The sequence below is a fragment of the Cryobacterium sp. TMT4-10 genome, from assembly GCF_004403275.1.
Taxonomy (GTDB): domain Bacteria; phylum Actinomycetota; class Actinomycetes; order Actinomycetales; family Microbacteriaceae; genus Cryobacterium; species Cryobacterium shii.
This window is the reverse complement of sequence record NZ_SOGU01000035.1, coordinates 113,896-154,487: the sequence shown is the minus strand read 5'-3', so window position 1 is coordinate 154,487 and position 40,592 is coordinate 113,896. Positions and strand designations below refer to the sequence as shown.

The 40,592-nt window shown below is 69.9% G+C and carries 37 protein-coding genes; 20 read left to right on the top strand and 17 right to left on the bottom strand.

Annotated elements, in window-relative coordinates:
- Nucleotides 1–296, bottom strand: a 296-nt coding sequence (locus tag E3T42_RS05655) for a hypothetical protein (protein WP_134402626.1), incomplete at its 3' end; no start/stop codon positions are given.
- Nucleotides 297–428: 132 nt separating this feature from the next.
- Between E3T42_RS05655 and E3T42_RS05650 the strand changes: the two genes are divergently transcribed.
- The 3 genes from E3T42_RS05650 (at nucleotide 429) to E3T42_RS05640 (ending at nucleotide 4,465) form a co-directional block, all read left to right on the top strand.
- Nucleotides 429–1,868 carry a GuaB1 family IMP dehydrogenase-related protein gene (locus E3T42_RS05650; RefSeq protein ID WP_134366163.1) on the top strand — a complete coding sequence of 480 codons (1,440 nt, stop codon included), beginning with the start codon at nucleotides 429–431 and terminating at the stop codon, nucleotides 1,866–1,868.
- A 181-nt stretch (nucleotides 1,869–2,049) separates the two neighbouring features.
- Complete coding sequence (locus E3T42_RS05645; RefSeq protein WP_134366162.1) at nucleotides 2,050–3,411, top strand: hemolysin family protein; 1,362 nt, start codon at nucleotides 2,050–2,052, stop codon at nucleotides 3,409–3,411.
- On the top strand, nucleotides 3,404–4,465 hold the full coding sequence (locus E3T42_RS05640; protein ID WP_134402625.1) for a hemolysin family protein: 1,062 nt from the start codon (nucleotides 3,404–3,406) through the stop codon (nucleotides 4,463–4,465). The genes E3T42_RS05645 and E3T42_RS05640 overlap by 8 nt, the downstream gene beginning before the upstream one ends.
- A gap of 20 nt (nucleotides 4,466–4,485) precedes the next feature.
- Here the strand turns inward: E3T42_RS05640 and E3T42_RS05635 are convergent, their stop codons facing one another.
- Nucleotides 4,486–5,577: an NADH:flavin oxidoreductase/NADH oxidase gene (locus E3T42_RS05635; RefSeq protein ID WP_134402624.1), complete on the bottom strand. Its 1,092-nt coding sequence runs from the start codon at nucleotides 5,575–5,577 to the stop codon at nucleotides 4,486–4,488.
- Nucleotides 5,578–5,650: 73 nt separating this feature from the next.
- Between E3T42_RS05635 and E3T42_RS05630 the strand changes: the two genes are divergently transcribed.
- Nucleotides 5,651–6,511, top strand: coding sequence for an ADP/ATP-dependent (S)-NAD(P)H-hydrate dehydratase (locus E3T42_RS05630; protein WP_134366159.1), 861 nt, complete (start codon nucleotides 5,651–5,653; stop codon nucleotides 6,509–6,511).
- 46 nt (nucleotides 6,512–6,557) lie between these two features.
- Nucleotides 6,558–7,455 (top strand): IS5 family transposase gene (locus tag E3T42_RS05625; protein WP_134366158.1). Its coding sequence is split into 2 segments (ribosomal slippage): nucleotides 6,558–6,908 and nucleotides 6,910–7,455, totalling 897 coding nucleotides; the frame shifts between segments, so codons are not numbered across the junction.
- A gap of 169 nt (nucleotides 7,456–7,624) precedes the next feature.
- On the opposite strand, the gene E3T42_RS05620 is transcribed toward E3T42_RS05625, so the two are convergent.
- The gene (locus E3T42_RS05620; protein ID WP_370261829.1) at nucleotides 7,625–8,767 is read right to left on the bottom strand and encodes an IS701 family transposase; all 1,143 of its coding nucleotides are present in this window, start codon (nucleotides 8,765–8,767) and stop codon (nucleotides 7,625–7,627) included.
- A gap of 281 nt (nucleotides 8,768–9,048) precedes the next feature.
- Between E3T42_RS05620 and E3T42_RS05615 the strand changes: the two genes are divergently transcribed.
- The 3 genes from E3T42_RS05615 to E3T42_RS05605 are packed head-to-tail and all read left to right on the top strand — an operon-like array spanning nucleotide 9,049 to nucleotide 12,038.
- Complete coding sequence (locus E3T42_RS05615; RefSeq protein ID WP_166805308.1) at nucleotides 9,049–10,347, top strand: glycosyltransferase family 87 protein; 1,299 nt, start codon at nucleotides 9,049–9,051, stop codon at nucleotides 10,345–10,347.
- A 2-nt stretch (nucleotides 10,348–10,349) separates the two neighbouring features.
- Complete coding sequence (locus tag E3T42_RS05610; RefSeq protein WP_134402622.1) at nucleotides 10,350–10,706, top strand: thiamine-binding protein; 357 nt, start codon at nucleotides 10,350–10,352, stop codon at nucleotides 10,704–10,706.
- Nucleotides 10,707–10,760: 54 nt separating this feature from the next.
- Nucleotides 10,761–12,038, top strand: coding sequence for an MFS transporter (locus E3T42_RS05605; protein ID WP_134402621.1), 1,278 nt, complete (start codon nucleotides 10,761–10,763; stop codon nucleotides 12,036–12,038).
- A 311-nt stretch (nucleotides 12,039–12,349) separates the two neighbouring features.
- Here the strand turns inward: E3T42_RS05605 and E3T42_RS05595 are convergent, their stop codons facing one another.
- The 8 genes from E3T42_RS05595 to E3T42_RS05560 form a co-directional block, all read right to left on the bottom strand.
- Nucleotides 12,350–13,015 (bottom strand): response regulator transcription factor, encoded by a 666-nt coding sequence (locus E3T42_RS05595; protein WP_134368193.1) that lies wholly within the window; start codon nucleotides 13,013–13,015, stop codon nucleotides 12,350–12,352.
- A gap of 56 nt (nucleotides 13,016–13,071) precedes the next feature.
- Complete coding sequence (locus E3T42_RS05590) at nucleotides 13,072–14,355, bottom strand: hypothetical protein (RefSeq protein ID WP_134368183.1); 1,284 nt, start codon at nucleotides 14,353–14,355, stop codon at nucleotides 13,072–13,074.
- Complete coding sequence (locus tag E3T42_RS05585; RefSeq protein ID WP_134368182.1) at nucleotides 14,352–15,521, bottom strand: sensor histidine kinase; 1,170 nt, start codon at nucleotides 15,519–15,521, stop codon at nucleotides 14,352–14,354. The genes E3T42_RS05590 and E3T42_RS05585 overlap by 4 nt, the downstream gene beginning before the upstream one ends.
- Nucleotides 15,467–16,237 (bottom strand): hypothetical protein, encoded by a 771-nt coding sequence (locus E3T42_RS05580; RefSeq protein WP_174776169.1) that lies wholly within the window; start codon nucleotides 16,235–16,237, stop codon nucleotides 15,467–15,469. Before E3T42_RS05580 ends, E3T42_RS05585 begins: the two co-directional genes overlap by 55 nt.
- A gap of 21 nt (nucleotides 16,238–16,258) precedes the next feature.
- The gene (locus E3T42_RS05575; RefSeq protein ID WP_134402620.1) at nucleotides 16,259–17,755 is read right to left on the bottom strand and encodes a DUF4389 domain-containing protein; all 1,497 of its coding nucleotides are present in this window, start codon (nucleotides 17,753–17,755) and stop codon (nucleotides 16,259–16,261) included.
- A gap of 53 nt (nucleotides 17,756–17,808) precedes the next feature.
- Complete coding sequence (locus tag E3T42_RS05570) at nucleotides 17,809–19,035, bottom strand: homoserine O-acetyltransferase (RefSeq protein WP_134368180.1); 1,227 nt, start codon at nucleotides 19,033–19,035, stop codon at nucleotides 17,809–17,811.
- 236 nt (nucleotides 19,036–19,271) lie between these two features.
- Nucleotides 19,272–20,603: a bifunctional o-acetylhomoserine/o-acetylserine sulfhydrylase gene (locus E3T42_RS05565; protein ID WP_134368179.1), complete on the bottom strand. Its 1,332-nt coding sequence runs from the start codon at nucleotides 20,601–20,603 to the stop codon at nucleotides 19,272–19,274.
- Nucleotides 20,604–20,720: 117 nt separating this feature from the next.
- The gene (locus E3T42_RS05560) at nucleotides 20,721–21,869 is read right to left on the bottom strand and encodes an acyltransferase family protein (RefSeq protein ID WP_241975857.1); all 1,149 of its coding nucleotides are present in this window, start codon (nucleotides 21,867–21,869) and stop codon (nucleotides 20,721–20,723) included.
- Between the two features lie 50 nt (nucleotides 21,870–21,919).
- Here E3T42_RS05560 and E3T42_RS05555 point away from each other — a divergent pair, with 50 nt between their 5' ends.
- Entirely contained in the window at nucleotides 21,920–22,699 is a 780-nt protein-coding gene (locus E3T42_RS05555; RefSeq protein ID WP_134368177.1) for an SDR family oxidoreductase, read from the top strand.
- An 18-nt stretch (nucleotides 22,700–22,717) separates the two neighbouring features.
- Here E3T42_RS05555 and E3T42_RS05550 read toward each other — a convergent pair whose 3' ends face one another.
- From E3T42_RS05550 to E3T42_RS05535, 4 genes are all read right to left on the bottom strand, one after another.
- On the bottom strand, nucleotides 22,718–23,773 hold the full coding sequence (locus tag E3T42_RS05550; RefSeq protein ID WP_134368192.1) for a 2,3-butanediol dehydrogenase: 1,056 nt from the start codon (nucleotides 23,771–23,773) through the stop codon (nucleotides 22,718–22,720).
- 137 nt (nucleotides 23,774–23,910) lie between these two features.
- Nucleotides 23,911–25,554 (bottom strand): cation acetate symporter, encoded by a 1,644-nt coding sequence (locus tag E3T42_RS05545; RefSeq protein ID WP_134402619.1) that lies wholly within the window; start codon nucleotides 25,552–25,554, stop codon nucleotides 23,911–23,913.
- Complete coding sequence (locus tag E3T42_RS05540; protein ID WP_134368175.1) at nucleotides 25,551–25,907, bottom strand: DUF485 domain-containing protein; 357 nt, start codon at nucleotides 25,905–25,907, stop codon at nucleotides 25,551–25,553. The genes E3T42_RS05545 and E3T42_RS05540 overlap by 4 nt, the downstream gene beginning before the upstream one ends.
- A 79-nt stretch (nucleotides 25,908–25,986) precedes the next feature.
- The gene (locus tag E3T42_RS05535) at nucleotides 25,987–27,921 is read right to left on the bottom strand and encodes an AMP-binding protein (RefSeq protein WP_134368174.1); all 1,935 of its coding nucleotides are present in this window, start codon (nucleotides 27,919–27,921) and stop codon (nucleotides 25,987–25,989) included.
- Nucleotides 27,922–28,009: 88 nt separating this feature from the next.
- Between E3T42_RS05535 and E3T42_RS05530 the strand changes: the two genes are divergently transcribed.
- The 8 genes from E3T42_RS05530 to E3T42_RS05495 are packed head-to-tail and all read left to right on the top strand — an operon-like array spanning nucleotide 28,010 to nucleotide 34,940.
- Nucleotides 28,010–28,708 (top strand): GntR family transcriptional regulator, encoded by a 699-nt coding sequence (locus E3T42_RS05530; RefSeq protein ID WP_241975856.1) that lies wholly within the window; start codon nucleotides 28,010–28,012, stop codon nucleotides 28,706–28,708.
- Nucleotides 28,709–28,720: 12 nt separating this feature from the next.
- A complete protein-coding gene (locus tag E3T42_RS05525; RefSeq protein ID WP_134402618.1) occupies nucleotides 28,721–30,259 on the top strand; it encodes an MmgE/PrpD family protein in 1,539 nt (512 codons plus the stop codon).
- A complete protein-coding gene (gene prpB, locus E3T42_RS05520) occupies nucleotides 30,259–31,170 on the top strand; it encodes a methylisocitrate lyase (RefSeq protein ID WP_134368171.1) in 912 nt (303 codons plus the stop codon). The genes E3T42_RS05525 and prpB overlap by 1 nt, the downstream gene beginning before the upstream one ends.
- A 34-nt stretch (nucleotides 31,171–31,204) precedes the next feature.
- Nucleotides 31,205–32,335 carry a bifunctional 2-methylcitrate synthase/citrate synthase gene (locus E3T42_RS05515; protein WP_134368170.1) on the top strand — a complete coding sequence of 377 codons (1,131 nt, stop codon included), beginning with the start codon at nucleotides 31,205–31,207 and terminating at the stop codon, nucleotides 32,333–32,335.
- Between the two features lie 14 nt (nucleotides 32,336–32,349).
- Nucleotides 32,350–32,925 (top strand): phosphoribosyltransferase, encoded by a 576-nt coding sequence (locus tag E3T42_RS05510; protein ID WP_134368169.1) that lies wholly within the window; start codon nucleotides 32,350–32,352, stop codon nucleotides 32,923–32,925.
- Nucleotides 32,922–33,641, top strand: coding sequence for a Type 1 glutamine amidotransferase-like domain-containing protein (locus E3T42_RS05505; protein WP_134368168.1), 720 nt, complete (start codon nucleotides 32,922–32,924; stop codon nucleotides 33,639–33,641). The genes E3T42_RS05510 and E3T42_RS05505 overlap by 4 nt, the downstream gene beginning before the upstream one ends.
- Nucleotides 33,642–33,648: 7 nt before the next feature.
- Entirely contained in the window at nucleotides 33,649–34,335 is a 687-nt protein-coding gene (locus tag E3T42_RS05500; RefSeq protein WP_134402617.1) for a uracil-DNA glycosylase, read from the top strand.
- A 26-nt stretch (nucleotides 34,336–34,361) separates the two neighbouring features.
- Nucleotides 34,362–34,940 (top strand): GNAT family N-acetyltransferase, encoded by a 579-nt coding sequence (locus tag E3T42_RS05495; RefSeq protein ID WP_174235713.1) that lies wholly within the window; start codon nucleotides 34,362–34,364, stop codon nucleotides 34,938–34,940.
- Between the two features lie 23 nt (nucleotides 34,941–34,963).
- On the opposite strand, the gene E3T42_RS05490 is transcribed toward E3T42_RS05495, so the two are convergent.
- Nucleotides 34,964–35,794: an SDR family oxidoreductase gene (locus tag E3T42_RS05490; protein WP_134368166.1), complete on the bottom strand. Its 831-nt coding sequence runs from the start codon at nucleotides 35,792–35,794 to the stop codon at nucleotides 34,964–34,966.
- Between the two features lie 39 nt (nucleotides 35,795–35,833).
- On the opposite strand from E3T42_RS05490, the gene E3T42_RS05485 reads away from it, so the two are divergent.
- Both E3T42_RS05485 and E3T42_RS05480 read left to right on the top strand, forming a co-directional pair.
- A complete protein-coding gene (locus tag E3T42_RS05485; RefSeq protein ID WP_134368165.1) occupies nucleotides 35,834–36,196 on the top strand; it encodes a hypothetical protein in 363 nt (120 codons plus the stop codon).
- A gap of 45 nt (nucleotides 36,197–36,241) precedes the next feature.
- A complete protein-coding gene (locus tag E3T42_RS05480; protein WP_134368164.1) occupies nucleotides 36,242–37,678 on the top strand; it encodes an amidase in 1,437 nt (478 codons plus the stop codon).
- A 115-nt stretch (nucleotides 37,679–37,793) separates the two neighbouring features.
- Here the strand turns inward: E3T42_RS05480 and E3T42_RS05475 are convergent, their stop codons facing one another.
- On the bottom strand, nucleotides 37,794–39,905 hold the full coding sequence (locus E3T42_RS05475) for an MMPL family transporter (protein WP_134402616.1): 2,112 nt from the start codon (nucleotides 39,903–39,905) through the stop codon (nucleotides 37,794–37,796).
- 62 nt (nucleotides 39,906–39,967) lie between these two features.
- On the opposite strand from E3T42_RS05475, the gene E3T42_RS05470 reads away from it, so the two are divergent.
- Complete coding sequence (locus E3T42_RS05470; protein ID WP_241975855.1) at nucleotides 39,968–40,546, top strand: MarR family winged helix-turn-helix transcriptional regulator; 579 nt, start codon at nucleotides 39,968–39,970, stop codon at nucleotides 40,544–40,546.
- Nucleotides 40,547–40,592 lie beyond the last annotated feature (46 nt).

Sequence of the window (40,592 nt, the reverse complement as noted above, 5' to 3'; positions counted from 1 at the left end):
GACGTGCTCGAGGCCGGCTCGGCGGCCGGTGTCGCGGCGGCCGGCGCTGCGGCGCTCGGCGCCTCGGCAGCCGCGGCGGTCAGTGCGGTCTCGGCGCCGGCTGCGGGGGCGCCGGTTGCGGCAGCCGCTCCGTTCGCGGTCTGGTGGTAGCTCTCGAGGACGGGCCACCAGGACTCGTCCACCAGGTTCTTGTCGACGAGGTACCGCTCGTACAACTCATCGACGAGCCACTCGTTCGCTCCGAATTCACCCGACCTGGTCTCGTCGGATCCACTACCGGTCAACTGGCTTGACACAGCCGGTTCCCACTCTCTACGTTGATTTTGAATGTACCGGGCGCACACGAAGGCCCGGATCGGTCTGCCCATTCAGCCTAATCCCATCGGGCATGGCTGCGGGCATCCGCGCGGGGCGCTAGCGTTATTTCCATGCAGTTCTATGGAGCGGTTCCCAGCCACGACCTCACGTATTCGGACGTTTTCCTGGTGCCGAGCCAGTCGGCGGTCACCAGCCGCCTCGATGTCTCCCTCGCTCCGGGCGACGGCACCGGCGCCACGATCCCGATCGTCTCCGCGAACATGAACTCGGTCACCGGGCACCGCCTCGCGGCTTCCCTGGCACGCCGCGGCGGCCTGGGAGTGCTGCCGCAGGACATGCACCTGCAGGACCTCGACGCTGCCATCCGCTGGGTGAAGGCCCAGTCGACCCGGTTCGACACCCCCTTCGTGTTCGGTCCGGACGACACCGTGGCGCTGGCGCTGCGCCAGGTGCCGCCGGTCGCCGGCCAGGGGCTGGTCATCAACGACCGGGACGACACCTACCTGGGCTGCATCGACGCGTCCCGCCTGGCCACGGCCCTGCCCGACGCGCTGCTCGGCGACCTGCTGCACGGCAACCTCACCTCCCTCGACGCCGACGATATCGAGGGCCCGCGCCGCGCCTTCGACGTGATGACCGACGCCGATCTCGACTTCGCCACCGTGCTGCACCACGGCGCCATCATCGGCACGCTCAGCCGCAAGAGCGCGCTGCGTTCCACGCTCTACCAGCCCGCGCTGGACGCCCACGGACGCCTCCGGGTCGCCGCCGCGGTCGGCATCAACGGCGACATAGCGGCCAAGGCGATCGCCCTCGTCGCCGCCGGGGTCGACGTGCTCGTGATCGACACCGCGCACGGCCACCAGGACGGCATGCTGCGGGCGATCAAGATCGTCGCGGATCTCGGACTGGGGATCCCGATCGTGGCCGGCAACGTCGTGACGGCGGATGCCGTCGGCGACCTGGTCGGAGCCGGCGCCACCATCGTGAAGGTCGGTGTGGGCCCAGGCGCCATGTGCACCACCCGGATGATGACGGCCGTGGGCCGGCCCCAGTTCTCCGCCGTGCTGGAGAGCGCGGTCGCCGCGCGCGAGCTCGGCGCGCGCGTCTGGGCCGACGGCGGGGTGCGCTACCCGCGTGACGTGGCGCTCGCGCTCGCCGCGGGCGCGGCATCCGTGATGATCGGCTCGTGGTTCGCCGGAACGATCGAGGCGCCCGGCGCCCTGGACCGGGATGCGGCCGGCGGCCTCTACAAGGAAAGCTGGGGGATGGCATCCACCAAGGCCGTACGCGAGCGCTTCGACCGCCTGGACGCGTACGACCTGGCCCGCAAGACCCTGTTCGCCGAGGGCATCTCCAGCTCGAAGATCTACCTGGACCCGCTGCGGCCCTCGGTCGAGGATCTGCTCGACATGATCACCTCCGGGCTGCGCAGCTCGTTCACCTACGCCGGTGCGACCAACGTGGAGGAGTTCCACGCCCGTTCGCGGGTCGGCATCCAGTCGGCCGCGGGCTACGAGGAGGGCAAGGCGCTGCCCGTCTCCTGGTGAGCCCTGGTGGGCCCGGCTGGTGAGCCCTGCTGGTGAGCCCGGCCGCGAGCGTCGGCTGCGCGCAGTAGACTTAGCGGAATAATGGACGACCCCCCTCCTGCGAATTCGCCCAGCCACTGTTCTCGTCACTCGAACGGTCACTCGCCCCTGATCACGATCCTGATCCCGTTCGGCGGTGGCCATGTTTGAGTGGCTCATGCTCGGCGCGGGGCTCCTCCTCACGGTCGGCACCGGCCTGTTCGTCGCGAGCGAGTTCGCCCTGGTCAACCTGGACCGGTCGGAGCTCGAAGCCCGCCGCGACCGCGGGGAGACCCGTCTCGGCCTGACGATCTCGGCCCTGAAGATCACCTCCACGCACCTGTCCAGCGCCCAGCTCGGCATCACGCTCACCACCCTGCTCACCGGTTACACGATGGAGCCGGCCCTGAGCGCCCTGCTCTCCCCGCCCCTGACGGCCCTGGGCCTGTCGGCGGCGGTCGTCCCGGTGGTCGCGGTCACCACCGCGGTCGTCCTGGCGACGCTGGCGTCGATGATCATCGGCGAACTGGTTCCGAAGAACTTCGCCCTCGCGCTGCCGGTCCAGACCGCGAAACTGGTCATCCCGTTCCAGACGCTGTTCACGACCGTGTTCAAGCCCGCGGTCGTCGTGCTCAACGGCAGCGCCAACGGCGTGCTGCGCTCCATCGGAATCGAGCCGAAGGAGGAACTCTCCGGCGCCCGCACCGCCGAGGAGCTCTCCTCCCTGCTGCGCCGCTCGGCCAGCGCCGGGATGCTCGAGAAAGACACCGCGACGCTGCTGCACCGCACCCTGCTGTTCTCCGGGCACACGGCGTCGGACGTGATGACGCCCCGTCCGCGCGTGGCCAGCGTGCAGCGCACCGACTCAGCCCAGGCGGTGATCGACCTCACCCGCCGCACCGGGTACTCCCGTTTCCCCGTCGTCGACGAGGGCGTCGACGACATCGTCGGGATCGTGCACGTGAAGCAGGCGGTGGCCGTGCCCCGGCACCGCCGGGCGGATGTCCCGGTGTCGGCCCTCCAATCGGAGGCCATTCGCGTGCCGGAGACCATGAAACTCGACGGGCTGCTGGTCGAGCTGCGTGCCCGCGGCTACCAGATGGCGATCGTCGTCGACGAGTACGGCGGCACGGCCGGCGTGGCCACCCTGGAGGACCTGGTCGAGGAACTCGTCGGGGAGGTCGCCGACGAACACGACCGCGCCAGGGCCGGCGTGGTGCTGTCCCCGACCTCGCTGACCTTCCCCGGCATGCTCCGGCCGGACGAGCTGTTGGAACGCACCGGCGTCGCCGTGCCGGAGGACGGGCCGTACGAAACGGTGGCCGGGTTCGTGATGAGCGAGCTGGGACGCCTGCCCGTGGTCGGCGACACCGTGCGCCTCGACGCCGGAGAGCTATCGGTGGAACGGCTGGACGGCCGGCGCATCGACCGGCTCCGGTTCACCCCCGACACGCCGGCTACGGACGAGGCGGGCACAGACGAATCAGCGGCACGGAAACAGGGCGGGGTGAGTAATCATGAGTGACTGGATGGGACTCGTCTGGCTGGTCGTGCTCCTCGCCGGCAACGCCTTCTTCGTCGCGGCCGAATTCGCGGTCATCTCCGCGCGCCGGTCCCAGATCGAACCGCTGGCCGAGGCCGGCAAGATCAGGGCCATCACGGCCCTCTGGGCGATGGAACACGCCACACTGATGCTGGCCACCACGCAGCTCGGCATCACGGTGTGCTCGCTGCTGATCCTGAACGTCTCCGAGCCGGCCATCCACCACATGCTCGAGATCCCCCTCGGCGCGACCGAGCTGCCGGAGGAGGCGATCACCGCCATCGCGTTCGCCATCACCCTGCTGCTGGTCTCCTACCTGCACGTCGTGTTCGGGGAGATGGTGCCCAAGAACCTGTCGTTCTCCATCCCCGACAAGGCCGTCCTCATCCTCGCGCCGCCGCTGGTGTTCTTCGGCCGCCTGGTCAAGCCCGTGATCGTGGTGCTCAACGCCACGGCCAACGTGGTGCTTCGGGTCTTCGGGGTTCAGCCCAAGGAGGAGGCGACGAGCACCTACACGCTGGACGAGGTGGCCACGATCGTCAGCCAGTCGACCCGGGAGGGCGTGTTGAGGGACGGCACCGGGGCGCTCAGCGCGACCTTCGAATTCACCACCCGCAAGGTGAAGGATGTCGCCGTGCCCCTGGCCGGCCTGATCAGTCTGCCGGAGACGGCCACCCCCGCCGACGTGGAGCGGGCCGTCACCAAGCACGGCTTCTCCCGTTACGTGATCGTCACCGACGGCGGCGAACCGACCGGGTACGTGCACCTCAAGGACGTCATCGACCTGGACGGGGACGCCGCGACCCAGGCCGGGCAGGGCAGTTACCAGGAGCCCATCCCGGGCAAGCGCATCCGTCAGCTGGTGTCGATCTTCGAGGACACCGACCTGGAGGACGCCCTCGCCACCATGCGGCGTTCAGGCGCGCACCTGGCCCGCTCGTTCACCGCCGTCGGCGCCACGAAGGGCGTGCTGTTCCTGGAGGACATCATCGAGGAGCTCGTCGGCGAGGTTCAGGATGCGACCCGCCGGCTCTGACCGGCGTCGACGGCCGCCGCTCAAGCGGCGGGCCACCGGGCCCGCAGGTACTGCGGCGGCCAGTAGTCGAGGCTGACCCCGAGCTCGTGCGCGGCCCGCAGCGGGAAGTGCGGGTCGCGCAGCAGCTCCCGGCCCAGCATGACCGCATCGGCCTGGCCGGACGCGAGGATCTGCTCCGCCTGTGCCGGTTCCGTGATCAGGCCCACCGCGCTGACCGGGACATCCGCCTCGGCCTTCACCTTGCGGGCGAGGGGCACCTGGTAGCCGGGGCCGAGCGGGATCCGCACCCCGGTCACGTTGCCGCCGGAGGAGATGTCGAAGAAGTCGGCTCCGGCGTCGGCGGCCCAGCGGGCGACCGCGGCGGTCTCGTCTTCGTTCCACCCGCCCGGCGCATAGTCGGTGGCGGAGAACCGCACGAACAGGGGCACGTCCTCGCCGATCGCCGCGCGCACGGCGGCCACCACGGCCAGCAGCAGCCGAGCCCGATTCGCCAGCGGCCCGCCGAACTCGTCGGTGCGACGGTTGCTCAGCGGCGACAGGAACTGGTGCAGCAGGTAGCCGTGCGCGGCGTGGATCTCGACCACGTCGAACCCGGCGCCCACCGCCCGGCGCGCGGCTGCGGCGAAGTCGCCGATGACGGCACGGATGCCCGCGGCGTCCAGGGCGGCGGGCGCGGCGTAACCCGGGAACGGCAGGTCGGAGGCCGACACGGTCTGCCAGCCGCCGGCATCCGTGGGCACCGTGCCCTGCCGGTCGCTGCCCCACGCCGGCCAGACGGACGCCTTGCGGCCCGCGTGCGCCAGCTGGATGCCGGCCTTCGCCCCCTGGGCGTGCAGGAACCGGACGATCCGGGACCAGGCGGCCGCCTGCTCGTCGTTCCACAGGCCGGTGTCGCGGTCGGTGATGCGGCCCTCGGGGCTGATGGCACTCGCCTCGGCGATGACCAGGCCGGCGCCGCCCGCGGCGATGGCCCCGAGGTGCACCAGGTGCCAGTCCCGGGGCACGCCGTCCTTCTCCTCGATCGAGTACTGGCACATGGGCGCGGCCCAGATCCGGTTGCGGATGGTGACGCCCCGCAGGGTGAGCGGTTCGAACAGGGCGGCAGCGGCCACGAAATCCCCCAGAGTCGGTTGGGGTCGGCAGCAGGACCGACCCGCAGTGCTCAAAACAACCTATCGTGAGTGCATGAGCGAACCGCGGGGATGGCTGGAATGGGACGCCGAGCAGGCGGGCGACTGGATCGCGGTGCCGCGGGCGACGGATGACAAGTACACCCGCGGGGTGCTCGGCGTGCTGACCGGCGGTCACGACTATCCGGGCGCGGCGGTGCTCGGGGTCGAAGCGGCCATGCGCACCGGCGTCGGCATGGTGCGCTACCTGGGCCCGCCCCGCGCCGCCGACTTCGTGCTGGCGCGCCGGCCGGAGGTCGTCACGGTTCCCGGCCGGGTGCAGGCCTGGCTGCTGGGGTCGGGGATGAACGCCGACCAGCGGGATGAGCAGACCACGGCCGCGCTGCGGGCGGCGCTCGCCGAGGGACTGCCGACGGTGTGCGACGCCGGCGCCCTGGACCTGGCTCGGGGGTGGCAGGCCGGGCCGCTGGTGATCACCCCGCACTACCGGGAACTGGCCCGGCTCCTGTCCCAGGACGGGATGCAGGTGACCGGCGCCCAGGTGGCCGCCGACCCGGGGGACTGGGCGACGCGTGCCGCCGCCGAGCTCGGCGTCACCGTGTTGCTCAAGGGGTCCGTCACCCGAGTCGTGTCCCCGTCCGGCCCCCGGCTGACGGTGTCGCGCTCGCCGGTCTGGCTGGCGACGGCCGGCTCCGGGGACGTGCTCGGCGGCATCATCGGCGCGCTGCTGGCCACCCACGCGGCGGCGATCCGCACGGATGCCGAGGCGCTCACCGACCTCGCCGCCACCGCTGCCCGCATCCACTCGCTCGCCGCGATCCGGGCGTCCGCCGGCGGCCCGATCACCGCACTCGACGTGGCCGAGGCCGTGCCGGCCACGGTCGCGGCCCTGCTGGGTCACACGCCGCCCCACTAGGGCGTGTCTTCTAAAGCCTGGTGAGTGTTTTTGGCAGAATTGGCGCATGTCTCGTACTGCTGTGTTGTCTGAGAGTGAGTGGGCTCGGATCGAGCCGTTGATGCCGTCATCGTCTGGTCGTCCTGGTCGCCCGTTTCAGGACCACCGGCGGGTGATGGAGGGCATCATTTACCGGTATCGGGCGGGGATTCCGTGGCGAGATCTACGCGAGACTTTTGGTCCGTGGCAGACGGTGTGGAAGCGTCATCGGCGATTCAGCGGCGATGGCACCTGGAACAGTGTTCTGGCCCGGTTGCTGGCCGAGGCCGATGCGGCGGGCAAGATCGATTGGGAGGTGTCGGTGGACTCGACGGTGAATCGGGCGCATCAACACGCGACGAATCTTCCGCGCATCACGGGGGGCTCTGTCGACTTACACGAATCTGCTGGAAGAGCCTCCTGATCATGCCATTGGCCGGTCCCGCGGTGGTTTGACCACCAAGATCCACCAGCTTTGCGACGGAAAGATGCGCCCGCTCGTGGTCTTTCTGGGCACCGGGCAAGGCGGCGATTCGCCCATGCTCCCGGAGATCATGGCTTCGCTCAGCGTCGACCGGATCGGACCCGGACGAGCCCGCACCCGACCCGACCGGGTGCTGGCGGACAAGGCCTACTCGGCCAAAGCGCACCGGGCCATGCTGCGAAAACGGGGCATCCAGGTCGTCATTCCAGAACGCTCCGACCAGGTCGCGAACCGGAAACGCCGCGGACGAAACGGTGGCCGCCCAGTCGACCTCGACAAAGAAGCCTACAAACGCCGCAACGTCATCGAACGCTCATTCAACACCCTCAAACAGTGGTGCGGACTCGCCACCCGTTACGACAAACTCGCCCTCACCTACCGGGGCGGCGCTGTCCTGAGCGCCATCATCGTCTGGTTACACGAATTAGGAGACACGCCTTAGTACTACAGTCGCATTTGTGGGGTGTGACCGCGGGCTTTGTAGTGGCATTGCTGGGCGCGGTGTTGATGTTTTCGTCGCCAGAGGGAGCAGCGGATCACGTGGCAGGGGTCTGATTCCCGGTGCCAGACGATCCGTGTGATGAGGTGCCTGATTTCGGGCAGTGAGAGCCTTACCAACTGGTCGGAGCCTGGATGTGGGCCCCTTTTTTTGAGCGGATGACGCTGAGGAAGGCGTGGGCGAACATGGAGAGGGTGATGTGCCGGTACCAGCCGCCATATTGCCGCACCTGGTAGTGGTCGAGCCCGGTTTCGCCTTTGGAGGTTTGGAAGGTTTCCTCGATGGCCCAGCGGGCCCCGGCGACCCGGGCCAGCTCGATCAGGGTGACGTTCTCGGGTGTGTGGCAGATGAAGTAGGCCAGGTCGGTGGGGTCGTTCAGAGAGCGACGGGCCAGCAGCCAGTGTTCCCCTGTCTCGGCGGGGCCGTTGATGCGGATCCTGGCCCAAGAGTAGAGCCGTTCGCCCTTGGTCCCGGTGCCGGCGGTGCGGGTGCGCCAGGCCCTCCCGTCCAGGGCGGCGAAGAGTTGATCGGCCCGCCCTTCGGCGCCCAATGAACCCGGGGTCGGGGTGATGGCGCGCTGGTTCATGGGCACGGCCATCACGTAATGCATGCCGCGGGCCCCCAGCCGGCGGCGCAGCTCGGCGTGTTGGCCGTAGACGGCATCCCCGGTGGTCCATTCGGCCTCGATGCCGGCGTCCAGGGCGCGCTCAATCATCTCGGCGGCCAGCACGGGCTTGGTGGCCATCACCCGGTCCTCGGGGATTCCCGCCCGCTTGCACCGCTCGGAGTCGTCGATCCAGGCTTTGGGCAGGTACAGCTCCCGGTCCAGGAAGGTCCGCCCGGCCGGGGACGCGTAGGTGAGGAACACCCCGATCTGGCAGTTTTCCACCCGCCCGGCGGTGCCCGAATACTGGCGGGCCACCCCGGCCGACGCCGTCCCCTTTTTCAGGAATCCGGTCTCGTCAATCGCCAAAATCCCCTTGGGGTCGCCCAGATGCTTTTTCACGTAGCCGAACAAGGCATCGCGCACGGTATCCGGGTCCCAATCCGTGGTCGAGAGCAGCCGCTGCATCCCATCAGGGGTGCCATGGCCGGCCCGCTCGGACAAGGTCCAGGAGTTCTTCCGCTCCTCGTCCGAGAGCAGGCCGCGAATGTAACTGACCGCGTTGTTCCGCGGTTCCGAGCGTGCAAACTCGTCCCCAATCAACCCGCGGATCTCCTCGAGGCCCTGCGCCCATTCCTGGATCTCTGCCACCCAAATATCATCGCTCACTCGTCATGATTAACAGGATTCGGGGCAAAAGTCCGATTAAAACGCCGATACAGCCAAAAATAAACGCGACTGTAGTACTAGTCCGCCCGCCTAGTCTCCCCCCGAGTCCACCCCCCGCCCGCGGTTCCCTGACGAATTCGACGGAGATTTTGCCCGAATCGGCCACAAACAGCCCGCAATCGCCGTTTTACGGGAAGATCTCCGTCGAATTGGTTCGGCGCCGGACACCGCGCTCCGGCCTCGGCGGTGTGGGACAGTGGAGGGTGCCCGAATCCACCCCAGGACCGACCGCTGCCGCCGCGACGGATGCCACGGCGCACCCCCGCGGCTGGGTGCGGCCGGCGCTGCTGTGGGCCGGTTTCGCGGCCGTGCACGCCGCGCTGGCCTGGCTCTGCTTCGCGTCGACCGGCTGGCCGCTCGGCGATGTGGAGCGGTCCTACCTCGGCTGGGCGACCGACGCGGTCACCGGCGGCGGCGTCGTCGGGATCAGCGCCCCGTTCGTCTACCCGATCCTCGCGATCCTGCCGATGCTCGCCGCCCTCGCCTTTGGCCCCGGGCTGTACTCCCTCACCTGGCTCGGCCTCGTCACACTGCTCGACGCGGTGGCCTTCGCCGTGCTGCTCGGCCCCGGCCGCGACCCCCGGGCCCGGCTCGCGGCCGCTTGGTGGCTGGGCTTCCTGCTGCTCCTCGGCCCCATTGCCGTGGGGCGGATCGACGCGATCACGGTGCCGCTGGCCATCCTCGCCGTGCTCGTGCTGCGGTCCCGCCCGGTCTGGGGCACGATGCTGCTGACGCTCGCCGCCTGGATCAAGATCTGGCCGGCCGCCGTGATCGCGGCGCTGTTCCTGGTCTCCAGGAAGCGGTGGCCGGTGGCGGCCGCCGCGGCGGGGACCAGTCTGGGCATCGTCGTGATCGCCCTGTTCCTCGGCAGCGGCCTGAACGTGTTCAGTTTCGTCAGCGAGCAGACGAACCGGGGAATCCAGATCGAGTCGCCCGTCGCCGGGCTCTGGATGTGGCAGGCCGCGCTCAAGACCCCGGGCAACTACATCTACTACGACCAGCAGATCCTGACCTACCAGGTGATCGGCACCGGCACCCAGGTCGCGATCGCCGTGATGACCCCGCTGCTGCTGGCCTGCATCGCGGCGGTGCTGCTGCTGGGCTGGCAGGCCAACGAGGCCGGGGCGTCCTGGCCCCGGCTCTTCCCGCCGCTCGTGCTGGCGCTGGTGCTGACGCTGATCCTGGTCAACAAGGTCGGCTCGCCGCAGTTCACGGCCTGGCTCGCCGCACCCGTGATCCTGGGGCTCGTGCTGCGCGGGCGCGCCTGGCGGCTGCCGGCAGTGCTGGCCCTCGCGGTCGCGGCCCTGACCCAACTCGTCTACCCTCACCTGTATGACTGGCTGATCGTGGCCGATCCGCTCCTGGTCCTGGTGCTCAGCCTGCGCAACATGCTCGAGGTGATCCTGCTCGGCTGGGCCGTGCGGGAGGTCCACGCGTCCGGGGCTCGGTCCGAGCATCCGGAGCACGATCTCGTCCCTCCCACCCCGAATCTGAAGGAGTAACCATGCTGGTTGCATTTTCCGTCGCCCCGTCCGGCTCCAGCGACTCCGGCTCCAGCGACGGCGACGGGGAGGGGTCCGTGCACGACGCGGTCGCCGCGGCCGTGCGCATCGTGCGCGACTCCGGCCTGCCGAACCACACCGACTCCATGTTCACCACGATCGAGGGCGACTGGGACGAGGTGTTCGCGGTGATCAAGGCGGCCACCGAGGCCGTCGCCGCGTGGGGGTCGCGGGTGTCCCTGGTGCTCAAGGCGGACATCCGTGGCGGGCGCACCGGGGAGCTGACCGGCAAGGTCGAGCGCCTCGAGAGGGCCCTGGCGGCCGCCACCCCGCCGCCGGCCGCGACCTCCGCCCCGTAGCGCCGAGCCGTCGAGGGAGCCCGTCGGGGGTGGCACGCCCCTTAGGCTGGAGGGATGCGCGCACCCACCAACGGGCCGGTGACCTTGTCCCCGACCCGCATCCGTTTCGCCCTGCTCGCCCTCGCCCTCGGCGGGTTCGGCATCGGATCGACGGAATTCGTGGCCATGGGCCTGCTGCCGAACCTGGCCAGGGACCTGCTTCCGGCGCTCTACGGCGCGTCACCGGATGCCGCGAACGCGCAGGCAGGCTGGCTCATCTCCGCCTACGCCCTCGGCGTGGTCGTCGGGGCCCCGACGATCGCCGCCGCGGCCGCGCGGTGGCCGCGCAAGCAGCTGCTCCTGGGACTGCTGGCCGCCTTCACCCTGAGCACGGTCGCGTCGGCGCTGTTGCCGACCTTCGGACTGGTGCTGGCGGCGCGGTTCGTCGCCGCGCTCCCGCACGGCGCTTACTTCGGGATCGCTTCGCTCGTCGCCGCGGACCTGATGGGCCCCGGCAAGCGCGCCCGCGGGGTCGCCCTCGTGCTCAGCGGGCTGACCATCGCGAACATCATCGGCGTTCCCAGCATCACCTGGCTCGGCCAGACCGCCGGCTGGCGGGCGGCCTACCTGGTCGTGGCGGCTATCTTCGCCGCCACCTTCGTGGCGGTGGCCCTGCTCGTGCCCCTGCAGGCCGGCAATCCCCACGCGACCATGCGGAGCGAGCTGCGGGCATTCGGCCGGCTGCAGGTCTGGTTCGCCCTGTCGATCGGAGCGATCGGTTTCGGCGGGCTCTTCGCCGTGTACACCTATGTGGCCCCGCTGGTGATGGAGGTCACCGGGCTCGGCGCCGGGGCGGTGCCGCTCGTGCTCGTCGTGATCGGCGTGGGCATGACGATCGGCAACCTCGTCGGCGGTGTCTTGGCCGACCGGAGCGTGCGCCGCACGATGTACGCGTTCTTCGTGCTGATGCTGCTGGCCCTGGCCGGACTCGCGCTGTCGGCCCAGTACCTGCCCGGTCTGCTGCTCGGAGTGTTCTTCGTGGGAGCCGCGGCGTCCGGGCTCTCGCCGGCGATCCAGACCCGGCTGATGGACGTCTCCCACGACAGCCAGTCGATCGCCGCGGCGCTCAACCACTCGGCGCTGAACGTCGGCAACGCCCTGGGCGCGTTCCTCGGCGGCCTCGCCGTCGCAGCCGGGTTCGGCTACGTCGCCCCGGTCTGGATCGGGTTGGGCCTGAGCGTGATCGGGCTGCTGCTCACCGTGGCCTCGTTCCTGCTGGACCGCACGCGGCGCCGCAACGGCGTGCTGCTGCCGTACGGGACCGAGGCGATCGCCGTGGTCCCGGCCCCCTGACCCCCGGCCCCCTGACCCCCGGCCCGCAGACACCCGGCCCCCTGACCCCCGGCCCGCAGACACCCGCAGCCCCGCAAACCCGCAAACCCGCAAACCCGCAGCCCCGCAGCCCCGCAGGTGCAGCCCGCAGCCCCTCGACGGAGCCCGCTTATCGCCCCCGCCCCGAGCGAATTCGACGGAGATTTTGCCCCAAACGGTGCCAAACAGGCCGAAAGAGCGTTCTTAGAGCAGAATCTCCGTCGAATTGGTTCAACGGCCGACGGATGCTCGGCCCACGCCTGCCGGGCCGGGCATCGGCGGCAGGGCGGGTGTTAGTCGCCCTGGAGCAGGATGCCGTCGTGGATTGCCTGCTTGCGCAGCGCCACCTTGGTACCCACGTCGAAGCCCGCGAGGCGGTACTTCTCGCGGATGCGCTTGAGGTAGGACTTGGCGGTCTCCTCGGAGATGCCGAGCTGGTGCGCGACGGCCTTGACCGGCTCGCCCGCGCCGTAGAGCGCCATCACCCGGCGCTCCTGAGCGCTGAGCCGGGGTGAGCCGTTGGCTCCGTTGCTCAGCGCTTCGTCCAGTTCGGCCGAGATGAAGGATTCGCCGTCGTACGCGGCCCGGATCGCCTCGACGATCATGGTCGCCTCCTCGCTCTTCACAAGGTAGCCGAGGGCGCCGGCGGCGAGGGCTTCGCGCACGAGTCCGGCCTCGGAGTAGGTGCTCATCAGAACGGTCTTGACGCCGGCCGTCTTGAGCGTCGAGATCTTCAGCGACACCGGGATGTTGTCTTTGAGGTCCAGATCGAGGAGCACGACGTCGACCGGGAACTCCGGGTGGGTCAGCAGTTCGGGCCAGGTGGTGACCGCGGCGACCATGCTGATGTCGTCCGCTGCGCCCCGGATCCATTCCGTGAGTGCGCCCAGCAGCATCCGGTGGTCGTCGACGAGGGCCAGCCGGATCGGGTTTTCCTTGCTCGGTACCGCACTGGTCATGGTGCTCGTGTTCGTCACTTCTGCCTCCTCATGCTGCTACCCCCGATTCACAGACACTAAGCATCCGCGGGATTGTCGACACTGCACTCGATCTCCACGCACAGACTTCCGTCTCGGCTGGAATCGACGTGAGGGCCTACCACACGGATAGCTTGCCACGTCTCCGGGTCTACCCGACGCCGTGGCACACCCTCGGTGGTCAATTCGATCGGAAATCGTAACTTCTGACCCGCGGTGAGGCCGTGAGCGGGCCGGATCGGTCCGAGGGAAAGCGACACGGATGCCTCAGACCGGTGCGTATCGCTGATCAGCAGCCAGATCGTGCGGAGCAGGGCGTCGCGCTGTGCCGGGTCGAGCATCCCGGCCAGGCCGGCCGGGTCGTTCAGGCTCACCGACGGGCCGAGGAACTCGGATTCGGTGATCGCGTGGTGCAGCCAGGTCTCCCGGCGGCCGCGGATCAGGTGGAGCCGGAGCTGTGTGGCCAGGGAAGCCGCGGTGGTCGATTTCGCCGGGCTGAGCGGCAGCGCCGTGCGCCCCTTCGCGACATCGTCCAGCAGTGTTTCCGCGTCGAGGTCGATCCGGGCCAGGGCCTCGGAGGCGAGCATGCCCAGGGCGAACTGCGGCTGGGACACGGTGCTCTGCACCAGTACCAGGTCGAGTTCGCGCTGGGCCATGCGGCGGAACGAGCGCACCACCGCGACGCCCAGCAGCGGCGGCAGGACCGCCAGGGCGATCGTCAGGAACTCCGGGGCGACGGTGAACGGGTCGATCTGGGTCTCGGCGAACGCCCCGGTCAGGAGCAGCAGGCCGAGCACGATCGCGGCCGTGACGACGTCCCGGCCACGCCGGACCGTGACCAGGGAGATGAGCAGGGTGCCGACGGCGGCGGCCGCCGTGGGGTACACGTTCGGTCCGGTCGCCGCCCCGACCAGGTCGAGGGTCACCACGACGGCGCCGCTGCCGAGCGCGGTGGCGAAGAGCCAGTCCGGCATCCGCGCCGACAATCGCTGCACCGTGACGAGGACCAGCCCCGTCGTCGCCATCAGCAGGGACCAGGCGACCAGGCTGGGAGTCGGGGTCTCGTAGGCGAACCACTGGAAGGCGAACCGCCAGAACAGGAACAGGGCGATGAAGCCGCCGCTGAGCGACAACCCGATGCCCAGGTGGCGGCCGCCGAGGCCGCTCTGGTTCGCGCGGGTGGTTTTGACCGTGCGCTCGGGGCGTCGGAAACTGCGGCCCCGGTCCTGGCGTTCCTGGTCCGCGAGCTTGTCGGCGCCCTTCAACCGCGCGGCCGCACGGATGTCCCGGCGCAGCGCATCCACCATGCCCGGTCTGCTCACTTGGGAACCTCCAGCACGACCGTGGTGCCCGAACCCGGAGAGGAGAACAGCCGGGCGTTGCCGCCCACATCTCGCAACCGGGCCACGACGGATTCGGCGAACCCGAGCCGCTCGGAGCTGACCCCGCGGATGTCGAAGCCGACCCCGGCATCGGTGACCATGGCGCGAACGGTGGAGTCGTCATCCGTGATCGTCACGTCGGCCCGGGCGACGCCCGCGTGCCGGCGCACGTTCTCGAGGCACTCGCCCAGGGCGAGGAGGAAGGAATCGAGGACGTCGCTGGGCAGGAGGACCTGACCGCTGCCGTGCCAGTCGACGTCGAGCCCCATCCGGCCGAACCGTTGCTTGACGGATTCGAGGGTGCTGCCGAGGGTGGACTCGGTGGCCGGTTCGAGCGTGTAGACCCCGGACCGGCGGGGAGTGGGCAGGCCGCCGAGGCGCAACTGGCGGAGGAGTCGGGCGTCGTCTGCGGCCTGCAGGCGGAGGGCGGCCGGGCTGACGCCGACGCCGGAATGGGCGAGGAGGGTGAGGGTGGCGAGCACGGTGTCATGCAGCAGCCGGGCATCCTGTCGGCGCTGCGCTTCGAGCTCGCTGGCGTGCCGTTCCGCCAGGTGGGCGCGGCCGATGGCGGCGATGCGCTCCATCACGCGGGGAACGCTCTGGGCGACCCACCAGCCGACCAGGGCGACCGAGAACCAGCCGCTGGTGGTCAGGGCGAGCGGCACGAGCGACCCTTTCGTGCCGCCGGTGGCCGCGAGGACGCCGGCGAGGGTGACGCCGAACGCGGCCAGGAGCCCCACCAGGCGTGCCGAGCTGACGACGAGGACCAGGGCGACGGAGCTCATCGCGCACGCCGCCACACAGCCGATCACGGTCTCCTCGACCAGGTTCAGCCCGCTCGGGTGCGTCCCGGTCAGGCCGACCGCCAGGATGATTCCGACGCCCGCCAGCACGATCAGCACCACCCAGCGCATCCGGCCGCTCCGGCCCAGCAGGTACAGGCAGTAGACCATCACCAGCAGGAGCGGCAGGCACCAGAACAGGGCCGTCAGGCTCAGCCCGCCGGGCACCAGCATCACCAGGAGAGCCGCGGTTGCCCCGGCGAGGCCGGTCAGGCGCGCGGCTCTGCGCAGCAGGCGGTCGCGCTCCTTGAAGATTCGTTGCATGGCGGCTGGCTTACCCCTCGTTGCACTCTATACAGCACACTAGCGGGCCGATCCGGCGCGCGGGGCCCCACGGTCGCCGGCCGCCGGGCGCCGAGGAGACGGCCCAGGGCCAGACCGGTGACCAGGGCCATGCTCCCGGCCATCAGGATGCCTGCGAAGACCCCGATCAGCAGCGTGAGAACCGGTGGCTGTCCCGGCTGCCACAGCGGAGGCGCGACGAGGAAGAACACCGCCAGGCCCACGCACCAGGCCGCCGCGCTGGCCGCGATCCAGCGTGCGCTGTGCGGCAGATGGCGGCGCAACTCCAGCCACTGGGCGAGCCCGATCGAGCACAGCAGGAGGCTGCCCGTTGCGGCCGCCGCCACGATGATCAGCGGCACCGGCCACGCCGTCCAGACGTCGGCGGAGGCGGAGGCCTGCAGCCCGAGAAACCACGAGAAGGCCGCGGCTGCAGCCGTGCCGCCGATCCAGTTGCTCCTCGACACGGCGGGGATGCGGCTTCGGAGCACCCGCGTCTGCGACCAGCCGAGGACCGCGCCCTCCACCGCCCCGGCGGCGACCATGCTCGGCAGGGCGGCGGCGGGCAGCGACGCCGTGGCGAGCTGGGCCAGGGCTGGGGCGAGGAAGCCCACGCTCTCACCCAGGCTCACCCACACCAGCCAGGAGTGGAGGAAATGCGGGCTCTCCCGGCCGGACCGGGGCTCCGGGTCTGACACGGCTCTCTCAGCGATCGTTGGTCAGGGGGCGGTCGAGGCTGGTGGCGGCATCGTCTGCGTCGCCGGCGGGCTCGCCAGGGGCATGGCGTTCCGGGACGGAGGCTCGGCGGGACCCTGGTCCAGGCGGAACGGCGGGTAGTCGTCCCGGAAGAGCGCCGTGTAGGCGAACACCCGGAAGATCCACCGGTCGATGCCGAGGATCAGGTCGAACAGGCCACGCCGGTACCGGTCGGTGAAAAGCAGGATCACCGCGGCGATCAGCACGAGCACCCCGATCAGGGACGGAGTGCCGGTCGTGACCCCTCGGCCCCAGTCGCCGGACTGCCAGCTCGTGGCGCTGCCGGTGAACGCCGCGACGACCAGCAGGTGCGGGATGGCCAGGAGCCACGACTTGACCAGCACGAGCCCGTGCGAGAGGTGTTCCGGGTAATCGATCTCAAGGTCGGCCGGGTAGTCGGCCGCCGGTTCCAGGCTGAACGGCGGGTAACGGTCCGTGCCGAGCGCGGAGTAGGAGTAGAAAGCCACCCGCCAGCTCCAGCGGAGCACCCCCACGTTGTAGCGGAACAGGCTGACCGGGTACCGTCCCGTGAACAGGATGGCCACCCCCGCGACCACGGTGGTCACGAAGAACCCGAACCAGAAGAACCACAGCACGACGACGTGGGGGATGACCAGGATCCACTTGACCAGCCACAGCCAGCGGGACAGGCCCTCATCGAGGGTGCCGGTCAGCCTGGCCGGGTACGGTCTCGTGTCACTCGTGTCACTCGTGTCACTCGTGGCGGGGCCTGCGGCGATCCCCGCTCCGGGAGGTCCGGCGCCGGCCGCCGGGACGCCTCCGGCCGGGGGCGGGCCGTTCCGGCCCAGACCGATGGCCCCGAACACGGTCAGGACCAGTCCGAGCACCAGGAGGGACACTCCGAGGAGCAGCAGGCCGACGGCCAGCGGGCCGAGGTAGCGAATGAAACCGAGGTGGGCGCCGGCCTGCACGGCCACGTCGACGCCGGGGCTCGCGTCGGCGTTCATCACCACGATCGCCCAGTTTCCGGGGTCGAGCCGCCAGGTGATCTGCTGCGGCCCGGATCCCTCGGCGGATTCCGTCCAGAAGCTCTGGTCTCCCGGGGCGCCCGGCACCGCGTTGCCGGGGATGTCCCGGTAGCCGACGCGGAAGGGACTGCCGGTCACGGTCCTGACCTCGGTGTGGTTCACGCCGGCCAGGTACCGGTCGACGTCCGCCTGCGGGGCGATGCCGACGAAGACGTCGTTCCCGTTCGAGGTGGAGGCCCGCAGCCGCAGGGTGACGAGATCCGACGGGACGCCCTCGCCCTCGACCGCCATCCGGGGCGACGTCAGCGCGTACGCCTCGGTGGAGAGCGGCGCGGCGGGGGTGGTGAAGTAGCCGCTGTCGTCTCGGGTGCTGCCGGCCGCAGCCCCCACCGTGCCGGCGACGGCGAGGGAGAACCCGAGCAGGGAGAGGATGGTGCCGAACACCAGCATGACGACGAATCCGGGTTTCATGGCGCGTCCTCTCGGTCGAGTGGAATTCACGCTCGCCCCGAAGCCGCCTTCTGTCAACCCCGGTGCGGGGGAACCGGCTCCGTCAGGACTCGGGACAGTTGGGCGCCGACCGCCTCGTTCTCGATCAGGAACCCGTCGTGGCCGTAATCGGACCGGATGACCACGGCATCCGTGCCGTCGATGTTCCCCGGCAGGTGCGCCGCGATGAGGCGCTGGCCCTCAACCGGGAACAGCCGGTCGCTGTCGATGCCGACGACGACTGTTCGTGCGGTGATCAGCGACAGAGCGGATGCGACGCCGCCGCGGCCGCGGCCGACGTCGTGCGAGTTCATGGCCTCGACCAGGACGAGGTAGCTGTTCGCGTCGAAGCGACGGGTGAACTTGTTGCCGTGGAAGTCCAGGTAGGACTCGACGGCGAAGCGGCCGCCGGCGCCGATCGGGCTGATTTCGCTCTGCCAGCCCCGCTCGAAGCGCAGATTGAGCTCCTCCGGGCTGCGGTAGTTCAGCAGGGCCATCCGTCGGGCCAGTGCGAGGCCGCGGGTCGGGCCGTCGCCGTCGGCGGCGTCGTAGTAGTCCCCGAACCGGAAGCAGGGGTCGCAGCGAACCGCTTCCATCTGTACGGAGTTCAGGCCGATCTGGTCGGCGGTCGTCACGGGGGGCGCGGCGAGGATCGCCAGCCGGGCCACTCGCGAGGGTGCCCCGATCGCCCACTCGAGCGCGTGCATCCCTCCCATGGAGCCGCCGATGACCGCGGCCCAGCGGTCGATCCCCAGCCGGTCGGAGAAGGCGACCTGGGCGGCGACCTGGTCACGGATGGTCAAATGCGGGAAGCGGGCGCCCCACTCCGAGCCGTCGGGCGAGAGGGACGCCGGGCCGGTGCTGCCCTGGCAGCCGCCGAGCATGTTCGGGGCCACCACGAACCAGCGGTCCGTGTCGATCGCCAGGCCGGGCCCGACGATGCCGCCCCACCATCCGCTCGTCGCGTGGCCGTCGCCGGAGGGCCCGGACAGGTGGCTGTCGCCGGTGAGGGCGTGCAGCACGAGCACCGCATTGTCGCCGGCGGGGGACAGCTCCCCCCAGGATTCGTACGCGATGCGCACGGCATCGAGGCTGCCGCCGGACTCGAAGTGGAGCGGCCCGACGTCGAGGAACCGGCGGTTGCCGACGGGGTCGCCGTCGCGCCAGGCGCCCGTTGCCGGGGGTTTGCCGAGGAGCGACCGAGCCTGGGCTTCCGTGACGAAGCTCGAGGGGACCGTGTCTGCAGCGAATTGCCAATCCATAGGCCCCCTATTCTGCCGGTTGAACGGCACCTCCGGGTGATTGTTACCGCGCAGGCCTGTCGCGCCTGCTCGGCGGATGCCGGCGTCACCACTCCTGCCCGGCGCGCCCGCGCGCCCGGCCGGCACCGGTCCCGGTCCCGCCCGAACGAATTCGACGGAGATTCTGCGCAATCAGACCGAATATGGCCTGAAACACCCGCGTGGGGGCAGAATCTCCGTCGAATTGGTGAAGAGGGTCAGGCGTTGGCGCGGGACGCCTGCACCACCGCGCGGGCGGCCGCGAGGCCGAGCTCGAGGTCGGCCTTCAGGTCGGCGATGTTCTCGATGCCGACCGACAGGCGCACCAGGCCCGGCGTCACGCCGGCCGTGAGCTGCTGCTCGGGGGTGAGCTGGGCGTGGGTGGTGGACGCCGGGTGGATGACGAGCGAGCGCACGTCGCCGATGTTGGCCAGGTGGCTGAACAGCGAGAGGTTGTCGACCAACGCGCGGCCCGCGTCGACGCCGCCCTTGAGCTCGAAGGACAGCACCGCGCCGACGCCCTTCGGGGCGTAGGTGTTCGCGGCGGCATACCAGGGGCTCGACGGGAGCCCGGCGTAGTTCACCGAGGCGATGTCCGGGTGGTTCTCGAGCCACTCGGCGATGTCCTGGGCGTTCTGCACGTGGCGTTCGATCCGCAGGCTGAGCGTCTCGATGCCCTGGATCAGCTGCCAGGCGCTCGCCGGGGCGATCGCGGAGCCCAGGTCGCGCAGCAACTGCACGCGCGCCTTGATGATGTACGCGATGCCGTCGCCGACGGCACCGGTGTAGCTGACGCCGTGGTACGACGGGTCGGGCTCGGTCAGGCCGGGGAACTTCTCGACGTTCTTTGACCATTCGAACGTGCCGCCGTCGACGATGATGCCGCCGATGACCGTGCCGTGGCCGCCGAGGAACTTGGTCGCGGAGTGGATGACGATGTCGGCGCCGTGCTCGAACGGGCGGATCAGGTACGGGGTGGCGATCGTGCTGTCGACGATGAGGGGCACGCCGTTGGCGTGGGCCACGTCGGCCACCAGCCGGATGTCGAGCACGTTGATCTTCGGGTTGCCGATGGTCTCGGCGAAGAACAGCTTGGTGTTCGGGCGCACAGCGCGGCGCCATTCCTCGGCGTCGTCCTGGTTCTCGACGAAGGTGGTCTCGATGCCCAGCTTCTTCAGCGTGTACTTGAACAGGTTGTAGGTTCCGCCGTAGATCGAGCTCGACGACACGATGTGGTCGCCGGCCTGGGCGATGTTCAGCACGGCGAACGTCGAAGCAGCCTGGCCGGACGAGAGGAGGAGGGCGGCGGTGCCACCCTCGAGGGCGGCGACGCGCTCTTCGACCACGGCCTGGGTCGGGTTCATGATGCGGGTGTAGATGTTGCCGAACTCGGCCAGCGCGAACAGGTTCTGCGCGTGCTGGGCGTTGTTGAAGACGTAGGAGGTGGTCTGGTAGATCGGGGTGGCCCGCGCGTTCGTGGTCGGGTCGGGCTGAGCACCGGAGTGCACCTGCTTCGTTTCGAACTTCCAGGCTGCAGTGTTGTCGCTCATGAGGTGGTCTCCCTGATAATCCTCGACGAGCGTGGACCGTCCATCGCTCTGGCAGCGAGTTTAGGCAGGCGGCCGGCGACGTGGCAACGAGGTCTGCAACACGGCGTCACACGCCGTTCAGCGGGCCGCCGCCGGCGGGGCATCGCCCGGCGCGGAATCCGGCGCCGCCGGCGACTCGAGCATCGTGCCCGACGGCCCCAGGTGCGGCAGCACGATCGTTCCGGTGTCGGTCGACGCGTGCTTGCGGAACATCCAGCGCGCACGCGGCTCCACCAGCGGCCGGAACACCTTCTTCACGACCGGGTGCGACAGCACGATGGAGATCAGCACGCTCAGCAGGATCACCCCCGGCAGGACCCAGGCCGGCTGCGGCCCCTCGAGCACGCCGGACTCGCGCAGCGGGAACAGCAGGAAACTGTGCAGCAGGTAGATGTACATGGTGGCCGCCCCGAACGTGCTGAACCAGGTGGTGCGCCGCGGCACGAGCAGCAGGAAAGCGACGATCAGGGCGAACGCGAGCAGCATCAGGCCCAGACGGATGCCGCCGGCCCAGATTTCGTCGAAGCCGAAGACCGGATACGCCTCGTTGTAGAGCAGGAACCGGCGCACCTTCAGGGTGCGCAGCAGCTCGATGTTCATCACGATCACCCCGAACAGCGCCGTGAACAGGGTGAGGGCCCCGATCCGCCACCGCCACACCGCCCCGGCGGCCAGGCCCAGCCAGATCGGGGTGAGCTGCCACTGGCGCAGTTTCCAGCCGAACACGAAGAAGGGCAGCAGGCCCAGGGTGCGGGAGATCGAGAAGCCGGCGTCGATGGATTCCAGGTAGCCGGAGCCGATCGAGATCAGGATGCTGATCAGGAGCGGGTAGCGCAGCAGAACCAGGAACGGCAGCATCAGGCGCCAGATCAGCAGCGCGATCAGGAACCACAGGGTCCAGGACGCGGTCGAGAAATCGGGCACGAAGGCGCCGCCGAGCAGCCAGCGGATGACCGTCCAGATGCTCTCGAAGATGATGTACGGAAACACGATGTCCGTGAGCAGCCGGTGCAGCTGGCGGGTGCCCGGGGGGCTGGATCTGGCGAAGTACCCGCTGACGGCGACGAAGAGCGGAACGTGGAACGCGTAGATGAAGAGGTAGACCTCGTAGGCGACGTTCGACTCGCCGATGAGCTTCAGGATGGCGTGGCCGATCACCATCAGCGTGATGGCGATCCAGCGCCCGTTGTCCCAGAGCGGCACCCGTCGCTTCCGGACCTGGGTCATTCCTGCTACCTGTGAACTCATCGTCCTTCTTCCCCCGCCAGAATAGAGCCATGGCTACCAAGAGAGTTGTTGTGACCGGTGCGAGTTCCGGAATCGGGGCGGCGACCGTTCGCCGGTTCCGCGAGCAGGGCTGGGCCGTGGTCGGGGTCGCACGGCGCGCCGACCGCCTCGCCGAGCTGAAAGCCGAGACCGGTGCCGACGTCTTCACGGCCGATCTCACCCGCCAGGCCGACGTCGACGCCCTGCGGGACTACCTGGCCGAGTCGGGGCCGGTGCACGCGCTCGTCAACAACGCGGGCGGCGCGATGGGCCTGGACAGCGTCGAGGACTCGCGGACCGAGGACTGGGCCTGGATGTTCGAGATCAACGTGCTCGCGGTCAAACGGGTGACAAGCGCGCTGCTGCCCCTGCTGCGGGACGGGATCCGGATGGATGGCGGTTGCGCCGACATCGTCACGGTCACGTCGATTGCCGGTCATGTTGCCTACCTCGGTGGTGGGGGCTACAACGCGGCGAAGTTCGCCGCGCACGCCCTGATGGAGGTGCTGCGCCTGGAACTGAACGGGGAGCCCATCCGGGTGATCGAGGTTGCCCCCGGCATGGTGCAGACCGAGGAATTCGGCCTGGTGCGTTTCCGCGGCGACGCCGAGAAGGCCGCAGCGGCTTACGCGAACGTGCCCAATCCGCTCACCGCGGAGGACATCGCGGAGACGATCGTGTCGAGCGTCGAGCGCCCCGCCCACGTCAATCTGGACCTGATCGTGATCAAGCCGGTCGCCCAGGCGGCCCCCACGCGAATCGCGAGAGGGCCGCTGACGCCGAAAGACTGACGCGGGCATGGCTTCGACCTACGGGTGAACCAGGATCTTCACCGCGGTGTCGTTGTGGTTGACCAGGGTGTCGAAGCCCTCGGTGACCAGGTTCTCCAAGGCGATCCGGCCCGTGATGAACGGCCTCAGGTCGATCGTGCCGGACTGCACCAGCTTGACGGTCTCCTCGTGGTCGCGTACGTAGGCGATCGTGCCGCGCAGGTCGATCTCCTTGAGCACAATCTTCTGCATGTCCACGGTGGCCGGGTGCCCCCAGATGGAGACGTTGACGAGCACGCCGGCGGGACGCAGGGCATCGAGCATGGCGTCGAGCACGGCGTTGACGCCCGCGCACTCGAACGCGACATCCGTGCCGACGCCACCGGTGATCTCGAGGACGCGGGCCTTGAGGTCATCGACGGTCGGGTCGATCACATAGTCGGCGACGCCGCTGGAGATCGCCTTCTCCTTGCGGGCCGCACTGAGCTCGGAGATGATCGTGGTCACGCCGATGCCCTTGAGGATCGAGGCCGTGAGCAGCCCGATGGGTCCGGCGCCGCCGACGATGGCGACGTCTCCGGACTTCGCGCCGCTGCGGACGACGGCGTGGTGCGCGACGGAGAGCGGCTCGATCAGGGCGGCCTCGTCGAGGGGGATATCCCCGATCGGGTGCACCCAGCGCTGGTCGACGACGACCTTCTCGCTCAGGCCGCCGCCGCCCCCGGCGAGGCCGATGAAGCCCATCTTCTCGCACAGGTGGTAGTTGCCGGCCTTGCAGGGCGGGCACTCGTCGCAGACGAAGTAGGGTTCCACGACCACGTTGTCCCCGACGTTCAGGCCCTCGACGCCGTCGCCGACCTCTTCGATGGTTCCGGAGAACTCATGGCCGAGCGTGACGGGCAGGGATTCGTGTGAGAGCGGATGCGGGTGGCCCGGCGCGGAGATGAAGATCGGGCCCTCGAGGTACTCGTGCAGGTCGGTGCCGCAGATGCCGCACCAGGCGACAGCGATCTTCACCGTTCCACTGCGGGTTTCCGGTTCCTCGATGTTCTCGATCCGGATGTCTTTCTGGCCGTAGAAGCGCGCAGCTTTCATGGGAATGATCTCCATTTTTGTCGTGGGCTCGACACAGGCGAATGGCCTGGCCCTCTAGCCCGCGGACGACACTACTCCCCCCCGGCTGAGGGGCGGCCGAGGGGGAGTAGTGGTGGTGCGATGGTGTTGGTTGTTCCCTAGTGCTCGACGGCTTCCTCGGCGCCGAACCCGGTCAGGGACCGGACCGACATCTCGGCGGCCAGCAGCGGGTCTTCCCTGGTCGTCGAGGTGACCGACCCGAGCCAGCCGAGGAAGAACCCGAGCGGGATGGAGACGATGCCCGGGTTGCTCAGCGGGAACCAGGCGAAGTTGACGTCGGCGCCGAACATGGACGTTTCGGTGCCCGAGAAGACCGGCGAGAACACGATCAGCACCATGGTGGCGGCGAGGCCGCCGTACATGCTCCAGACCGCACCACGGGTGGTGAAACCGCGCCAGAACAGCGAGTACAGGATGGTCGGCAGGTTAGCGCTCGCCGCGACGGCGAACGCCAGGGCCACCAGGAAGGCGATGTTCTGCCCCTGCACGCCGATTCCGCCGGCGATGGAGAGGATGCCGATCACCACGACGGTGCGGCGGGCCACCTTGACCTCGCTGTCGGGGTCGCCCTTGCCCTTCTTGATCACGCTCATGTAGATGTCGTGCGCGAAGGAGGTCGCCGCGGTGATCGTGATGCCGGCGACGACCGCGAGGATCGTCGCGAAGGCGATCGCCGAGATGAAGCCGAGCAGCAGCGGTCCGCCGAGTGCGAGCGAGAGCAGCGGTGCGGCCGAGTTCACGCCGCCGGGAGCGGCCAGGATGGTGTCGGCTCCGACGAGCGCGACGGCACCGAAGCCGAGCACCAGCGTGAACAGGTAGAACGCGCCGATCAGCCAGATGGCCCAGACGACCGAGCGACGGGCTTCCTTGGCCGAGGGAACCGTGTAGAAGCGCATCAGCACGTGCGGCAGGCCGGCGGTGCCGAGCACGAGGGCGACGGCGAGCGAGACGAAGTCCAGCGGGTTGGTGCCGTACTTCAGTCCGGGCACCAGGATGGCGTCGGCGGGGGTGCTCCCGGACGCGGCGACGGCCGTCTCGAGCAGCGCGGAGAAGTTGAAGCCGTTCAGGGCGAGCACCCAGACGGTCATCGCGAAGGCCCCGATGATCAGCAGGAACGCCTTGATGATCTGCACCCAGGTGGTGCCCTTCATGCCGCCGATGAGCACGTACATGATCATCAGGCCACCGACGACAGTGACCACGATCGACTGGCCGACCTTGTCGTTGATGCCGAGGAGCAGCGACACGAGGCCGCCGGCGCCGGCCATCTGGGCGAGGAGGTAGAAGAAGCAGACCGCGAGGGTGGTGGTGGCCGCGGCCACGCGCACGGGGCCCTGCTTCAGCCGGAAGGAGAGCACATCGGCCATGGTGTACTTGCCGGTGTTGCGCATCAGCTCGGCGACGAGCAGCAGGGCGACGAGCCAGGCGACGAGGAAGCCGATCGAGTACAGGAAGCCGTCATAGCCGCTGACGGCGATCGCCCCGACGATGCCGAGGAACGAGGCCGCGGAGAGGTAGTCGCCGGCGATGGCGAAACCGTTCTGCGGCCCGGTGAACGAGCGGCCACCGGTGTAGTAGTCGGCCGCGGTCTTGTTATTGCGGCCGGCCCGGATCACCACGATCAGGGTCACCGCCACGAACGCGAGGAAGATCGAGATGTTCAGCACCGGGTTGTTCTCAACCGGTTTGACTGCCTGGGCCAGCTGGCCCGGCAGGGACTGCAGAATGCCGGGTGCGATCATTTCTTGTCCATCCCCTCAAGCTCGGCACGCAGCTCGGCCCCGAGGGGGTCGAGACGACGGTTCGAGTACGACACGTACCACATGGTGATTCCGAAGGTGGTGACGAACTGGCCGAGGCCGAGCACCAGCCCGAGGTTGAACCGCCCGAAGACGGGGATCGCCATCACGCCGGGCAGGTAGGCCGCGACGAGGACGAAGACGAAGTACCAGATGAAGAAGAACGCGGCGAGCGGCAGGACGAACCTGCGGCGCTGCCTCTTCAGCTCCAGAAAACGCGGCGTCTTCTCATAGGCCACGTAGTCGATGGTGGATGCTGCTCCGTCCGGACGTGCATCTTTCAGTGATTCCGTCATGCGGGCTCCTTTGCTCCGGGTGAGGGGATGTGATTGCTGTGAGTGGTGCGGTGGTGAACTGTGGGTGATTTGTGGGGGCTCAACCGTCGTGGTCGGTGCCGTGGACGGCCAGTTTCAGCGCGTCCAGAACCGTCGGATCTTCGATCGTGGGCGGAACCGTGTACGGCTCCCCGTCCACGATCTGACGGATGGTCTTGCGCAGGATCTTGCCGGACCTGGTCTTGGGCAGCCGTTCCACGATGGTCACGTCGCGGAACGCGGCCACCGGCCCGACATGATCCCTGACCAGCCCGATCAGTTCCCGGACGAGGGTGTCATGGTCGATGGACGCGCCGGCCTTGAGGGTGACGAAACCGGCCGCGCGCTGCCCCTTGAGCGGGTCGTGCACACCCAGGACCGCGCACTCCGCGACGGCGGGGTGCAGGGTCAGCACCTCCTCCAGCGAGCCGGTGGACAGGCGGTGCCCGGCCACGTTGATCACGTCGTCGGTGCGGCCCATCACGTAGAGGTAGCCGTCCTGATCGAAGTGGCCGGAGTCCCCGGTCGCGTAGAAACCCGGGAAGGCCGACAGGTAGGAGCTGGCGAAGCGGTCCTCGCTTCCCCAGACCCCGAGCAGTGTGCCGGGCGGCAACGGCAGACGGATGGCGATGTTGCCTTCCTTGCCGGGACGCGTGACGGGCTTGCCCCTGGAGTCGAGGATGACGACGTCGTAGCCGGGCACCGGGAAGGTGGCCGAGCCCGGTTTGGTGGGGATATCGGCGATGCCGCGCGGGTTGGCGCAGATGGCCCAGCCGGTCTCGGTCTGCCACCAGTGGTCGACGACCGGGCAGTGCAGCCCGTCGTTGGCCCAGTGGTAGGTTTCGGGGTCGAGGCGCTCGCCGGCCAGGAACAGCCCGTGCAGGCTGGACACGTCGTGCTTCGCCAGCTCCAGCAGGTCAGGGTCCACCCGGCGGATTGCGCGGATGGCCGTGGGCGCCGTGAACAGCACCGAGACCGCGTAGTTCTCCACGACCCGCCAGAACGCGCCGGCATCCGGCGTGCCCACCGGTTTGCCCTCGAAGATGACCGTGGTGGCGCCGACCAGGAGCGGGGCATAGACGATGTAGGAGTGGCCGACCACCCAGCCGACGTCGGAGGCGGCCCAGAACACGTCGCCCGGCTTCACGTTGTAGATGTTCGCCATCGACCAGGCCAGCGCCACGGCGTGGCCGCCGTTGTCGCGGATGATCCCCTTGGGGTTGCCCGTGGTGCCGGAGGTGTACAGGACGTAGAGCGGGTCCTCGGAGCGCAGGCTGACCGCCGCCACGGGGGTGGCCTCGGTTTCCTCGTGCGCCCAGTCCAGCCAGGCCACGTCGCTCCTGCCGGAGTAGTCGGCCGCGCAGCCGGGGATCATCTCCCGGTCGCGCACGATCACGGTTCGCACGGAGCCCTTGCTGCGGGCGAGCGCCCGCTCGACCAGCGGCAGGTATTCGACCGCGCGACCCGGTTCCAGGCCGCCCGAGGCGGTCACGATCACGGTGGGGCGCGCGTCGTCGATCCGCACGGCGAGCTCGCTGGCGGCGAAGCCGCCGAAGACGACGGAGTGGATGGCGCCGATGCGGGCGCAGGCCAGCATGGCCACGATCGCCTCCGGGATCATGGGCAGGTAGATGATGACCCGGTCGCCCTGGTCCACGCCGTTGGCGCGCAGCACGCCGGCGAAACGCTCGACCCGGCCGAGCAGCTCCCGGTAGCTGAGGCGCACCCGGGTGCCGGACATCGCCGAGTCGTAGATGACGGCGGTCTGGTCGCCGCGGCCGGCGAGGACGTGGCGGTCGAGGGCGTTGTAGCTGGTGTTCAGCTCTCCGTCGGGAAACCAGCGCCAGGTTCCGGGGGAGCGCTCCTCGAGGGCGACGCGCGGCGGGGCCGTCCAGTCGATGGCCTGCGCGGCCTCCAGCCAGAAGTCCGAGCGCGTGTCCGCGTCGATGCTGCGCTGCCACAGGTCGTGATAGCCGACCGCTGGTTCCCCTGACATCCTGAACCTCCCCGTTGAAGTTCCTATGTATACATAGAATCGGTGAAGTCTTGCACAGTGTGGGCGCAAAGGGAATAACATGTCAGTTGTGTATACAGAAACCCCAACGGCGGGGGTTGCGCCGCCGGTCCGCGCGAGTGAACGCGCCTACCGTCAGCTGCGCGGGGAGATCCTCGACGGACTGCTGGCGCCCGGTGCCGGACTCCTCGAGGTCGAGCAGTCGGCCCGGATCGGGGTGTCACGAACCCCCCTGCGCGCGGCGATCGCCCGCCTGATCTCCGACGGTCTGGTGGCCGGGCGCCCCGGCCGCGGCTTCATGGTGACCGAGATGTCGGTGGACAGCATCCGCGAGCTCTACGAGGTGCGGCGGGCGCTGGAGGAACATGCCGCGCGCATCGCCGCCGAGCGCCGGGACCCGGCCGTCTTCGAGGCGCTGCGGGCGCAGTTCGTGCAGGCCCCCGGCCTGCTCGAGCGGGGGCCGGCGGGCCTGAGCCGCTACTACGAGCTGATCACCGAGTTCGACGACGCGCTCGATGCGGCCGTGATGAACCCGTTCCTGGTCGGGGCGCTCGCCGGGGTGCGCACCCACCTCGCCCGCATCCGTCGGCTGGGCCGGGACAATCCCGGCCGGCTGCGGGCCGCAGCGGCCGAGCACCTGCTCATCATCGAGGCCATCCTGGCCGGCGACTCGTCGCTGGCCGCCCATGCCACCCACGTTCACCTCCACCAAAGCCTCACGAACGTCCTCGCGGCGATCCAGGGGCACGCGGCCGATCCGGCCGGCTAATCGAAAGGATCCATCGTGCAGCTTCACCACGTTCGTGTTCACCGCAGTGACGAGAATCTCGCCCGGACGGACCAGCTCGCCTGGAAGATCGCCGAAGTCGCCGCCGACCCGGTCGCGGTCACGGACGAGGTGACCGAGATGATCATCAACCGCGTCATAGACAACGCCGCGGTCGCCGCGGCGTCGCTCACCCGTCGCCCGGTGGTCGCCGCCCGCTCGCAGGCGCTGGCGCATCCGCGGTCCTTCAACGGCGTCGGCGCGACCGTGTTCGGGGAGCAGCGCTCCCGCCGGGTGTCGCCGGAGTGGGCCGCCTGGGCCAACGGCGTGGCCGTGCGCGAGCTCGACTACCACGACACCTTCCTCGCCGCCGAGTACTCCCACCCCGGCGACAACATCCCGCCCGTCGTGGCCGTGGCCCAGCACCTGGCCAACGCCCGCGGCCTGAGCGGGAGCGACCTGGTGCGCGGCATCGCCACCGGGTACGAGATCCAGATCGACCTGGTCAAGGGGATCAGCCTGCACGCGCACAAGATCGACCACGTCGCCCACCTCGGCCCGTCGGCCGCGGCCGGAATCGGCACCCTCCTCGGCCTCGACGTCGAGACCATCTTCCAGGCCGTCGGCCAGGCGCTGCACACCACGACGGCCACCCGGCAGTCGCGGAAGGGCGAGATCTCGAGCTGGAAGGCGCACGCCCCGGCCTTCGCCGGAAAGATGGCGGTCGAATCCGTCGACCGCGCGATGCGCGGCGAAACCAGCCCCACCCCGATCTACGAGGGCGAGGACGGCGTGATCGCCTGGCTGCTCGACGGTCCGGACGCCGCCTACGAGGTGTCGCTGCCGGAGGCGAACGAAGCCAAGCGCGCCATCCTGGACAGCTACACCAAGGAGCACTCGGCCGAGTACCAGGCGCAGGCCTGGATCGACCTGGCCCGGAAGCTGCACCGCGAGCACCCCGAACTGGTCGACCCGGCGAACATCGCCTCCGTGGTCATCCACACCAGTCACCACACCCACTACGTGATCGGCTCGGGCGCGAACGACCCGCAGAAGTACGACCCGACCGCCAGCCGCGAAACCCTCGACCACTCCATCCCGTACATCTTCACCGTCGCACTCCAGGACGGCAGCTGGCACCACGTGGACTCCTACCGGCCCGAACGCGCCAATCGTGCCGACACGGTGGCCTTGTGGAACAAGGTGACCACGACGGAAGACCCGGAGTGGACCCGCCGGTACCACTCCCTCGACCCGGCCGAGAAGGCATTCGGCGGCCGCGTGGAGATCGAGCTCACCGACGGCACCCACGTGATCGACGAGATCGCCGTCGCCGATGCCCACCCGCTCGGCGCCAAGCCGTTCGGCCGCGCCGAGTACATCAACAAGTTCCGTACCCTCGCGGCGGGGGTGCTGGAGGAGGGCGAGATCGTGCGCTTCCTCAGCGCCGCCGAGCGCCTGCCGAAACTCGGCGCCGGCGAACTCGGCCAGCTCACCATCGTGGCCCGCAACGGCCTGCTCGCCTCCCTCCCCACCCCGAACGGAATCTTCTGATGTTGTACTCGACGCTCACCCCGGCCGACAAACGCGCCGGGTTCCGCGCGGCACTGGCCACCGGCCGGCTGCTGCGCTTCCCGGGAGCCTTCAACCCGCTGTCCGCCCGGCTGATCGCGGCCAAGGGATTCGAGGGCGTCTACATCTCCGGCGCCGTGCTCTCGGCCGACCTCGGCCTGCCGGACATCGGCCTGACCACCCTGACCGAGGTGGCCGGACGCAGCCAGCAGATCGCCCGGATGACCGACCTGCCGACGATCGTCGACGCCGACACGGGCTTCGGCGAGCCGATGAACGTAGCCCGCACGATCCAGACCCTCGAGGATGCCGGCCTGGCCGGCATGCACATCGAGGACCAGGTCAACCCGAAACGGTGCGGGCACCTCGACGGCAAGCAGGTCGTGGACGATGACACGGCGGCCAAGCGCATCCGAGCGGCCGTCGACGCACGGCGCGACCCGAACTTCCTGATCATGGCGCGCACCGACATCCGTGCCGTCGATGGATTGGCCGCGGCGGTCGACCGGGCGAAGAAACTCGTCGACGCCGGTGCGGACGCGATCTTCCCCGAGGCGATGGCGTCGCTGACCGAGTTCGCGGCCATCCGTGCCGCCGTGGACGTGCCGGTGCTGGCGAACATGACCGAGTTCGGCAAGGGCGAGCTGTACACGACCGCGCAGCTGGCGGACGTGGGCATGAACATCGTGATCTTCCCGGTCTCGCTGCTCAGACTCGCCATGGGCGCCGCCGAGCGCGGACTCGACACCATCGAGGCGGAGGGCTCGCTGACCACCCTCCTGCCGGAGATGCAGCACCGCGCCAAGCTGTACGAGCTGCTCGACTACGAGTCCTACAGCCACTTCGATTCCGGCGTCTTCAACTTCACCCTCAACCCGAACGTCGCCTCGTAGCGACATTGCATTTTTCTCTACGCAAAGGAGCGACATGAGTCAGAACGAACCGACGGTCTTCAAGGGCCTGGCCGGCGTCGTGGTGGACCGGACCGCAGTGTCCAAGGTCAACCCCGAATCGAATTCCCTGCTGTACCGCGGCTACCCGGTGCAGGAACTGGCGGCGCAGAAGAGCTTCGAGGAAGTGACGTACCTGCTCTGGCACGGTGAGCTGCCGACCGAGGCGCAGCTGGCCGAGTTCGAGGAGCTGGAACGGGGCTTGCGCCACCTGGCCCCCGCGGTGAAGCGCGTCATCGACGAACTGCCGATGACCGCCCACCCCATGGACGTGGTGCGCACCGCCGTCAGCCTGATCGGCGCCAACGACCCGGATGCGGCCGACCCGTCACCGGAGGCCAACCGGGCGAAGGGGCTGCGCCTCTGGGCGCAGATGCCCGCGATCGTGGCCTACGACCAGCGCCGCCGCCACGGCCTGGACCTGGTCGAACCCCGGGACGACCTGGGCTACTCGGCCAACTTCCTGTTCATGACCTTCGGCGAGGTGGCGGAACTCGTGGTCGTGAACGCGTTCGACGTGTCGATGATCATGTACGCCGAGCACTCCTTCAACGCGTCGACCTTCACCGCCCGGGTGATCACCTCGACCATGTCCGACCTGCACTCGGCGATCACCGGTGCGATCGGCGCGCTCAAGGGGCCGCTGCACGGCGGCGCCAACGAGGCCGTGATGCACATCTTCGACGAGATCGGTTTCGGCCCGGGAGCCGGGGAACGCGCGGAGACCTGGCTGAATGAGACCCTCGCCGCCAAGCGCAAGGTGATGGGCTTCGGCCACCGCGTCTACAAGCACGGTGACTCCCGGGTGCCGACCATGCAGACCGCGCTGCTCACGCTGGTCGAGCACTACCAGCGGCCCGACCTGCTCGAGCTCTACGATTCCCTGGCCGCGGGGATGACGGCGCGCACCGGCATCCAGCCCAACCTGGACTACCCGTCCGGGCCGGCGTACCACCTGATGGGGTTCGACACGCTCACCTTCACGCCGATCTTCGTCGCGGCGCGCCTGGCCGGCTGGACGGCGCACATCATCGAGCAGACCGCGGCCAACGCACTGATCCGGCCACTGTCGCTCTACAACGGCCATGAGGAGCGGCACCTGTCGTGACCTAGCATTGGACAATGGCATTCGACGCGGACGACGCAGCAGCAGACCTGGCCGACACCCAACGGGAGGTCCTGGACTGGGGCGTGTTCGCTGACGCGTCCCGCCAGCTGGCGACGGACGTGCTTGCCAGTGGTTTTCAACCGGATGTCGTGATCGCCATCGCCCGCGGCGGGCTGCTGCTCGCCGGGGCGATGTCGTACGCGCTCGGCACCAAGAACTGCGGCAGCATCAACGTGCAGTTCTACACCGGGGTCGACGAGCGCCTCCCGGTGCCCGTTCTCTCCGGCCCCATGCTCGACGCGCCGTCCCTGACCGGCCTCCGGGTGCTTCTGGTCGACGACGTCTCCGACTCCGGGAACACGCTCGCCATGGTCGTCGCCCTGCTCCGCGAAGCCGCCTGCGAGGTGCGCACGGCGACCCTGTTCACGAAGCCGCGCACGGTGCTCGTGCCCGACTTCACCTGGTGCGAGACGGACCGCTGGATCGTGTTCCCCTGGTCTTCGCTGCCCGCCGTGACCGTCCCGGTGGACACCACCGCGCCTGCCGTCGCCGTCACCGCTGCTGCCGCTGCCGAGAAGGTCGTCGCGTGAGCGTTCACCTGGTCGGCGGGGGCTGGAACCCCGGAGCCTTCGCCGACGTCTTCGGCCCGTTCCTGGCCGAGGCCGGCCGCCGGGCGGAGGCCGCGGGCCGGGCCGAGCCACGCATCGCCATCATCGCCGTGCGGGACGGTGACGCGGCCGAGCACGCCGCGAACCTGGTCGAAGCGGTCGCCGCCGCCGGTGCTTTCGAGCCGAAGGTGACCGCCGTGGCCCACGGCGACACCGCAGCCCTGACGGCCGTGTCCGAGGTCGACGGCATCGTTGTCGGCGGCGGGCTCACTCCGGCGTACCTTGCGGCCGTCGCACCGATCGCGGGCGAGATCCGCCGCCAGGTGGCCGCCGGCATCCCCTACCTGGGTTTCTCGGCCGGAGCCATGATCGCCGCTGAGCGCGCCCTGATCGGCGGCTGGCGGATGGGCGGGGTCGAGGTCAGCGCCGAACACGCCGCGGAGGGCCTGGACGAGATCACGATCGAACCCGGCATCGGCCTGCTCGACGTCACCGTCGAGGTGCACGCCGCCCAGTGGGGCACCTTGTCCCGGCTGGTCGCCGCCACCGAGGCCGGCCTGATCGACGGCGGCCTGGCCGTCGACGAGAACACCGCGCTGGTCGTCGGCGAGGGCGCGCTCAGCGTCGTCGGAGCCGGCAGCGTCTGGCGGGTCAGCCAGTCCGACGGCGGCGTGCTCGTCAGCACCTTCGGCGCCTGACGCCGGGATGCCCTTCACCTTGCAGGCACTGGCGCGCAGCCGCGCCATGGATCCGGGCTGGGCCGCGGCACTCGAACCCGTCGGGCCCGAGATCGACGCCATGGCCGCGTTCCTGCAGGGCGAGACCCGGGCCGGCCGGCCCTGGCTGCCGGCGCCCGAGAACGTGTTCCGAGCCTTCGCCGAGCCGTTCGACGCCGTGCGCGTGCTGATCGTCGGCCAGGACCCGTATCCGACCCCGGGGTATCCGATCGGCCTGGCCTTCGCGGTCGACCCGCACGTGCGACCGCTGCCGCGCAGCCTGCAGAACATCTGCCGGGAACTGCACGAGGATGTCGGCGTCACGGCCGCCGACGGCGACCTCACGCCCTGGTCGCGCCAGGGCGTGCTGCTGCTGAACCGGGTGCTCACCGTGCAGCAGGGCGTGGCCGGGGCGCACCGCCGGAACGGCTGGGAAGCCGTCTCGGAGCAGGCCATCCGCGCGCTCGTCGCCCGCGACCGGCCCCTGGTCGCCATCCTCTGGGGGAGGGACGCCGCCACCCTCAAGCCGCTCCTCGGGGACACTCCCATGATCGAGTCCGCGCACCCCAGCCCGCTGTCGGCGCGGCGCGGATTCTTCGGTTCCCGGCCCTTCAGCCGGGCCAACGAGCAGCTCCGTCTCGCCGGGGCGGCCCCGGTCGACTGGTCGCTCGGGTAATCTGGAATCTCCCGGAGGAGTCAGCTGTGCTTGAAGAGGAATACCAGCCGCGTCGGCAATTGCCCCGGCATCTGCGACCCGCGCCCCCCGAGGAGGCGCCGTTCGAATACACGATGCGCGACGCGCAGATCACCGACCTGCCGTACATCCGGGAGATCTACAACTACTACGTGGCCAACAGCACGGTCACCTTCGACGTCGACCCGATGACCCTCGCCGCCTGGCGCAGCAAGTTCTACTACCTCGGCAAGCTCGGCATGCCCTTCATCGTCGCGGTGTCGCCGGCGGGGCAGCTCCTGGGCTACGCGCTGGTCAGCCCGTGGAAGGAGAAGCGGGCCTACCGGTTCACGGTCGAGAACTCGATCTACCTCGGCGCGGCCTCCACCGGCAAGGGGCTCGGCCGGGTGCTGCTGGGCGAGCTGATCGACCGGTCGAAGTCGGCCGGCCTCAAGGAGATCATCGCGGTGATCGCGGACCAGGGCGCCGACGCGTCGATCAAGCTGCACCGCGACTTCGGTTTCGACGAGATCGGCCGGATGGGCAAGGTCGGCTTCAAATTCGACCGCTGGCTCGGCACCGTGCTGATGCAGAAGAGCCTCAAGTAGCCTGACTCTCACGTAGCGCGGACTCAGCGCCCCGGGCGGCGGTGGCCCAGCGCGGACAGCCGGCCGACGAGGCCGAGCGAGAAGCGGTGCGGGAGGACGCCCACGATCCGGGCGAGAACGGCGTTGCGGCGGCCGCTGACCACGTACGGCGGCGGGTCGGCCAGGTCCAGCGCGTCGAAGGCGGTGCGCATCACGTCATCCACCGTCAGGACCCGCCGGAACCGGTGCACGTTGCCCGCGATGCCGGCGAACTCGGTGGCGACGGGGCCGGGGCAGAGGGCGGTGACCTTGAGCCCGCCGGCCCGGGTCTCGGCCCAGAGCGCCTCGGTGAAACGCAGGACGAACGCCTTGGTGGCGCCATAGACCGCCATGTGCGGGACCGGCTGGAACGCGGCCGTGCTGGCCATGTTGACGAGGGCGGCGGAGCCGGGCCGTTCCCGGAGGGTTCGGAGCAGATCCGGCAGGAGCGCATGGGTGAGGTCCGTGAGGGCCTGCACGTTCAGAGCCACCTGCTCGTGCGCCCGGTCGGCGTCGGAATCCCGGACGTCGCCCCAGCTGCCGAATCCCGCGTTGTTGACGAGGGTGCCAACCGTGATGTCCCGGCTGTGCAGGTCGGCGACCAACTCGGTGACGGCGCCGGGGCGGGCCAGATCCAGGGGGATCACCGTCGACACGGTGCCGTACTTCTCGGCCAGTTCCACCGCGAGCTCTTCGAGGCGGTCCTGGCGGCGAGCGGTGAGCACGAGGTCCGCCCCACGCTCCGCCAGCTCGCGCGCGAACCCGCGGCCGAGGCCGCTCGAGGCGCCCGTGACGAGTGCGGTGGTGCCGATCGGGTTGAAGATTGTCCGCTTCATGCGGCAAGGCTAGTCCGTCGGGCCGCGTAGGGTCGGAGCATGACCGATGCTCCTCCTGACCTGCCCGAACGCCACACGGTGCTGCGGTCCTTCGCCGGCCATCTGGAGGCCGGCCCCGACGTGGTGTTCCGGCGGCTCGCGGCGGCCCTGGCTCCCAGAGGGGAAGCCGGCGGGACCCTGTACACGGATGCCGAGCGCCGCCTGATCGTGCTGCGGCGCGGCTGGTGGTATCGCGGCGAGTACCAGGTGCGGCCCGAGGACGAGACCGGTTCGCTCGTGCAGTACGAGATCGTCAACGTGGCGCAGCCCCTGCCGTGGGCCGCGACGTGGGCGGCGGCATCCGTGCTGCGTGCCGCGCCGCGCGCCTTCCAGGCGTTGCTGACCGGCCTCTCCCGCTCCTGAGCCGGTGTTGAGCCGGGGGGAGGGCGCGGTGACTAGGCTCGGGGGATGGCCGCTCCGCACGAACTGACCGCTCTCGAACAATGGCAGGCGCTGCAGCGCGGCGAGCTCAGCCCCGTCGAACTGACCGATCACTACCTCGGCCGGATCGAGGACCTCGATCCCTGCCTCGGCGCGTTCGTGACCGTCACGGCGGACGCCGCCCGGGAGCGCGCCCGGTTCGTGCAGGACCACGTGCCGCGCACGGCGCCGCTCTGGGGGCTGCCGTTCGGCGACAAGGATCTCCAGCGCCGCGCCGGCGTGCCGGCCCGGTTCGGGTCCCGGCTGATGCGGGACTTCGTGCCGGACGAATCCGACGGTCTGGTGCAGGCGCTCGACATGGCCGGCGGCGTGAGCCTGGGCAAGACGAACACCCCCGAGTTCGGGCTGCCCTCCTATACCGAGAGCCTCGCCTCGCCGCCCGCCCGCAACCCGTGGGACCGATCCCGCGGGGCCGGGGGCTCCAGCGGCGGGGCCGCGGTCGCCGTCGCGGCCCGCCTGCTGCCGTTCGCTCCCGGGTCCGACGGCGGCGGCTCCGTCCGGATCCCCGCGGCGGCCTGCGGACTCGTCGGCCTGAAGCCCTCGCGCGGCCGCGTGCCGACGTCCTCCGGCATCGACGCCCTCGGCGGCCTCAGCGTTGCCGGACCGCTGGCGCGGACCGTGACGGATGCCGCGCTCCTCCTCGACGCGATGGTCACGCCGCGGGGCGGGCATCCGAAGCACCAGTTCGCGCTGCGCCCGCCCGGCGACGACGCCCCGCTCCTGGCCGCCGCGGTGCGCGGCGAGGGACGATTCCAGCTCGGGGTGATGACCGCATCCGCGTGGGACGACGCCTACCCGATCGAGATCGCGCCGGAGGCCCTGGCCGCGCTGGCGACGGCCACCGACGAGTTCGCGGCCCTGGGCCACGGCCTGGAGGACACCGCGCTCGAACCCGACGACAGCTACTCGCCGGCCTTCCGCACGATCTGGCAGGCCGGAGCCGCGGGCATCCCCGCCGAGACGCCGGCGGAGGAATCGCTGCTCGAACCGCTCACGCTCTGGCTGATGCGCCGCGGGCGTGCCCTGTCGGCCCGTGACCTGGCCGAGGCGCTCGCCGCCCTGGCCGCCTACGAGCGCTCGTTCATCCGTCAGCTGTCACGCTTCGACGCGGTGCTCACGCCGGCCCTCGCGCTGACGCCCCGCCCGCTGGGCTCGTATGACCAGGCGGACGGGGAACGCAACTTCGCGCAGCAGGTGCAGTACACGCCGTTCACCTCGATGGTCAATGTGACCGGGCTGCCCGCGATCGTGCTGCCGGTCGCCCAGACCGGGGAGGGCCTGCCGATGGGGGTGCAGCTGATCGGGCGGCCGGGCGGCGAGGCCACCCTGCTCGCCCTCGGCGCGCAGCTCGAGCGCCGCCTGCGCTGGCAGCACCGCACGCCGCCCGAGCCCCGGCGTCCCTGAACCAATTCGACGGAGAAACTGCTTTAAAAACACGATTACGGACTGTTTGGGACCGATTCGGGCAAAATCTCCGTCGAATTCGTTAGGAGCGGGGCCGGGCGCGCGGGCTCGCCGGCTAGACGCGCTGCGTCGTGCGGGGGGCCGCGGCGCTGGACGGACGCTCGGCCGGTGCCGCGTTCGCGGCCGGGCGGGACGGCCACCAGAACCGGTCGCCGGTGAGGAACACCAGCGCGGGCACCACCAGGGTGCGCACCACCAGGGTGTCCAGCAGCACGCCGATGCAGACGATGACACCGATCTGGGTCAGCGCCACCACGGGCAGCACGCCCAGCACCGCGAAGACGGCGGCGATCAGGATGCCGGCGCTCGTGATCACCGCGCCGGTCGACGAGAGGGCGCGAACCATGCCCTCCTTCGTGCCGTGCGCCATGCTCTCTTCCCGGGCCCGGGTGGTGAGGAAGATGTTGTAGTCCACGCCCAGGGCCACAAGGAACAGGAACGCGAACAGCACCACGTTCGTGTTGAAGGCCGGGAAGCCCATCAGGTTCTGAAAGATCCAGTTGGAGGCGCCGAGGCTGGCGAAGAAGGTGGCCAGAACGCTCCCGATCAGCAGCACGGGGGCCACCAGCGACCGCAGGAGCAGGGCCAGGATGGCGAACACGATGGCCAGGATCATCGGGATGATCAGGTCCTGGTCGGACCTGGCGCTCGTCTTGTTGTCCAACGCGGTGGCGTCGCTGCCGCCGACCAGCGCCTTCGACGCGTCGCCGGGCGCGTCGGCGTAGACCCCGCGGAGGTTTCCGATGGTGGCGAAGGTCGCGTCGCTGCCCGGTTCGCTCGCGAGGGAGAGATTGAGGCGGGTCAGGCCGTTCGCGCTCTCGCCCGGCTGCACTGAGTCGATGCCGGGGGTCTGTTCGGCGAGCGTGCCGGCCTCGGCGGCCGCGGCATCCGGTACCAGAACGATGGTCTGGCTGGTCAGACCGGCCGAGAAGGATTCTTCGACGATGGCCTGCGCCTGAACGGACTCGGGCTTGCCGAGCAGTTGGTCGGCCTGGGAGAGGCCGACGGATGCGCCGATCAGCCCGAGGCTGAGGGCGCCGAGCCCAACGATGGAGACGGCAGTGATCAGCACCGGTCGTCGCTGCACGCCGCGGCCGAGCCGGGTCCAGAACCCCGGGCGCAGCTCGGTGCCGGCCCCCGGCACGAACCGCGGCACGAACGGCCAGAACAGCCCGCGCCCGCAGACCACGAGCGCGGCCGGCAGCACGATCAGGGCGAAGAGGATGGCGATGACCACGCCGATCGCGCAGGCGAAGCCGAGCGCGCGGTTGCCCGACAGTTCCGCGAACAGCAGGGTGAGCAGGCTCAGCGCCACCGTGCCGCCGCTGGCCGCGATGGCCGGGCCGGCGCCGCGGACCGCGGTCAGCATGGCGTCGTTGCGGCTCTCGGTGCGGAGCAGTTCCTCGCGATACCTGGCCACGAGCAGCAGGGCGTAGTTGGTGCCGGCGCCGAAGACCAGCACCGACTGGATGCCGGCCACCGACGGGTCGAGGGTGATGCCGAACGGTTGCGCGAGGGCGCCGACGACGACCGCGGCGAGGCCGTCGGCCAGGCCGACGACGACGAGGGGGACGATCCAGAGCACCGGGCTGCGGTAGGTCACGATCAGGAGCACGGCCACCACGATCACGGTGACGAGCAGCAGTCGCAGGTCGGCCCCGGCGAAGGCGTTGGTGATGTCGGACTGGAACCCGACGGCCCCGGTGGCATAGGCGGTCAGACCCGCCGGGAGATCCTTCGACGCGGCGGCACGGATGTCGGCGGCCGTCTGCCCGATGTCGGCGTTGGCCGTGTCCGCATCCAGGGGCACGACGCTGAGGGCGGCCTGCTGGTCCGAGCTGAACTGCGGCGTCGTGGCCCGCGGCGCGGTGGACTGCTCGCCGAGGGCGGCGCCGCGCTCGGTGATCGCGGCGATGTCCGCGTCGGTCAGCTCGGCGCCGTCCCGGCTCCAGACCACGATGGCGGAGGTTTGCTTCGCGGAGGGGAACTCGGTGAGGAGCTTGTCGACCTGGGCGGCCTGGCTCGAGGAGGGGAGGCCCGAGCTGGGAAACTCCTCCGAATCATTGGCCGGGAGGAGCGTGAACAGCAGGCCGACGGCGACGGCCGTCGCGGCCAGGACGATCCAGGCCGTGCCTCGACCGGTGATGAACCGCAGAATCGCAATCACGATTTCCTCCAATTAGCCTGATTGCTAGGCGCCCTAGCTATGTCTCGTAATAGTATGGCCATATGGATGAACGCCGCAAGTTCGTTCCCGGGTCTGAGACGGGCGCTTCCGGTGCGCCCGCAGGCGTCACCCCGGCCACTGCCGCCCGCCCGGGCCCGGCCGCTGCCTCACTGCCGCCCGCCGCCGCGATCGGAGTCTGTCTGCACGAGATCGTGCAGCTCTCGCGCGCCTTTGAACGCCAGGTCGGGCAGGCCCTCGAGGTGAACTCGACCGACCTCTCCGCGATGGAGCACCTGATGCAGGAGGGGCCGCTGACCCCGAGCGAGCTGTCGCGCCGCCTGGACATCTCGACCGCGGCGACCACCCTCGTGGTCGACCGCCTGGTCGCCCTCGGGCATGCGCAGCGGCATCCGCACGCCTCGGACCGCCGCAAGGTGGTCGTGGTGCCGGCCCCCTCGTCGGTGGTCCGCGCCTTCGAGGAGCTGCGGCCCGTGATCGGCGGCGTGGCCGCGCTGGCGGAAGACCTGTCGGCGGCCGAGCGGAACGTCGTTGCGGAGTTCCTCGCGCGGGTCGTGGGTGTCTATCGCGACTCCCTGCAAGACGGCGGGCCGGCGCTGCCCGGCAGTCGCCCCGCGGCCTAGCCGAGACCGGCCCGCCCGCCGCGGGCGGGGCGTGGTGAGGGTGGCC

Coding starts and splice junctions, on each gene's coding strand:
- E3T42_RS05650 (WP_134366163.1), top strand. CDS start 429: ATGCAGTTCTATGGAGCGGTTCCCAGCCACGACCTCACGTATTCGGAC.
- E3T42_RS05645 (WP_134366162.1), top strand. CDS start 2,050: ATGTTTGAGTGGCTCATGCTCGGCGCGGGGCTCCTCCTCACGGTCGGC.
- E3T42_RS05640 (WP_134402625.1), top strand. CDS start 3,404: ATGAGTGACTGGATGGGACTCGTCTGGCTGGTCGTGCTCCTCGCCGGC.
- E3T42_RS05630 (WP_134366159.1), top strand. CDS start 5,651: ATGAGCGAACCGCGGGGATGGCTGGAATGGGACGCCGAGCAGGCGGGC.
- E3T42_RS05610 (WP_134402622.1), top strand. CDS start 10,350: ATGCTGGTTGCATTTTCCGTCGCCCCGTCCGGCTCCAGCGACTCCGGC.
- E3T42_RS05605 (WP_134402621.1), top strand. CDS start 10,761: ATGCGCGCACCCACCAACGGGCCGGTGACCTTGTCCCCGACCCGCATC.
- E3T42_RS05595 (WP_134368193.1), bottom strand. CDS start 13,015: ATGACCAGTGCGGTACCGAGCAAGGAAAACCCGATCCGGCTGGCCCTC.
- E3T42_RS05585 (WP_134368182.1), bottom strand. CDS start 15,521: ATGCAACGAATCTTCAAGGAGCGCGACCGCCTGCTGCGCAGAGCCGCG.
- E3T42_RS05575 (WP_134402620.1), bottom strand. CDS start 17,755: ATGAAACCCGGATTCGTCGTCATGCTGGTGTTCGGCACCATCCTCTCC.
- E3T42_RS05570 (WP_134368180.1), bottom strand. CDS start 19,035: ATGGATTGGCAATTCGCTGCAGACACGGTCCCCTCGAGCTTCGTCACG.
- E3T42_RS05565 (WP_134368179.1), bottom strand. CDS start 20,603: ATGAGCGACAACACTGCAGCCTGGAAGTTCGAAACGAAGCAGGTGCAC.
- E3T42_RS05560 (WP_241975857.1), bottom strand. CDS start 21,869: ATGACCCAGGTCCGGAAGCGACGGGTGCCGCTCTGGGACAACGGGCGC.
- E3T42_RS05555 (WP_134368177.1), top strand. CDS start 21,920: ATGGCTACCAAGAGAGTTGTTGTGACCGGTGCGAGTTCCGGAATCGGG.
- E3T42_RS05550 (WP_134368192.1), bottom strand. CDS start 23,773: ATGAAAGCTGCGCGCTTCTACGGCCAGAAAGACATCCGGATCGAGAAC.
- E3T42_RS05545 (WP_134402619.1), bottom strand. CDS start 25,554: ATGATCGCACCCGGCATTCTGCAGTCCCTGCCGGGCCAGCTGGCCCAG.
- E3T42_RS05540 (WP_134368175.1), bottom strand. CDS start 25,907: ATGACGGAATCACTGAAAGATGCACGTCCGGACGGAGCAGCATCCACC.
- E3T42_RS05535 (WP_134368174.1), bottom strand. CDS start 27,921: ATGTCAGGGGAACCAGCGGTCGGCTATCACGACCTGTGGCAGCGCAGC.
- prpB (WP_134368171.1), top strand. CDS start 30,259: ATGTTGTACTCGACGCTCACCCCGGCCGACAAACGCGCCGGGTTCCGC.
- E3T42_RS05515 (WP_134368170.1), top strand. CDS start 31,205: ATGAGTCAGAACGAACCGACGGTCTTCAAGGGCCTGGCCGGCGTCGTG.
- E3T42_RS05510 (WP_134368169.1), top strand. CDS start 32,350: ATGGCATTCGACGCGGACGACGCAGCAGCAGACCTGGCCGACACCCAA.
- E3T42_RS05500 (WP_134402617.1), top strand. CDS start 33,649: ATGCCCTTCACCTTGCAGGCACTGGCGCGCAGCCGCGCCATGGATCCG.
- E3T42_RS05490 (WP_134368166.1), bottom strand. CDS start 35,794: ATGAAGCGGACAATCTTCAACCCGATCGGCACCACCGCACTCGTCACG.
- E3T42_RS05485 (WP_134368165.1), top strand. CDS start 35,834: ATGACCGATGCTCCTCCTGACCTGCCCGAACGCCACACGGTGCTGCGG.
- E3T42_RS05480 (WP_134368164.1), top strand. CDS start 36,242: ATGGCCGCTCCGCACGAACTGACCGCTCTCGAACAATGGCAGGCGCTG.
- E3T42_RS05470 (WP_241975855.1), top strand. CDS start 39,968: ATGGATGAACGCCGCAAGTTCGTTCCCGGGTCTGAGACGGGCGCTTCC.